The sequence below is a fragment of the Streptomyces yokosukanensis genome, from assembly GCF_001514035.1.
GTDB classification, from domain to species: domain Bacteria; phylum Actinomycetota; class Actinomycetes; order Streptomycetales; family Streptomycetaceae; genus Streptomyces; species Streptomyces yokosukanensis.
In genome coordinates this window covers 236,320-293,990 of record NZ_KQ948218.1, presented here as the reverse complement: position 1 = coordinate 293,990, position 57,671 = coordinate 236,320, and the positions used below count along the sequence as shown (strand labels likewise).

Below are 57,671 nucleotides of genomic sequence, written 5' to 3'. Positions count from 1 at the left end.
ACGTACGCGTCGACCTCGAAGTCACGGCCGGCGACGACGTTCTTGGCGTGCGTGTGCTCCTTGTTGGCGCCGGTGATCCAGGAGGTGCCGGGGGCCACGCGCGGGTCGGCGAGGTACGTGACCTTCTCGCCCAGGCCCTGCGGGCCGACGTAGCCGCGGACCAGGTCGGGGCGGGCGGCGAAGTCGGCCTCGGTGACCATCTCGACGGCCGCCGGGGCGAAGTGCGCCTCGACCTTGTCCAGGTCGACCTCACGGTCGCCGGGCACGCCGACGGCGACGATCTCGCCGTCCACCTTCACCAGCAGGTTCTTCAGCGTAGCGGAGGCCGGGACGCCGAGGGAGGCGGCCAGGGTCTCGATGGTCGGGGTGTCGGGGGTCGGGATCTCCTCCAGCACGGGCACGGCCGAGCCGTCCACGGGCTTCAGCGCGTAGGTGATCGCCTCGGTGTTGGCGGCGAAGTCGCAGTTCGGGCAGTCCGCGAAGGTGTCCTCGCCGGCCTCGGCCGGGGCCAGGAACTCCTCCGACTTGGAGCCGCCCATGGCGCCGGCGGTGGCGGCGCAGATGCGGTAGTCGAGGCCGAGCCGCTCGAAGATGCGCTGGTAGGCCTGGCGGTGCAGGGCGTAGGAGTGCGCGAGGCCCTCGTCCTCCAGGTCGAAGGAGTACGAGTCCTTCATCTGGAACTCGCGGCCGCGCAGGATGCCGGCGCGGGGGCGGGCCTCGTCGCGGAACTTGGTCTGGATCTGGTAGAGGATCACCGGCAGGTCCTTGTAGGACGTGCACTGGTCCTTGACGAGGAGGGTGAAGATCTCCTCGTGGGTGGGGCCGAGGAGGTAGTCGCCGCCCTTGCGGTCCTTGAGGCGGAACAGTTCCTGGCCGTACTCGTCCCAGCGGCCGGTGGCGTCGTACGGCTCGCGCGGCAGCAGGGCGGGGAGCAGCACCTCCTGGGCGCCGATGGCGTCCATCTCCTCGCGGACGATCCGCTCCACGTTGGAGAAGACCTTCTTGCCCAGCGGCAGCCAGCTCCAGATGCCGGCGGCGGTGCGGCGGACGTAGCCGGCGCGGACGAGGAGCTTGTGGCTGAGGACCTCGGCGTCCGCCGGGTCGTCGCGCAAGGTCTTCGCCATCAACTGGGACATGCGCTGGACCGGTGCGTTGGCCATGGTTCTCGTGCTCCTGCCGATGGGGGTCCCCCCGCTCGAGCCGAGCCGAGAGTGGGGGAGGGTGATGGCATAGGAGGTTAGCCGGGCTTGCTGTGCCGGTGGAAATCGGTTAACGCCTGCGCAGCGGCAGGGGGGCGCCCATCACCGCGTACGGTCGCGGCGCGCTCGGGAAGTGGACCCGGCGGGCGAGGTCGACATAGCCGAGGGAGTGGTAGAGGCCACGGGCCGGGCTGTCGGTGTCGATCGCGGAGAGGATCGAGCGGGGTTCGGCGGCGGAGTCCGTGATGGTGGTGATCAGCCGGCGCCCGATGCCGCGGTTCTGGTGGTCGGGGTGGACGTGGAGTTCGGTGATCACGAAGGAGTCGTCGAGCCAGAGGTCGTTGCCGCTCACGCGCAGGTACGGCTCCACGACCGTGGACCACCAGTGGGTACGGGAGTTGGGCATGCCGTACACGAATCCGACGAGCCTCCCGCCGGCGATCGCGCCGAGGGCCCTCGCACCCTGGTACTCCATATGGCGCTGGACGATCTGGCGGCGTACGGCCACTTCGTCCGGGCCGAGCCCGAACGCGACGGCTTGGACGGCCAAGGCCTCGTCGACATGGGCGGAGAGGTCCAGGGTGCCGATCACGAGGTCCATGCGGGGAGCGTACAGGGGGCCGACCCCGGCGAGACCGGTGCGAGGAGCGGGGGTGAGGGGCGGAGGTGAGGGGCGGCGCGACGGGGTGGACGATGCCTGTCGGGGCGCTGGAACAGCACGCTCCTAGAACAGCACGCTCATGAACGCGCCGACCTCCTGGAACCCCACGCGCCGGTACGTCCGACGGGCCGCGGTGTTGAAGTCGTTCACGTAGAGGCTGACCGCCGGGGCCACGTCGGCGAGGGCATAGCGCAGGACCGCTGCCATGCCGGGGGCCGCGAGGCCCCTCCCCCGGTACTCGGGGGCCACCCAGACGCCCTGGATCTGGCAGGCCTGGCTGGTGGCCGCGCCGATCTCCGCCTTGAAGACGACCTTGCCGTGCTCGTCGAGGCGGGCGAAGGAGCGGCCGGAGCCGACGAGTTCGGCGACGCGGGCCTGGTACAGCAGGCCGCCGTCCCCGACCAGCGGAGATACGCCGACCTCCTCGGTGAACATCGCCACGCACGCCGGCATGATCGTCTCCATCTCGTCCTTGCGGACGCGACGGACGTAGGGGTCCGGGGCGAGGTCGGCGGGCATGCGGTCGGTGACCATCAGGGGTTGGTGCGCGCGGACCTCGCGGGCGGGGCCCCAGTGCGGCTCCAGCAGGCGCCACAGCGCGGCGGTGGGTTCGGCGGGGCCGACGACGGAGGAGCAGCGGCGGCCGGCCCGGCGGGCGCGGTCGGCGAAGGCGCGGACGGCTCGGGGGGTGGCGCAGACCGGGACCAGGTTGGCGCCCGCGTAGCACAGGGACGTGAGCATGCCGTCCTCGTACCAGCCCCACATCTCGCCGCCGAGGCGCCACGGGTCGAGACCGGCGACCTGCACCCGGGAGGTCACGAAGGCGTTCGCGACCGGCTCGCGGCCGAGGACGGCGAGCGCGGCGTCTAGGTCGCTCGGTTCGAGCACCCGTGAGGTGGTCTGGGTCAACACGTGCGGGGCCTCACCCTGGGGGTTCTGCTGGTCCCGGCACTATAGCCGCGCTTGACCGGCCGTGCGCCTTCCGGCTCGGGGGCCCTCGGCCCGCGCCGGTGGCTACGGCTCGTGTGCGACCGGTCGCGCGGTTTCCCGCGCCCCTTTCGGGGCGCGCGATCCCCTCGGCGCCGGAAGAATCACTCCGAGACGGCCACCGACGGCTCGCCGGAGGCCACGCCGTCCTTCTCCATCTGCTCGGCCAGCTTCATGGCCTCCTCGATGAGGGTCTCCACGATCTTGGACTCGGGGACGGTCTTGATGACCTCGCCCTTGACGAAGATCTGGCCCTTGCCGTTGCCGGAGGCGACGCCGAGGTCGGCCTCGCGGGCCTCGCCCGGGCCGTTCACCACGCAGCCCATGACGGCGACGCGGAGGGGAACCTCCATGCCGGTCAGGCCGGCGGTGACCTCCTCGGCCAGCTTGTACACGTCGACCTGGGCGCGGCCGCAGGACGGGCAGGAGACGATCTCCAGGCCGCGCTGGCGGAGGTTGAGCGACTCCAGGATCTGGATGCCGACCTTGACCTCCTCGGCCGGCGGGGCCGACAGGGAGACGCGGATGGTGTCGCCGATGCCCTGGGAGAGCAGGGCGCCGAAGGCCACGGCCGACTTGATCGTGCCCTGGAACGCCGGGCCGGCCTCCGTCACACCGAGGTGGAGCGGGTAGTCGCACGCCTCGGCGAGCTGGCGGTAGGCCTCGATCATGACGACCGGGTCGTTGTGCTTGACGGAGATCTTGATGTCGCGGAAGTCGTGCTCCTCGAAGAGGGACGCCTCCCACAGAGCCGACTCGACCAGCGCCTCCGGGGTCGCCTTGCCGTACTTCTGGAGCAGGCGGCGGTCGAGGGAGCCGGCGTTGACGCCGATGCGGATCGGGGTGCCGTGGTCCTTGGCGGCCTTGGCGATCTCCCTGACCTTGTCGTCGAACTGCTTGATGTTGCCGGGGTTGACGCGGACCGCGGCGCAGCCGGCCTCGATGGCGGCGAAGACGTACTTGGGCTGGAAGTGGATGTCGGCGATGACCGGGATCTGGGACTTGCGCGCGATGGTCGCGAGGGCGTCGGCGTCGTCCTGGGTGGGGCAGGCCACGCGGACGATCTGGCAGCCGGACGCGGTCAGCTCGGCGATCTGCTGGAGGGTGGCGCCGATGTCGGACGTACGGGTCGTGGTCATCGACTGGACCGAGACGGGCGCGTCTCCGCCTACCGCCACGCTTCCGACCTGGATCTGCCGGCTCTTCCGGCGCTCGGCGAGCTTGGTCGGAACGGACGGCATGCCGAGAGAAATCGCAGTCATCTGCTGTGCAACCCCAAGTCGTGGATCTAGGTCCGGTCCCGCGGGCGGGCGGGTTCCAGGCTTCGAGATTACGGCACAGGCCTTGGCCCGAGCACACCCAGCCCGTAAACCCACCCGATGGAGGGCGGCCCGCGACACAGGGTCGCGGGCCGCCTCGAACATCGGATGGCTAGGAGATTTTCACCGGGTTAACCACGTCCGCGATCAGCACCAGGATGGTGAAGCAGACGAAGATCCCGGCCACCACGTACGCCACCGGCATCAGCTTCGCCACGTCGAACGGACCGGGGTCCGGGCGGCGCAGCACCCGGGCCACGTTCCGCCGCAGCGCCTCCCACAGGGCGCCCGCGATGTGCCCGCCGTCGAGCGGGAGCAGCGGGAGCATGTTGAACAGGAACAGGGAGAGGTTGAAGCCGGCGAGCAGCATCACGAACATCGCCACCTGCTGGGAGGCGGGGATGTCGAGGGTGGCGATGTCGCCGGTGATGCGGGCCGCGCCGACGATGCCGATCGGGGAGTCCGGCTGGCGCGGGGCGTTGCCGAAGGCCGAGTCCCACAGGGCCGGGATCTTGGCGGGCAGGGCGGCGAGGGAGTCGACGGCGTCGCCGACCCGGTCGGTCATCCAGGTCACTGACTGGCCGAAGTCCTGGTGGACGACGCCGGTGGCGGAGCTGAAGCCGAGGAAGCCGGCCTCGACGTAGCCCGGGACGTACTGCCCGGCGGCGTCCTTCTTGGCGACCTTGTTGGTGGTGATCGTGGGGTGCAGGGTCAGCTCCTGGCCCTTGCGGTCGACGACGATCGCGACCGTCTTGCCGGCGCTGTCCCGGATGAGGTCCGAGAGGGTGTTCCAGTCGGACGTGCGCTTGCCGTCGAAGGAGACGATCTTGTCGCCCGCCTTCAGGCCGGCCTTCTGCGCCGGGGAGACCGGGTCGGACTTCTTGCAGGTGTCCCGGTGCTCGGTCTGCGCGATGGAGCAGGGCGAGACGGAGGCGACCGTGGTGGTCTGCTGCTGGATGCCGAAGCCCATGAGCACGGTGAAGAACAGGGCGATCGCGAGGATCAGGTTCATGAACGGGCCCGCGAACATGACGATGACCCGTTTCCACGGCTTGCGCGTGTAGAACATGCGCGTCTCGTCGCCGGGCTGCAGTTCCTCGAAGGCCGCCGAGCGGGCGTCCTCGATCATGCCGCGCCACGGGGAGGTGGAGCGGGCAGAGACCCGGCCCTGGTCGTCGGGCGGGAACATCCCGATCATGCGGATGTAGCCGCCGAGCGGGACCGCCTTGACGCCGTACTCGGTCTCGCCCTTCTTGCGCGACCAGATGGTCGGGCCGAAGCCGACCATGTACTGCGGGACGCGGATGCCGAAGAGCTTGGCCGTCGACAGGTGCCCCAGCTCGTGCCAGGCGATCGAGACGAGCAGGCCGACCGCGAAGACCACTATGCCGAGGATGAACATCAAGGTCGTCATGCACGCGCCTCCGCGGTCGCCGTCGTGGCAGTCAGTTCACGGGCCCGGGCACGGGCCCAGGTCTCCGCTTCGAGGACGTCCGACACCGTGAGTGAAGTTCCCGTCCGCGGGGTGCCGTGCTCCTCGACGACCCGGGTGACGGTCTCCATGATCCCGTTGAAGGGCAGCGCACCGGCCAGGAAGGCCTCGACGCACTCCTCGTTGGCCGCATTGAACACCGCCGGGGCGGTCCCCGCGAGCTGCCCCACGTGCCGGGCGAGGTTCACCGAGGGGAAGGCCTCGTTGTCCAGCGGGAAGAACTCCCAGGTGGAGGCCTTGTCCCAGGCGAAGGCGGGCGCGGCGTCGGGGACTCGTTCGGGCCAGCCCAGACCGATGGCGATGGGCCCGCGCATGTCGGGGGGCGTCGCCTGGGCGATCGTGGATCCGTCGGTGAACTCGACCATCGAGTGGACATACGACTGGGGATGCACGACCACCTCAATGCGGTCGAAGGGAATGTCGTAGAGGAGGTGTGCCTCGATGACCTCCAGGCCCTTGTTGACGAGGGTCGCGGAGTTGATGGTGATGACCGGGCCCATCGCCCAGGTGGGGTGGGCGAGGGCGTCCTCGACGGTGACGTCCGCCAGCTCGGCCTTGCTCCGGCCGCGGAAGGGGCCGCCGGAGGCGGTGACGACCAGCTTGCGCACATCGGCGCGGGTGCCGGCGGCGAGGGCCTGGAAGAGGGCGGCGTGCTCGGAGTCGACCGGGATGATCTGGCCGGGCTTGGCCAGCTCCTTGACCAGCGGGCCGCCCACGATCAGCGACTCCTTGTTGGCGAGCGCGAGGGTGCGGCCCGCGCCCAGGGCGGCGAGGGTGGGCGCGAGGCCGATGGAGCCGGTGATGCCGTTCAGCACCGTGTGACAGGTGGAGGCGGCGACCTGGGTGGCCGCGTCCGGTCCGGCGAGGATCTCGGGCAGCGCCTCCCCGGATCCGTACTCGGCGGCGAGTGCCTCGCGCAGGGCCGGTACGGCGTCCTCGCGGGCGACCGCCACGGTGCGCGCCCGCAGCCGGTGCGCCTGCTCGGCCAGGAGGGCGACCCGGCCGCCGTTCGCGGACAGGGCGGTGACCCGGAAGCGGTCGGGGTGGCGCAGCACGAGGTCGATGGCCTGGGTGCCGATGGATCCGGTGGAGCCGAGGATCACCACGTCCTTGGGGCCGTCGCCGGCGACGGGATCGTAGACGAGGTGCGGATCGGCGAGGGGTGCCGGATGGGCGGGGCTGTCGGTCATCCCCCCATTGTTGCCGCAAGCGGCGGCCGTCAGGACAGGGCGTCCCCCCGGGCGGGTGCCTCAGCAGGTTTCGTCGCCGAATGGAGCGATTTCCCCGATGTGAAGTATCAGTGAAGATCGTGTGATAGCACTTCAGTCGCAACGCTTCGCCACACTGGACGACATCCTGGGGGGATCTCTCCATGCCTGTTGTGCGCATACGCGCCGCCCTGCCCGCGCTCGCCGGCGCGGCCCTGCTCACCGGCACCCTGCTCGGCACCCCGGCCCAGGCGGCCGGGGGCGTGCAGATCCACCATGTCTGGTTCGACAGCCCGGGCAGCGACAACCGCTCCAACGCGAGCCTCAACGCCGAGTGGGTGCAGATCAGGAACACCGGCGGCTCGGCCGTCCCGCTCAAGGGCTGGGTGCTGAAGGACGCCTCGAACCACAGGTACGTCTTCCCGAACGTCACGATCGGCGCAGGGAAGTACCTGAAGATCCACACCGGCCGCGGCTCGGACACCGCGTCGGACAAGTACCAGGGCCGCAGCGCCTACGTCTGGAACAACGACAAGGACACCGCCACCCTCACCAGGGCGAGCGGCGCCAAGGTCGACTCCTGCTCGTGGACCACGCGGGACCCGAGCGACACGTACTGCTGAGGGCAAGCCACCCTGAGGACAAGTCCTGCGGAAAACGCGCGCTTTCAGCCGCTGCTCATGGCATCCTTCCGTAGGCGCCCGCAAGGAGGGCCACAAATGGGGGAGGAATCACCACTGTGAACCGTATGCGTACGACCGCGACCGTCCTCGCGACGGCCGGTCTTCTGACCGCCGCTCAGCTCGGTCTCGCCGGGGGCGCGTTCGCCGCCACCCAGGCGCCGCAGAGCTCCGGCTGCCCGCTCAACCTGGTCTACCCGAGCAGCTTCTACGTCGACTCGCACGGCTGGGTGACCAACGGCGGCCTCTACTTCGGCATCAAGAACAAGAGCACGACGAAGAGCTTCAAGAAAGTCAGCTTCACCGTCACGGACGTCCAGAACATCCGTTTCGGCTCGGCCAGGGCCACGGGTGGCAAGGTCACCCACAAGACGTCGAAGACGGTGACCGTGTACACGGGCTCGCTGAACAAGAAGGCGAGCCTCGGGGTGAAGGTGCAGACGCATCTGCTCAACACCCACAGCTACAAGGTGAAGTTCACCCTGCACGGCTCGGGCTGGACCTGCGCCGTGAACCAGGGCACCTGGGGCAACTGACCCCAGGCGCCCGGCCGGAGCGGCCTTGAGGGTTCAGTCGCCGAAGGGGCGGCGCTCGTTCTCCCGCGCGGACGGTCCGGGGGTCGCGTCAGCGATCCACGGGCCGTCCCCGGACGGATCGACGATGCCTTCCTCCAGCCAGGTGTAGGACCCGCCCAGAACGCCCTTGACCACCTTCCGGTCGACAGTGTCGGTGTTGGTCCACAGCCGACCGAAGAGTTCCTCGATCCGGACGCGGGCCTGCCGGCAGAAGGCGTCGGCCAGCTGGTAGGCCTCGCGGCCGTGTTCACCCCGGCCGCGCAGCAGTTCGGCCCGGACGCAGGCCGCGCTCATCGCGAACAGCTCGGCGCCGATGTCCACGATCCGCCCGAGGAAGCCCTGCTTGGTCTCCATCCGGCCCTGCCAGCGGGACATGGCGTAGAAGGTGGAGCGGGCCAGCTTGCGGGCGGTGCGCTCGACGTAGCGCAGATGCCCGGACAGATCGACACCGTTCTTGAACGCGCCGTAGGACATGGGCAGTTGACCCGGTCCGGCGACCAGCTTCGGCAGCCACTTGGCGTAGAAGACGCCCGCGCTCGCGCCCGCCTTCGCCTTGTCGGACAGGGACTTGTCGGGGTCGATGAGGTCACCGGCGACCGAGAGGTGGGCGTCGACGGCCTCGCGGGCGATCAGCAGGTGCATGATCTCCGTCGAGCCCTCGAAGATGCGGTTGATGCGCAGATCGCGCAGCATCTGCTCGGCCGGGACGGCCCGTTCGCCGCGCGCCTTCAGCGACTCGGCGGTCTCGTAGCCGCGGCCGCCGCGGATCTGGACCAGTTCGTCGGCCATCTTCCAGGCCATCTCGGAGCCGTAGAGCTTGGCGAGGGCGGCCTCGATACGGATGTCGTTGCGGTCCTCGTCGGCCATCTGGGAGGACAGGTCGAGGACGGCTTCCAGGGCGAAGGTGGTGGCCGCGATGAAGCTGATCTTGGAGCCGACGGCCTCGTGCAGCGCCACCGGCTTGCCCCACTGCTCGCGCTCCGCCGACCATTCACGGGCGATCTTCAGACACCACTTGCCGCTGCCCGCGCACATCGCGGGCAGCGAGAGCCGGCCCGTGTTGAGAGTGGTCAGCGCGATCTTCAGGCCGGCGCCCTCGGGGCCGATGCGGTGGGCGGCGGGCACCCGGACCTGGTGGAAGCGGGTGACGCCGTTCTCGATGCCGCGCAGGCCCATGAAGGCGTTGCGGTGCTCGACGGTGATGCCCTGCGAGGCCGCCTCCACCACGAACGCGGTGATGCCGCCCTTGTGCCCCTCGGACTTCGGCACCCGCGCCATGACGACGAGCAGATCGGCGACCACCCCGTTGGTGGTCCACAGCTTCACCCCGTCGAGGAGGTAGTCCTCCCCGTCCGGTACGGCCGTGGTGGCGAGCCGTGCCGGGTCGGAGCCGACGTCCGGCTCGGTGAGCAGGAAGGCGGAGATGTCGGTGCGGGCGCAGCGCGGCAGGAAGGCGTCCTTCTGCTCCTGGGTGCCGAACATCTTCAGCGGCTGCGGGACACCGATCGACTGGTGGGCGGAGAGCAGCGCGCCGACGGCGGGGCTCACGGAGCCGACCAGGGCGAGGGCCTTGTTGTAGTAGAGCTGGGTGAGGCCGAGACCGCCGTACTTGGGGTCGATCTTCATGCCGAGCGCGCCGAGTTCCTTCAGGCCCGCCACGACCTCGTCCGGGATGCGGGCCTCGCGCTCGATACGGGCCCCGTCGACCGTCGTCTCGCAGAACGCGCGCAGCTCGGCGAGGAACTCCTCACCGCGCTGCACGGACTCGTCGTCGGGGAGCGGGTGGGGATGGATGAGGTCGAGCCGGAAGCGTCCCAGGAACAGTTCCTTGGCGAAGCTGGGCTTGCGCCAGTCCTGTTCCCGGGCGGCCTCCGCCACCTGGCGTGCCTCGCGCTCGGTGACGGTGGTGCGTGAAGTGGTGGGGGCGGACATGAGGCTCACCTCGCCGCGAAGAGGGATGATTGCGGACCGTTCGTTACCGACCAGTGCTACTGGATCGTTGGTACCCGAAACGGGCCGACCCCACCACCCCTCGCGCGTCCATCCGGCCGAAAGGGCCGCCGGAGCGCCGGGCCGCGTGACAGCGGTCCCCATGAAGCGGCGAGTGGGATTCCGTGCGTCCGGACATGCGAAACGGCCCGGGTCGGGGACCCGGGCCGTTCGGTGCGCGCTACCGCGATCGTCAGCCGTGGCTCGCCTTGGCGAGCGCCTGGACGAGGCGGAGGGCGTCCAGGGTGCCCACGCCGGTGGCCATGTCGTAGCCGTTGACGGCCTTGTAGCCCTTGACGCCTTCGTAGCTGTTGTCCGTGCCGTCGTTGACGTCGACGACGCCCGGGTTCTTCTGCTTCAGCAGGGTGTACAGGGCCTGGTTGATGTCACCGAGGCGGTGGCCGGCCGCCTGGTCGGCGAGGGCCACGATGCCCGAGAAGAGCGGGCTGGCCTCGCTGGTGCCGCCGGAGACGTCCCAGCCGGTGGCGGTCGGGTCGTAGCTGGAGTACACCCAGGCACCGCCGTTGACCGCGGCGGCCATCGAGATGTCCGGGGTGGCGCGGCGGCTGCCGACGACGTTCTTCACGCCGTCCTGGAAGGACGGGCGGGTGAACACGTGGGACTGACCGCCGCCGCCCGCGCCGTAGTCGTTGTAGACGCTGTCCGGCTTGACGCGCTGGCCCTTGTCGTTCAGGTGGAGCTGGGTGCCGCCGATGGAGGTGACCAACGGGTCGGAGGACGGCCAGGAGTTGACGGGCTTGTTGTAGTACGTCTTGCCGTCCGCCTTCATGTCGGTGACGCCGCCGTCACCGGAGGAGGCGAGGACCGTCACGTGCCTGCGCTTGGCGTCCTCGAAGGCGTACCGCAGCTTCTTGATGCTGGAGAAGTCGCCCTTGTCGAAGCCGGGGAAGGTGTTCTCGGTGGCACCGAAGCTCTGGCTGATGACGTCGCCGACACCTTGGTCGATCAGGTGCTTCTCGGCGGACATCATCTCCGGCAGACCGGTGGTGCCCTCGGTCTCGGCGACCGCCGTCTCCACCAGCACGATCTTGGCGCCCGGCGCGACCGCGTGCGCCATCTCGACGTCCAGCGTGGTCTCACCGGCCCAGCCGGTCATGTCGGAGTTCTTGGGGTCGAAGGGCGGCACATGGCCCCACTTGACGACCTTGACCTTGGTGCTGGGCAGCCCGAACTGCTTGCTGTAGACGTCCAGATCGTGCTGGACGGTCGGGGAACCGAAGGAGTCGACGATGACGATCGTCCGGCCCTTGCCCGTGATCCCCTTCTTGTACAGGGGGTTCAGGTCGTACGCGGTGCGGTACTGCAGCGGGTTGTAGCAGTTGATGTGCCACTTGGCCTGGCACTGCGCGATGGGGAGGGGGCTGGCCACACCGTGGACCAGGTTGTGCCCCGCGATGGCCGGTGCCGCGAAGGTGTGCGGTACGCCGGCGGGCGCGGCGGTGGTCGCGCCGGCCTGGGAGGTGGCCGCCAGTGCGGCGGCGACGAACGCGGCGGTAGCGGCGGACGCCGCGACGCCGCGCCCGGTACGGGCTATGTGCATGTGGTCCCCTGAGTGCTCCTGTGACGTCCTGAGCAGGGATGAACCCGCGTCGGACGAACTGGTCAGGCGCATCTCATCGGGTGAGTCATGGACAGATCAAGACTTAGGGCAGGACTCTTGAACCGCCGATATCGAATCCTTTACCAGGAACCGGCGAACAAGCGGCGAAAGAGGAAACGGCCGCAGCCCCCGCACAGTGGGCTGCGGCCGTTTCCGGCTGACCTGTCCGTGGCAGGTCAGAGCGCGAGGCCGGTCAGGACAAGCACGCGCTCGTATGTGTAGTCGTCCATCGCGAACTTGACGCCCTCACGGCCCACGCCGGACTGCTTGGCGCCGCCGTACGGCATCTGGTCGGCGCGGTAGGACGGGACGTCCCCGACGACCACGCCGCCGACCTCGAGGGCGCGGTGGGCGCGGAAGGCGACCTGGAGGTCGTGGGTGAACACGCCGGCCTGGAGGCCGTACTTGGACTCGTTGACCGCGGCGAACGCCTCGGCCTCGCCGTCCACCTTCTGCACGGTGAGGACGGGCCCGAAGACCTCCTCGCGAGAGATCGTCGCGTCCGCCGGTACGTCGGTGAGGACGGTCGGCGCGTAGGAGGCGCCGTCGCGGTCACCGCCGGTGAGAAGCGTGGCACCGGCCTCGACCGCCTCCTTCACCCAGGACTCCACGCGCTTGGCGGCGTCCTCGCTGACCAGCGGGCCGACGTCCGTCTTGGCGTCGGACGGGTCACCGGTGGCCTGGGCCTCGACGGCGGCGACGATGCGCGGCAGCAGCCGGTCGTACACGGACGCGTCCGCGATGACGCGCTGCACGGAGATGCAGGACTGGCCGCCCTGGTAGTTGGAGAAGGTCGCGATGCGCGTCGCGGCCCAGTCCAGGTCGGCGTCGGAGGCGTAGTCCCCGAGGACCACGGCCGCGCCGTTGCCGCCCAGCTCCAGCGTGCAGTGCTTGCGCGGCACCGAGTCCATGATCGCGTAGCCGACCTTCTCGGAACCGGTGAAGGAGATGACCGGCAGCCGCTCGTCCTGGACGAGGGCGGGCATCTTGTCGTTGGCGACCGGGAGGATGCTCCAGGAGCCGGCCGGGAGGCCCTCGGTCTCGGCGAGCAGGTCACCGATGACCAGACCGGAGAGCGGGGTGGCGGGCGCCGGCTTGAGGATGATCGGCACGCCGGCCGCGATCGCCGGGGCGATCTTGTGGGCGCACAGGTTGAGCGGGAAGTTGAACGGCGCGATGCCGAGCACGACGCCCTTGGAGAAGCGCCGGGTCAGGGCGAGACGCCCCTGCCCGCCGAGGTCGGTGTCGAGCCGCTGGGCCTCACCGCCGTTGAACCGGCGGGCCTCCTCGGCGGCGAACCGGAACACGGAGACGGCACGGCCGACCTCTCCTCGGGCCCACTTGATGGGCTTGCCGTTCTCGGCGGAGATCAGCTGGGCTATCTCCTCGGTGCGCTCGACCAGCCGCCTGCTGACGTGGTCGAGCGCGGCGGCCCGCACGTGCGCCGGGGTGGCGGCGAACTCGTCCCGCACGGCGTACGCGGCGGCCACGGCCTCCTCGACCTGGGCGTCGGTCGGCACGCCGACCGTGCCGACGAGCCGGCCGTCCCACGGGGAGGTGACGTCGAAGGTGTCCTCGCCGGTGACCTGGCGGCCGGCGAGCCAGAAGGCGTGGGTGGCCCCCACAGTCTTTTCCTGGGGCATGTGCGAGTCCCGGCCCTTCCGCGTAGGAGGTGTGCTTGGCTTTCGTGGTCCACGGTAGGGCGCGGGCCGCCGGGGGTCGCTTGTCCGAGTCGTAGCAGTCGGGCCGAGGGGTACGCCGGAATGGCGCGGTCCCCTCGGACGGCCGGGGTGCCGGAGGGCACCTGAGGCCCCTGGAGGCTGCTGAAGGCCGCTGGAGGCCCGGCCGTCCCGGCCGCCCCCGAGGGCGTTCACTCCGTGGATGTCGCCTTAAGAGCCAGCCACAGCTCCATCCGTACGTCGGGATCGTCCAGCGACCGCCCCAGGATCTCCTCGACCCGCCGCATCCGATACCGCAGCGTGTGCCGGTGCACGCCCAGGTCCGCGGCGGCCGCGTCCCACTGGCCGTGCCGCGACAGCCACGCCCGCAGCGAGGCGACCAGATCCCCCCGCCCGGTCGCGTCGTGCTCGTGCAGCGCCCGCAGCAACCCGTCGGCGAACGCCTTCACCGCGTCGTCGGCCAGCAGCGGCAGTACGGACCCCGCGGCCAGCTGCTCGTGCTCCACCAGCACCCGGCCCCGCCGCCGCGCCACCGACAGCGCCTGCTCGGCCTGCTTGTAGGCGGCGGCCGCGGCGATCGGCCCGGCCGGCGCCGACAACCCCACGACCAGTTCCTCCTCGTCGCCCCCGGCCTGCTCGGGCGCCGCCCGCGCCGCCTCGACCGCCGCCGCGTACTGCGTGCCGGCGGCCACCGCCGCGCCCCCGTCTGCGGCGAGCACCACCAGCCGCTCCCCCTCGGGCACGACCAGCACGGCCTCCCCGGAGCGCGCGGCGGCGGCCTCCACGCCCTCGGCGAGCCCGCCCAGCGGATCACCACCGGTGTCGGCGACGAGGGCGGCGCCCCCGGACACCGAGGTGGCGACGTGGCCGTGGGCGTCCGCGTGCGCCCGGGCGGCGGATCCGGACACCGATTCGGCGACGATCACCCGGAACGGCGCGTCGAGCAGGCCGCCGTACAGGTCCCCGGCGACGGCCCGGGCGTGATCGGGCTCCCCGGCGAGCAGCATGCGCAGCACGGCCGCGCCGATGCGCTGTTCGGCCTCGTACAGGGAGCGGGAGCGTTCGGTGGTGAGGGTGAGCAGGGCGATCGCGGAGTGCACGGCGTACCGCTCGGCGGTGCCGAGGGCGGCGGCGGTACCGACGGCGAGGGCGGCCCTCGGCCGCCTCCCCGTCCCCAGGGAATGCAGCTCGACCCGGTCCTCGTGGTCGGGCCCGCCGACCACGGAGGAGGCCGGGGCGGGCCGTTCCCGCAGCCGTTCGACGTCGGCGGTGAGCCGGGCGGCGCGGCGGCCGGCCCACTCGGGCGCGGCGGCGACGACGGCGCCCGAGGCGTCGTACAGGGCGGCCCATCCGTCGACCTGGGCGGCGAGTGCGCCGAGGAGCCCCTCGGGTCCGGCGTTCAGGGCCTGCTTGGTCAGCTCGCGCTGCGCGGCGAAGCCGGCGGTGACGGCGCGGTACTGGTCGGCGGCGATGGCGGCGGAGACGGCCTTGCTGATGGCGAGGAAGGGGGTGCGGCGGGGCACCTCCAGCAGGGGCAGCCCCTCCTGCTCGGCGGCCTCGACCAGGGCCTCGGGAATCTGCTCGTAGTTCACCCCGACGGCGAACCCGAGTCCGACGACACCGGCCCCCACCAGCCGTTTCACATACCGCCGCATGGCCTCCCGATCCTCCGCGTCCAGCTTCAGGGCGGTGATCAGCAGCAGCTCGCCACCCTCCATGTAGGGCACGGGGTCGGCCAGCTCGCTGACATGGGCCCAGCGGACGGGGACGTCGAGACGGTCCTCGCCCGCGCGCACGGTCAGCTTCAGCGCGGAGTGGTGGACCAGCGAGGCGAGGGTCGGGGGCATGGGGCCTTCACGGGAGGGAAGTCGGCGAGAGGACTCGGCGCGATCCGGATGATCCTGGCGATCCGGATGACCTGGTGATCCGGACGATCTAGGTGATCCTTTGGCCGAACCGTATGAACGACCTAGACCGATTCTGCCTCACCGTACGGTCCTCGTCCCGCCCCTCACCCCCTCAGATCCACCAACAACGGCGGCGCGTGCTCCCCCCGCACACTCGTCAACGACAACACCGCATGCCCGGCCGGCACCCCATGAGCCAACTCGGAAGCCGACCACCGCTCCCGCTCGACCTGGCGGACGGTGACGGCCTCGGTCGTCACCGCCTTGCCAGTCACGAGCTTGCGCAGGGAGTGGATCGCGCGCGTCATCGGCTGATCCGCGAAGACGGTGTGCTGGGCCACGTCCCGGGTCTCGACCCACTGCGTGCCCCAAGCGTCCGCGAACCTGCCGCCGTCCCACGTGGTCACGCCGGAGAACGCCATACGGCAGCCGACAGCCGCGTACAGCGGCCCGTGCAACGCCTCGGGGACGTCGCCCACCGTACGCAGGGCGAGCACCACGCCCGCGTTGCGGGAGCGTAGACGCTGAATGCGGCGGACTGACTCCGCCGTCACCCCGCCGGTGGCGTCGTCCAGGACGAGGCAGGTGAAATGGGTCCGCTGCTCACCCGCCGACGCCACGGCGCCGAACTGAGCAAGCAGAAGCCGGGTGACGATGCGGGACGCCTCTTCGTGTCCACGGTCGGGCAGGTCGATACGGACCCGCAGCGGATGGTGGGCGATGGCGCGCAGCGAGAACGGCCGAGTGCTCCCGCCGCCCCCGCCGAAGAATTCGGCGAACGCTGGCCGGTCCAGTACGGCGATACGATCGGCGAGGACCGGTCCGGGATCGCCAGCGGTGCCGAACTGCCGGGCACGCGCATCGAGTTCGCGACGCTGGGCTGCGTACTCGTCCCCGTCGAGCGCACCACGTAGCGCTTCCAGGGCCGAAGTCTCGCCTTCCAGGAGTTCACGCAGCGCGGGCAGAGTCGGAAAGCCTCCGTAGGCCGCACGGTAGGGTCCGAGGAGCTGGGCGAGCGCAGTAGCGGCCCGCTGAGCGCCCACCGTGTCCAGGTCGCCGGCCAGCCCCTCCGCCAAGAAGGCAGCCGCCTCGTCGGGGTCGTCGGAGTCCGCGTACGGGTCGATGTCGTGCACGGACACCGGGTCGCCGAGACGTACGACCACGTCGTAGGCCGAGTCGGGTCCGAGAGGGGTGCCGGCTGCGCACACGGCGACGACGGCGCATTGTCCGGCGAGCGCCTGCAGACCGAGCGACTCGACGACGGGCTGGATCACATGGCGGGTCTTGCCGGTGCCTGAGGGCCCGACGGCCAGCAGCGAGGTGCCCAGGGTGTCCGGCGAGAGAGCCGCCCCGGCGCCGCCGTAGGCGTGCGGGGTGCGATCCCCGGCCACCCATTGCCCGATGCGCACCTGCCCGGCTAGCAGATCGTGCCGGGCAGCCCGGGTGGGCAGGTCGCGCGCGCCAGACGGATGGGTCCAGGCAGCGCCGCCCTGGCGCAGCACCATGTCGGTGAAGGAGGAGAGCCGGGCCTGGCCGCGCGCCACGGTCCACATGTGCCCGACCCTGGTGCAGTCCACGTCGTTCATCCGGCCTGCGTGCACCTCGGCGGAGAGCACGTCCGCCGCCTGATGTTGACCGGCCTCGCGCAGTTCGGGCCACTGCGACGGCCGCCGGTCGACGGCCGGCTGCACGGCCTCGGCCGTCCTGCCCCTCACCCGCGGAGCGAGCGCCTCCTTCACCAGGGGCCACCAGCCGCCGATCCGGGCGAAGGGCCACAGCACCAGCAGGGTGATGAGCGCGTACAGCCCGTCCGTGAGCGACTTCGACGCGAACACGCCGTAGTCGCCGCCGTTGATCAGGATGATCAGGGAGAACAACGGATCCTGCACGGGCAGGGCGTCCCAGCCGAGACCGAACGTGCCCGGGAAGACGAAGGCCAGCACGGTCAGGGCACAGAGGGCGGCGATGAGGGCTCGAGCGGGCTGTTCGCGTCGGGTGACGAAGTGCCGGATGACATCGGACCAGCTGCCCAGTCGCGCCATGGCGTAGACGAGGATCGCGAAGAAGACACCGTCGGCGACTGTCTTGGCCTCGGCACCCTGGTAGCCCTTCGGAGACACGGTGCCGCCCCACCACCAGTCGTCGGGCGTGAGCAGCTTGAGGGCGGCCCACTGATAGGGGAGGCTGCCGTGCCGCCACAGTGACCACAGGAGCAGTCCCGCCACCAGTGGGACAACGAAGCCTACGATGGTGACAGGGGCCAGGCGACGGCTCTGACGTGCTTCCTTGGGCAGGCTGTAGCCGTAGCGCCAGATACCTGGCTCGACCGTCGGGCGAGGCTGGTCGAGCCAGTCGGCGACTGGTGAGCCGGGATGCGACGGATGGGGCGCGAACCGGGGCTGTGCTGCCGACGGCGGCATGTCCGGCGACCGCGTCGGCCGTGGCGGCACAGCGGAGGTCTCGTACGGCCCCGCCGTGCCGCTGTACGGCGCTGCGGGCGCGTCCGTCGGCTCCGCCGGCCGCGGCACGGGGTGAGCATGTGTGCCCCGCGCGTCCTGCGTTCCGTCGCTGTCCATCGGCCTTGCCCCCTGACCAGCTGTTCCATGCACCATCAGCGAGTCAATCTAGTGCCCTCACAGGAGGAGTTCAGCGATTGCGCGGCAGGGCGCGCAATGTGATGCGCACACGCCGCCATGTCACCCTCACGGTTCCTCTATGTCCACTCCGGACAACCGCTCTCCCCGACAACGCCCACATGGAGCATGCCCACCCCCCGTCCCCGGCCCTAGCCTGCGAAGAAAGACAGGTATGCGGCCGAAATGCCACCGCCCGGAATCGTCCGGGACCGCCCGGTACGCAAGATCATCAGGGAGCCCTCATGACCGCACTTCCGCAGGAGCGCCGCGTCGTCACCGCCATACCCGGCCCGAAGTCGCAGGAACTGCAGGCCCGCCGTACCGCTGTGGTCGCGCAGGGCGTGGGCTCGGTGCTGCCGGTCTTCACCGCCCGCGCGGGCGGCGGGATCATCGAGGACGTCGACGGCAACCGGCTCATCGACTTCGGGTCCGGTATCGCCGTGACCTCCGTCGGCGCCTCCGCCGAGGCCGTCGTACGGCGCGCGTCCGCCCAGCTGGCCGACTTCACCCACACCTGTTTCATGGTCACCCCGTACGAGGGGTACGTCGAGGTCGCCGAGGCGCTGGCCGAGCTGACGCCCGGTGACCACGCCAAGAAGTCCGCGCTGTTCAACTCCGGCGCCGAGGCCGTCGAGAACGCCGTGAAGATCGCGCGTGCGTACACCAAGCGGCAGGCCGTGGTGGTGTTCGATCACGGGTACCACGGGCGGACCAACCTGACCATGGCGCTCACCGCCAAGAACATGCCGTACAAGCACGGCTTCGGGCCGTTCGCACCCGAGGTGTACCGCGTGCCGGTGGCGTACGGCTACCGCTGGCCGACCGGTGCGCAGAACGCCGGTCCCGAGGCCGCCAAGCAGGCCATCGACCAGATGTCCAAGCAGGTCGGCGCCGACAACATCGCCGCGATCATCATCGAGCCGGTCCTCGGCGAGGGCGGCTTCATCGAGCCGGCCAAGGGCTTCCTGCCGGAGATCGTGAAGTTCGCCAACGACAACGGCATCGTCTTCGTCGCCGACGAGATCCAGAGCGGCTTCTGCCGGACCGGGCAGTGGTTCGCGTGTGAGGACGAGGGGATCGTCCCGGACCTCATCACGACCGCGAAGGGCATCGCGGGTGGACTGCCGCTGGCCGCGGTGACCGGGCGTGCCGAGATCATGGACGCCGCGCACGCCGGTGGCCTCGGCGGCACGTACGGCGGCAACCCCGTCGCCTGTGCGGGTGCGCTCGGCGCCATCGAGACCATGAAGGAGCAGGACCTCAACGGCAAGGCCAAGCGCATCGAGGAGGTCATGAAGGGCCGCCTCACCGCCATGGCCGAGAAGTTCGACATCATCGGTGACGTGCGTGGCCGCGGTGCCATGATCGCCATCGAGCTGGTCAAGGACCGCACCACCAAGGAGCCGAACCCGGAGGCCACCGCCGCGCTCGCCAAGGCCTGCCACGCCGAGGGCCTGCTGGTCCTGACCTGTGGCACCTACGGCAACGTGCTGCGCTTCCTGCCCCCGCTGGTCATCGGCGAGGACCTGCTGAACGAGGGTCTCGACATCATCGAGCAGGCGTTCGCGCGCATCTGAGCAACCCGTCCGGGCGACTCGTCCGGGCAGGGTTCGTCCTCCGGAAGGCGCCTCAGGCAGGCCGTGTGAAGAAGGTGTGCGGGGTGGATGACGGGACTCGATTCCGTCTGCCCAACCGCCTCGGCCTGCCGTAGGTTCTACCCAGATGAGAGATACACCCCGTCCACAGGGGACTGTGGGCGATTTCAGGCCGGGGCCTCCCCAGCTTCGACCTGGTCGTGCCCTCGCGCACACAACCGGCGCCTGACGGCTCCGGGATCTCCTCACCGATCGGACGGTCGCCGCCCCAAACCCCCCGGGGCGCGCGACGTTCCGGTCCGGTCGGCCGCCCCGGAACCACCCCCCCCTGTTCCTGGGCGGCCGACCTCCTTCCTCCGCGGCGCAGAAGAACCTGCCAAGCTGGGCATCGTGTCCGCCGCAGTCCGCCGTGCCTCGCTCCTCGGCCCGCCCGCCGTGCTCTTCGCCCTGCTCACCTGGCAGGTCATGGCCCACGGCCCGCTGCTGCGGCTGGACTCCCGCCTCAGCCGCGCCCTGGTCCGTCCGGACCGGTTCTCCGAGATCCTCTCCGACCTCGGGAACATCCAGATCGCCGTGCCGGTCCTCGTGCTCGTCATCGGATACGTCCTGTGGCGGGGCCGCGCCGCCGGTGTGCCGCGATGGTGGCTGCCGCCGCTCGCCGCGGCCGTCCTGATGGCACTGGTCCCGGCGATCGTCGTACCGCTCAAGGACTGGACCGCTCGGCCGGGGACCCCCGTGGTGCCCCCGGCCGTCGGCTATTTCCCCTCCGGCCACACGGCGACGGCGGCCGTCGCCTACGGCTCCGCGACCCTGCTCCTGCTCCCCTGGCTGCGCTCCACGGCCGCCCGCCGGAGCCTGGTCGGCGGCTGTGCGGCCCTGGTTCTCGGGGTGTCGTACGGCCTGGTCCGCCATGGCTATCACTGGCCGTCGGACGTGGTGGCCAGCTGGTGTCTGTGCACCGTGCTGCTGACCACCCTCAGCCTGGTGATCAGCCGAAGTACGCGTCGAAGGTCTTCTGGAACTCCCAGTTCGAGTAGCGGTCCCAGTTCACCGACCACGTCATCAGACCGCGCAGCGCGGGCCAGGTCCCATGGGTGGCGTACGAGCCGCAGTTCGTCTTCTTCGTCAGGCAGTCCAGGGTCTTGGTGACCTCGGACGGCGCCACGTAGCCGTTGCCCGCGTTGGTCGAGGCCGGCATGCCGATGGCGACCTGGTCGGGGCGCAGGGGCGGGAAGACGTTGTTCGGGTCGCCGGCCACCGGGAAGCCGGTGAGCAGCATGTCGGTCATGGCGATGTGGAAGTCGGCGCCGCCCATGGAGTGGTACTGGTTGTCCAGGCCCATGATCGGGCCGGAGTTGTAGTCCTGGACGTGCAGGAGGGTGAGGTCGTCGCGCAGGGCGTAGACGACCGGGAGGTACGCCCCGCAGCGCGGGTCCTGGCCGCCCCACTTGCCGGTGCCGTAGTACTGGTAGCCGTTCTGCACGAAGAACGTCTCCGGCGCCATGGTCAGCACGAACTTCGAGCCGTACTTGGCCTTGAGGGTCTTCAGGGCGGAGATCAGGTTCACGATCACGGGTGTCGTGGGGTTCTTGAAGTCCGTGTCGTTCGTGTCCAGCGACAGCGAGTGGCCCTCGAAGTCGATGTCGAGGCCGTCCAGGCCCCAGGTGTCGATGATGTTCGAGACCGAGGAGACGAAGGCGTCACGGGCCGCGGCCGTGGTCAGCTGGACCTGGCCGTTCTGGCCGCCGATGGAGATCAGCACCTTCTTGCCGGCCGCCTGCTCGGCCTTGATGGCCGCCTTGAAGTCGGCGTCGGACTCGACGTTCGGGCACTCCGTCACCGGGCAGCGGTTGAAGCGGATGTCTCCCGAGGTCGGCGAGGTGGGCTCGCCGAAGGCCAGGTCGATGACGTCCCAGCTGTCGGGGACGTCGGCGAGGCGGGTGTAGCCGGAGCCGTTGGCGAAGCTGGAGTGCAGATAGCCGACGAGGGCGTGGGCGGGCAGGTCCGTCGAGCCGCCTCCGCCCCCGCCGCCCGCGCCGGTCGTGGCGGTCACGACCGCCGACTTCGCGGACTCGCCGGCGCCGTTGCTCGCGGTGACCTGGAAGCCGTACGCCGTCGAGGCCGACAGTCCGGTGACGGTGGCCGACGTGCCGGTCACCGTCTGGGACCTGGTCCCGTCGCGGTAGACCGTGTAGCTCGTGGCGCCGCTCACCGCCGACCAGGACAGGGCGACGGAGGACGAGGTGACGGACGCGGCCGTCAGCCCGGCGGGCGGGGCGGGCGGCTGCCCGGTGCCGCTGCCGCCCGGGCCGACCAGGGTGATGTCGTCGGCGTAGTAGGCGCCGGTGCCGTACCAGCCATGGGTGTAGACGGTCACCTTCGTCGTGGCGGCGCCGGTGGTGAAGGTGGTGGTCAGTCTCTGCCAGTCGGGGGCGGACTGGGTCCAGGTGGAGACGTCGGTGGTGCCGGTGCCGTTCGCGCCGAGGTAGACGTAGGAGCCGCGGACGTACCCCGACAGCGTGTAGGTCGAGTTCGGCTGGACGGTGACGGTCTGCGCGCACTGGGCGTCGTCGCTGCCGGCGGGGGTCGCCTGCAGTGCGGAACTTCCGCTGTGCACAGGCGCGTCGACCGTCGTCGCGGCCGTGCAGGTCCAGCCGTCGAGGCCGGACTCGAACCCGCCGTTCGTCGCGAGGTCCGCGTCGGCCGCACGGGCGGCCGACGAGAGCGCGGTGATGCCGGGCACGGCCAGCAGGGCGGCCGTGAGCAGAGCGAGGACGGATCTCGGACGTCGTGCGCGCGAGGAGCGCGGGGCGCGCGGGACGCGTGGGGCGCGATCCACAAGGGCCTCCGGTGTCGGGGGAGTTGGAGGGTGGAGCGCACTCAACTTGGTCCAGACCAATCCTGTTGTCAAGGTGTCCGGGTGCTATCCGTCCCCGTCCCCGGCCAGCCGTGCCGCCGCCTCGTGCATGGCCAGCTCCAGCAGTGCCGGGTCGGTCAGCGTGCCGGCGCCGTCCGGCGGCACCAACCAGCGCACACCCCGGGTCGCCCGGCCGGGGTGCGGTGCGACGATCCAGGTACCGGGGCCCGCGGTGCGGATGCCGGTGCCGAGCCAGCGCGCCGCGGTGCCCGGCGGCACGAAGAACCCGACCCGGTTGTCGCCGAAGTCGGCGAGCACCGGGCCGGGTTGGTCGAGGACCCGGGTCAGCACGTCCAGGGTCGGGTAGCCGAGGTCGCCCGGCAGGATCAGCACGTCCCAGGCCCTGCCCGCGGGCAGCAGCGCGACCCCGAGGGGGTTGCGCTCCCATTCCCAGCGGCAGGCCTCGGGGTCCGGTGCGACGGATGCCAGCCACTCGACGGCCGTCTTCGCCCCAGCCATGAGAAGGCCTCCCTCATCTCTCGTCCGACCGTCCTGCGCGGTCGTGTCGAAAGGAGAGAGGGAGGCCTTCCGGGGGCATTACGCGGGATCCGCACACCCTTTGGAGTGACCTGGGTCACATGGGCTCAGCTGTCGAAGCCCAGCCCCAGCCGGTCCATCGCCCGCAGCCACAGATTGCGGCGACCGCCGTGCGCGTCCGCACGGGCCAGGGACCACTTGGTGAGGGCGATCCCGGTCCAGGCGAACGGCTCGGGCGGGAACGGCAGCGGCTTCTTGCGGACCATCTCCAGCTCCGTGCGCTCGGTGCGCTCCCCCGCCAGCAGGTCGAGCATCACGTCCGCGCCGAAGCGGGTCGCGCCCACGCCGAGGCCGGTGTAGCCGGCGGCGTACGCCACCTTCCCCTGGTGGGCCGTGCCGAAGAACGCCGAGAAGCGCGAGCAGGTGTCGATCGCGCCGCCCCACGCGTGTGTGAAGCGCACGCCCTCCAACTGCGGGAAGCAGGTGAAGAAGTGCCCGGCGAGCTTGGCGTACGTCTCCGGCCGGTCGTCGTACTCGAGGCGCACCCGGCCGCCGTAGTGATGGATCGCGTCGTAGCCGCCCCACAGGATCCGGTTGTCGGCGGACAGCCGGAAGTAGTGAAACTGGTTCGCCGAGTCGCCGAGGCCCTGGCGGTTCTTCCAGCCGATCGACGCCAGCTGGTCGGTGCTCAGCGGCTCGGTCATCAGCGCGTAGTCGTAGACCGGGACGGTGAAGGAGCGCACGCGGCGCAGCAGGCTCGGGAAGATGTTGGTGCCGAGCGCGACCCTGCGGGCGCGGATCGTGCCGTACGGGGTGCGTACGGCCATGCCGGCGCCGTACTGCTTGAGGGTCAGCGCGGGCGTGTGCTCGTAGATGCGCACGCCGAGCTTCAGGCAGGCCTTCTTCAGGCCCCAGGCCAGCTTGGCCGGGTGCAGCATGGCCACGCCCCGGCGGTCCCACAGGCCCGCCTCGAAGGTGGGCGAGGCGACCTGCTCGCGCACGGCGTCGGCGTCGAGGAACTCGATGCCCTCCGCGAGTCCCTTCTCCTCCAACTCCCGGTGCCAGTCGCGCAGTTCCCAGGCCTGGTAGGTCTCGGTGGCGACGTCGATCTCACCGGTGCGCTCGAACTCGCAGTCGATGCCGTGCCGGGCGACGGCGGCCTCGATCTCGTCGAGGTTGCGCAGGCCCAGCTCCTGAAGCCGGCCGATCTCGTCGAGCCAGCGACTCAGGCCGTTGGGCAGGCCGTGCGTGAGAGAGGCGGCGCAGAAGCCGCCGTTGCGGCCGGAGGCGGCCCAGCCCACCTCGCGGCCTTCCAGCAGCACCACATCGCGCTGCGGGTCGCGCTCCTTGGCGTTGAGCGCGGTCCACAGTCCGCTGTAGCCACCGCCGACGACCAGCAGGTCGCAGGTCTCGGCGGTGGTGAGGGCGGGCTCGGCGTCGGGCTTGCCAGGGTCTTCCAGCCAGTACGCGACCGGCTGGGCTTCGGAGAGAGAGGCGATCCAGTTGTCTTTTCCACGACTCATGGCGCTTGGGGCCATGATTTCAACTCCCTACGAGGGCTTTCTTGAAAGGCCTATGCCTTTTGCTTGTTACGGCGGCTGCTGATGACCATGGAGGCCAGTGTGATGAACACGGCGACCAGGAACATGGCCGTACCGATCACATTGATCTGAACGGGCGTTCCGCGCTGGGCCGAACCCCAGACGAACATGGGGAAGGTGACGGTCGAGCCCGCGTTGAAATTGGTGATGATGAAATCGTCGAAGGAGAGCGCGAACGACAGCAGCGCGCCCGCGGCGATTCCGGGTGCCGCGATGGGCAGGGTGACCCGCACGAAGGTCTGCACGGGGCCGGCGTACAGGTCCCGGGCGGCCTCCTCCAGGCGCGGGTCCATCGACATCACTCGCGCCTTGACCGCGGTGACGACGAAGCTGAGGCAGAACATGATGTGCGCGATCAGGATCGTCATGAAGCCGAGCTGTGCGCCCATGTTGAGGAACAGGGTGAGCAGCGAGGCGGCCATGACGACCTCGGGCATCGCCATCGGCAGGAAGATCAGTGAGTTGACGGCGCCGCGGGCGCGGAAGCGGTAGCGGACCAGCGCGAACGCGATCATCGTGCCGAGGATCGTGGCGCCGACCGTCGCCCAGACGGCGATCTGGAGGCTGATGGACAGCGAGCCGCACATGTCGGCGACGCCGCACGGCTGCTTCCAGGCGTCCAGGGAGAACTGCTGCCACTCGTAGTTGAAGCGTCCCTTCGGCTTGTTGAAGGAGAACAACGTGACGATGACGTTGGGCAGCAGCAGATACGCGAGCGTCAGCAGCCCCGCGATGACGACGAGATGGCGCTTGAGCCAGGTGACGAAGGGCATTTAGACCAGGTCCTCCGTCCCGGACCGGCGGATGTAGATCGTGACCATGGCCAGGATGGCGGCCATGAGGATGAAGGACAGGGCCGCGGCCGTCGGATAGTCCAGAATGCGCAGGAACTGCGTCTGGATCACGTTTCCGATCATGCGCGTGTCGGTCGAGCCGAGCAGTTCGGAGTTGACGTAGTCACCGGCCGCGGGAATGAAGGTCAGCAGTGTTCCGGAGACCACGCCCGGCATCGACAGCGGGAAGGTGACCTTGCGGAAGGTGGTCCACGGCCTGGCGTACAGGTCGCCGGCCGCCTCGTGCAGCCGTCCGTCGATCCGCTCCAGCGAGGTGTACAGCGGCAGGATCATGAACGGCAGGAAGTTGTACGTCAGACCGCACACCACCGCCAGCGGTGTGGCCAGCACCCGGTCGCCGGCCGTCCAGCCGAGCCAGTTGGTGAGGTCCAGGACGTGCAGCGAGTTCAGGGCGTGCACGACGGGCCCGTTGTCGGCGAGGATCGTCTTCCAGGCCAGGGTGCGGATCAGGAAGCTGGTGAAGAACGGCGCGATCACCAGGATCATGATCAGGTTCCGCCAGCGGCCCGCCCGGAAGGCGATCAGATACGCCAGCGGGTAGCCGAGCAGCAGGCACAGCAGCGTCGCGGCGGCCGCGTAGAAGACGGACCGCAGGAACTGCGGCCAGTACTCGCTGAGCGCGTTCCAGTACGTGACGAAGTGCCAGGTGACCTTGTAGCCCTCCTCCAGCGAGCCCGTCTGCACGGACGTGGAGGCCTGGTAGATCATCGGCAGCGCGAAGAAGACGACCAGCCACAGCATGCCGGGCAGCAGCAGCCAGTACGGAGTGAACCGGCCGCGCTTGCGCGGGGGCTCGGCCTCCTCGGCGGGGGCGAGCGGGGGTGGTGCCTCGGTCAGCGTCGACATCAGGCGGCCGCCTCTTCCTCGGTGCCCGCGTCGATGTCCTGGGTCGCGTCCAGGCCGAAGGTGTGGGCCGGGCTCCAGTGCAGGACGACATCGGCGCCGGGCACGAGCCGGCCGTCGCGCTCGACGTTCTGGACGTACACCGCGAGTTCGTCGCAGACGGGGCTGTCGATCACGTACTGGGTGGAGACACCGATGAAGCTCGCGTCGGCGATCTTGCCGGTGAGGCGGTTGCGGCCCGCGGGGATCTCGCCCGCGTCGTCGGCGTGCGTGAGGGCGATCTTCTCGGGGCGGATGCCGACCAGCACCTTGCCGCCGGTCTTCGTGGGCGCCGAACATCGCGCCTTCGGCAGCAGGAGCTTGCCGCCGCCGGCCTTGAGCACGATGTCGTCCCCGTTCTCCGTGTCGACCTCGGCCTCGATGAGGTTGGAGGTGCCGAGGAAGTTCGCGACGAAGGTGGTGTTCGGGTTCTCGTACAGGTCGGCCGGCGAGCCGAGCTGCTCGACGCGGCCCGCGTTCATCACGGCGACCGTGTCGGCCATGGTCATGGCCTCCTCCTGGTCGTGCGTGACGTGCACGAAGGTGATGCCGACCTCGGTCTGGATGCGCTTGAGCTCCAGCTGCATCTGGCGGCGCAGCTTGAGGTCGAGGGCGCCGAGCGGCTCGTCGAGCAGGAGCACCTTCGGGTGGTTGATGAGGGCGCGGGCCACGGCCACGCGCTGCTGCTGGCCGCCGGAGAGCTGGTGCGGCTTCTTGCGCGCCTGCTCGCCGAGCTGGACCAGCTCCAGCATGTCCTCGACCTGCTTCTTCACGCTCTTGATGCCGCGCCGGCGCAGGCCGAAGGCGACGTTCTCGAAGATGTCGAGGTGCGGGAAGAGGGCGTAGGACTGGAAGACCGTGTTCACCGGCCGCTTGTACGGCGGCAGGTGGGTCACCTCCTGCTCGCCGAGATGGACGGCGCCCGTCGTGGGCTCCTCCAGGCCGGCGATCATGCGCAGGGTCGTGGTCTTGCCGCAGCCGGAGGCGCCGAGCAGGGCGAAGAAGGAGCCCTGCGGAACGGTCAGGTCCAGCGGCTGCACGGCGGTGAAGCCGTTGTCGTACGTCTTGCTGATACCGGAGAGGCGGACGTCGCCGCTGTTGTCTGGTGTCGTCATCGTCGTCGTCACGCCCCTGTGAGCTTCGAGAACTTCTGCTGGTAGGCCGTCTCTTCCTTCTGCGTGAGCGCGCGGAAGGCATGGGACTTCGCCTGCATGGCCTTGTCGGGAATGATCAGCGGGTTGTCCGCCGCCGATTTGTCGATCTTCGCAAGATAGGGCTTGACTCCCGCGACAGGGCTCACGTAGTTGATGTACGCGGCGAGCTGGGCGGCGGGCTCGGGCTCGTAGTAGAAGTCGATGAGCCGCTCGGCGTTCGTCTTGTGGCGCGCCTTGTTGGGGATGAGCATGTTGTCGGTCGACGTCATGTAGCCGGCGGCCGGGATGACGTAGCCGACGTTCGGGTTGTCCGCCTGGAGCTGGACGATGTCGCCGCCCCAGGCCACACACGCGGCGAGGTCGCCCTTGGTGAGGTCCGACGTGTAGTCGTTGCCGGTGAAGCGGCGGATCTGACCCTTGTCGACGGCCTTCTGGAGGCGGGCGATCACCTTGTCGTAGTCGTCGTCGGTGAACTTCGCCGGATCGATGCCCATGTCGAGCATGGTCATGCCGACGCTGTCGCGCATCTCGGTGAGGAAGCCGACGCGGCCCTTGAGCGCGGGGATGTCGAGCAGGTCGGAGATCGACTTCACCTCGACGCCGCCGAGCGCCTTCTTGTTGTAGGCGATGACGGTCGAGATGCCCTGCCAGGGGTAGGAGTAGGCGCGGCCCGGGTCCCAGTCGGGGGCGCGGAACTGGTCCGACAGGTTGGCGTAGGCGTGCGGCAGGTTGGACGGGTCCAGTTTCTGGACGTACCCGAGGCGGATCATGCGGGCGGCCAGCCAGTCCGTGAGCACGATGAGGTCACGGCCGGTGTCCTGACCGGCGGCGAGCTGCGGCTGGATCTTGCCGAAGAACTCGTCGTTGTCGTTGATGTCCTCGGTGTACTTGACCTGGATGCCGGTCCGCCGGGCGAAGGTGTCGAGCGTGGGGTGGCGCTTGGTCTTGTCGTCCACGTCGATGTACTCGGGCCAGTTGGAGAAGTTGACGACCTTCTCCTTGGCCGAGTGGTCGTCGGCGGAGACGCCTCCTTGCGTCTTGGTGGCCGCGGGGATCCCGCAGGCGCTCAGCGCTCCCAGTCCGCCGACCGTGAGCGCGCCGCCCGCCGAGGCGCGCAGCAGCGACCGCCGGGTCATGGCGGCCCGGCCGTTACGGAGACTGCGCCGTACGGCGGCGGCTTCGGCCGACGTCAGGCGGTCGGGCTCGTTCTGCTCCATGCGCGTGGTGCCCTTTCGGAGGATGGGTCGGCCTGGTCGGGCCGGGTCGTCACACCCGGCGGCAGCCGCTTTTGGTGATGTCCGGCTGTCGCCGGGCGGCGACTGCTACCGGTCCCCGAAGATCGTGCGGTGCCAGTCCTTGCGGGCCACCGCCGTATTGTCGAACATTACGTGTTTGACCTGCGTGTACTCCTCGAAGGAGTACACCGACATGTCCTTGCCGAAGCCGGAGGCCTTGTAGCCGCCGTGCGGCATCTCGCTGATGATCGGGATGTGGTCGTTGATCCACACGCAGCCCGCCTTGATCTCGCGGGTGGCGCGGTTCGCTCGGTACACGTTCGTGCTCCAGGCGGAGGCGGCGAGGCCGTACGGGGTGTCGTTGGCCAGCCTGATGCCCTCATCATCACCGTCGAACGGCAGTACGACCAGTACGGGACCGAAGATCTCGGACTGGACGATCTCGCTGTCCTGGGCGGCGTCGGCGATCAGGGTCGGCCGGTAGTAGGCACCCTTCCCCAGGTCGCCCTGCGGCGCCTCGCCGCCGGTCACCACGCGCGCGTAGGCACGCGCACGGTCCACGAAACCGGCGACCCGGTCCCGCTGGACGTGGGAGATCAGCGGGCCGAGGTCGGTGCCCGCGGCGAACGGATCCCCGAGCCGCACGGTCTCCATCAGCGCGGCGGTCCGCTCCACGAACGCCTCGTAGAGCGGTCGCTGCACGTACGCGCGCGTGGCGGCCGTGCAGTCCTGGCCGGTGTTGATGAGCGCGCCCGCGACCGCGCCGTTGGCGGCGGCCTCCAGGTCGGCGTCGTCGAAGACGACGAAGGGGGCCTTGCCGCCCAGTTCCAGATGCAGCCGCTTGACCGTGGCGGTGGCGACCTCGGCGACGCGCTTGCCGACGGCGGTGGACCCGGTGAAGGAGGTCATGGCGACGTCCGGGTGGCCGACGAGGCGCTCCCCCGCCTCCTTCCCGGTACCGGTGACGATGTTGATCACGCCGTCGGGAAGACCGGCGTCCGTGGCGGCCTGCGCGAAGAGCAGCGAGGTGAGCGGGGTCAGCTCGGCGGGCTTGAGCACGATGGTGTTGCCCGCGGCGATCGCCGGGAGGATCTTCCAGGCGGCCATCTGCAGCGGGTAGTTCCAGGGCGCGATGGACCCGACGACACCGATCGGCTCGCGCCGGACGTACGACGTGTGGTCGCCCGAGTACTCACCGGCGGACTGCCCCTGCAGATGCCGGGCGGCGCCCGCGAAGAAGGCGGTGTTGTCGATGGTCCCCGGCACGTCGAACTCGCGGGTCAGCTTCAGCGGCTTGCCGCACTGCAGGGACTCGGCGCGGGCGAATTCCTCCGCGCGGTCGGCGAGGACGGCGGCGAAGCGGTGCAGGGCGTCGGAGCGCTCCCCCGGGGTGGCCGAGGACCAGCCCGGGAAGGCCTCACGCGCGGCGGCGACGGCCGCGTCGACGTCGTCGGCGCCGGCCAGCTCGTAGACGTACACCCCGTCGCCGGTGGCGGGGTCGACCACGGCGTGGCTGCGGCCCGAGGTGCCCTTGGCCGGCTTTCCGGCGATGAACTGCGCGCCCTCGGCGAATCGCTCCTGCGCGGGGAATCGTTCCGGGGTGGCGGTGCCCGGGTTCTGCATGTCGCTCTCCTCCGCCGTTCGCCCCGTCCCGGGGGGTGGGTGGCGTAGCTCCAGCTCGATTTGAGTGCCGATCCTGACAGAGCAATAGGACTCCAACAAGTGATTCCGTTGTTGCCTTTTGGTTACGCGACGAAATCTGTCGGACCAGATGTCGAGTCGGAACGGAAAAGGGCGGACGGAATGTCAGTGGTGCGTGCCAGACTCGCGTGCATGGGGAAGATCGACGGGGTGGAAGCCCTGATCAGCGAGGTCCGCGCCGGGGCGAGGGTGAGGTACCTGCACTTCTGGGGGCACCGGCCGAGGCCGGACGGCCGCATCGGCGCGAGCTGTCTGAGCCAGTGGTGGCCGTCACCCTTCGTGGTGGACGGGGTGGAGTACGCGACGGCGGAGCACTGGATGATGGCGGGCAAGGCCCGGCTCTTCGAGGACGCGCAGGGGGAGCGCCGGGTGCTGGCCGCGGAGCATCCCGCCGAGGCGAAGAAGGCGGGTCGCCTGGTCAAGGGCTTCGACCCGGCGACATGGGAGCGCGAGCGCTTCCGGATCGTGGTCGAGGGCAGCGTGCACAAGTTCACGGCCGACGCGGCGCTCCGCGCGTTCCTTGTGGGTACCGGCGACCGGGTCCTGGTGGAGGCGAGCCCCGTGGACCGGGTGTGGGGCATCGGTCTGGCGGCCGACGACGAGGCGGCGTCGGATCCAGAGCGGTGGCGGGGGCCGAACCTCCTGGGTTTCGCCCTCATGGAGGCGCGGGAGGCCCTGGCCGGGAGCAGGACGGACTGACGCCGTCCAGGCCATCGTCTTCGGCGCCCTCGACCTCAGGTGCCGGCCGCGATGACGAGGGCGATGAAGCCCACGGCCAGGACGATGCCCGCGCCGCCGCAGATGAGGCCGGCCAGGGCCATGCCGGGGTTCGTGGCCTCGCCTCGACCGGCCTTTCCGCGGCCGAGGGCGCCGAAGATGATGGCCAGGACGCCCAGCACCAGGGCCACCGGCCACAGCAGGAAGCAGACGGCCGCCAGGATGCCCAGCACCAGCGAGGCCGTACCCATGCCGTTGCTCGGCATCGGCTGCGTACCGGGCCAGCCGTAGCCGTAGCCGCCCGCGGACGGGTAGGGGCCGGCGTAGGGCGGCTGCGGCCGGCCCGGGTAGCCGTACGCCGCCGGTGCGCCGGGGTAGCCGTACGGCACCTGGCCGGGGCCGTCGGGGGCGATGGGCGGCGGGGGCACCGGCTCCGGGCCCGTGTACTGCGCGGCGGGCGGGGCGTAGGGGGTGGCGGGGGGCTGCGATGCGTAGGGGGTCGCGGGGGCGGCCGGCGGGGCGTACGGGTTCAGGGGCGGCGTGGCCGCAGGGGGTGCGAACGGGTTCGCCGGCGAGGGGGCGGAACCGGCGGCCGGCGGGGCCCAGGGCGAGGGTACGGCGGGGGTGTCCGGGGCCGCGGGCAGTGAGGTCAGTGTCTGCTGGTAGTGGAGGGACGCCCCACCCGCGGTCGAGTCCGGGCCGGACTCGGGTATCGCGTCCCGAACCGCGTCCGGCCGCTCCTCCCGCTCCCCCGGCCCCTTGCCCAGGGACACCCGGGGCGGCGTCGGGCTCGCTCCCGCAGGCCGGTTCTCCTGTGGCGTGGGCAGCGGCGCCTCGTCGGACATGGTGATGGACCCCTCTACTGGCTGTGCCGCCATGCTAGGCGCAGGCGGAGGCGGGGCGGGCCGGGGCCTACGATGATCCCGCGCAACCGATCAGCCGATCACCGCGCCCGCACCACGGACCCCGCTCCGCGGGCGCCTTCCCGGGGAGGACCCCATGACCGACAGCTCCGCACTCGCCACCGGAACGGCCGACCGCGATCTGCGGACCTTCATCGCCGGACTGCCCAAGGCCGAACTGCACGTCCACCACGTCGGCTCCGCCTCCCCGCGCATCGTCTCGGAACTGGCCGCCCGCCACCGCGACTCCAAGGTCCCTTCCGACCCCGAGGCCCTGGCCGACTTCTTCACCTTCACCGACTTCGCCCACTTCATCGATGTGTACCTGTCGGTCGTCGACCTGATCCGCACCCCGGAGGACGTCCGGCTGCTGACGTACGAGGTGGCCCGCGATCTGGCCCGGCAGCAGGTGCGCTACGCCGAGCTGACCATCACCCCCTTCTCCTCCACCCGGCGCGGCATCGACGAGTCGGCCTTCATGGCGGCGATCGAGGACGCCCGCAAGGCGGCCGAGGCCGAGTTCGGGACCGTACTGCGCTGGTGCTTCGACATTCCCGGCGAGGCCGGGCTGGAGTCCGCCGAGGAGACGGCGCGGCTCGCCACCGACGACCGGATCCGTCCGGAGGGCCTGGTGTCGTTCGGGCTCGGCGGCCCCGAGATCGGCGTGCCCCGACCGCAGTTCAAGCCGTACTTCGACCGGGCCATCGCTGCCGGACTGCACTCGGTGCCGCACGCCGGCGAGACGACCGGCCCGGAGACGGTCTGGGACGCGCTGAACGAGCTGCGCGCCGAGCGCATCGGGCACGGCACCAGCTCCGCGCGGGACCCGGAGCTGCTCGCCCACCTCGCCGAGCACCGCATCCCGTTGGAGGTCTGCCCGACCTCGAACATCGCCACCCGCGCGGTCCGCACCCTGGACGAGCACCCGATCAAGGAGTTCACCCGGGCCGGAGTGCTGGTCACGATCAACTCCGACGACCCGCCGATGTTCGGCACCGACCTCAACAACGAGTACGCGGTGGCTGCGCGCCTGCTCGACCTGGACGAGCGCGGCGTGGCCGACCTCGCCAAGAACGCGGTCGAGGCCTCCTTCCTGGACGCCGGGGGCAAGTCCCGGATCGCGGCGGAGATCGACACGTACACCAGCGCCTGGCTCGCCTCCTGACGCGCACCACAATGGGGAGCATGCAGACCGTGACCGCCGTGGCCCACCGCGGCGACCCCTACCGCTTCCGTGAGAACACCGTCGACTCGTTGCGTTCCGCGCTCGACCGGGGCGCGGACGCGGTCGAGATCGACGTACGGCTCACCCGCGACGGCGTCCCCGTGCTGCTGCACGACGACACGCTGCGACGGCTGTGGGAACACGACCGGCCGCTGGCCGCGCTGTCCGCCGAGGAGGTGCGCGGGCTCACGGCGGGCGGCGTGCCGACGCTGGCACAGGCGCTGGAGGCCACCGGCGACAGCCGGGTGATGGTGGATCTGTGCGGACGCGTCGACCGGCGGCTGGTGGACCCGGTGGTGGACGTGGTCCGGCAGTGCGGGGCCCAGGAGCGCGTCTACTACTGTGCGGGCGCCGAGGCGATGCTCGCGGTGCGCGCCGCCGACCCGGCCGCCGAGATCGCCCTCACCTGGACGACCCTCGCCCCGCCCCGGCCCGCGCTGCTGGCGGCGGTCCGCCCGCGCTGGCTCAACTACCGCTTCTCCCTGGTGAGCCGGGAGCTGGCGGCCCGCGTCCACCACGACGGACACCTGCTGTCCGTCTGGACCCCGGACACCCGCCGCTCGATGAGCCGCCTGCTGGACCTGGGCGTCGACTCGATCACGACGAACCGCGTCGACACCCTGCACGCACTGCGCGACGGCCGCTGAACGATCAAGCGGCGAGAGCCGGCGAGCCCAGCGACTCCAGGCGCTTGATCTTCTTGCGTACGACGTGGAGCGGGACGACTCCGACGACCCCGAAGGACATGTCGATCAGGCTCCACCAGAAGGGGATTCCCCGGATCGGTCCGCAGATCAGGGCGAGCGGGATGATGCCGGCGCAGGCGATCATCCCGAACTCGACGACCCAGATGTTGCGGACGGGGTCGCGGTAGGGGCCGTAGAAGGCGACGGCGATGACGAGGTGGGCGAAGGCGAGCCAGTCGGTGCCGTAGAGGAGGAAGGGGTAGTCGGAGTCGGCGGTGTCGAGCCCGGCGCGCACCCGTTCGATCCAGTGCGCCAGTCCCGGCAGGTGTTCCGGCACGGACAGCGCGCGCAACACGCTGTCCGTCCAGCGCAGTTCGTTCACCAGGGCGAAGGCGGTGGCCCCGCTGAGCACGAGGCACACGACGAAGAGGACCAACCAGGCGCGAATGCCCTTGAGCAGGGCGGCTCTGTCGCTCATGGGACAAGCGTACGCCGGGAGTTGAACACGTTCAAAAGTGCCCTGCCACCGCCTTCCGCTCCTCCGCCCGCCGCCCTCCTCCGTCCGCTGCGTCTGCTCCGTCCGCCGCGTCACTCCAGCGGCGCGTCCAGGGGCACATGGCGCACACCCGCGAGATGGCCGTCCAGTTCGCCGGGTTCGAAGCGGCACATGCCGACCGCGTGCCAGAACTCGCCGGTGACGTCGCCCTCGTACTTGTAGCCGCCGGTCGGGGACAGCGCGGCCCAGCCGCCGGGCATGCCGACCAGAGTGGCCCGCAGGGCGGCGGGGGCGTCCTCGGGGACGTGCCACAGCCGCACCGTGCCGTCCTCGCCGCCGCTGGCGAGCAGGGAGCCGTCGGGGCTGAACGCCACGGCGAGGATCCGGCCGGTGTGGCCGGTCAGCACCGCCGTCTCCCGGCCGGTCTCCGGGTTCCAGAGGCGGACGGTCCGGTCGTCGCCCGCCGTGGCGAGCAGCGGGCGCCGGGGGTGGGCCGCCGCCGTCCAGAGCTTGCCGGTGTGGCCGGTGAGCCGACGGTCGATCTCGCCGTCCCTCCAGATCACCGCCGTACCGTCCCAGGAGGCGCTGGCCAGCCAGGAGTCGTCGGGGGCGAACGCCACGGCGTACACGCGGTCGGTGTGGCCGTCGAGTTCGGCGGTGAGGGTGTGGCCGTCCGTCTCCCAGATCCGCACCGTGCGGTCGTCGCAGCCGGTGGCCAGGACCTCCCCGTCGGAGCGGAAGGCGATCGCGCGGACCCGGCCGTGGTGCTCGCTGAGGGTGGCGACATGCGCCCCGGTGCTCCGGTACCACAGCCGCACCGTGTCGTCGTCGTTGGCGGTGGCGAGGAGCCGGCCGTCGGCGCTGAACGCCTCCGCCCACACATGGTCGGTCTCGACGTCCAGTTCGCGCTGGTACTCGCCGGTGGCCGCGTTCCACAGATAGAGGTCGCCGTCGCTGCTCGCCGTGGCCAGCAGGGATCCGGCGGGGCCGAACGCCGCCGACACCAGACGGTCGCTCTGCCCGGTCAGCTCGCGCAGCCGCCGGCCGGAGGCGGAGTTCCAGACCCGTACGACACCGTCGTTGCCGCCGGCCGCCAGCATCGAGCCGTCGGCGCTGAAGGACAGGGTGCCGATGCGGCGTCCATGACCGCGCAGGATGCGCCGGCCCTGGCCGGTGGACGGATCCCAGAGGCGGACGACGCCGTCGTTGCCGCCGGTCACCAGCAGCGCGCCGGGGCCCGTGACGGGCGTGTCGCCGTGCGGGCGGAACTTGCACACCCACACCGAGCCGCGGTGCTCGGCGGGCTGCCGGTTCAGCGGCGCCGCGACCGGGTCGGCCGCCGGGTCGATCCGCCACAGCCGGACGACGCCGGCGCTGTCCCCGGCGGCGAGCAGGGCCCCGTCGAGGTCGAACAGCACTTGGTACACGGCGCCCTGGCAGCCGCCGAGCAGCCCGGCACAGCGGCCGGTGGCCAGGTCCCACAGCCGTACCTCCCCCTGGGTGTCACCGCTGACCAGCAGGGTGCCGCCGGGATGGAAGTCCAGGGTGTAGACGCGGCCGGAGTGCCCGGTGAACTCGTGCCGCAGGGTGCGGGTGGCGAGGTCCCAGATCCGCACGGTGCCGTTGCTGCGCTCGACGCCGCGGTCGCCGGTGGCCAGCAGGGTGCCGTCCGGGCTGTACCGCGCCCGGTACACCGCGCCCTGGTGGCCGGGCAGTTCACCGGTCTGCCGCCCGGTGGCGAGGTCCCACAGGCGTACGGCGCTGGAGGCGTCCCCCGTGACCAGCGAGGTGCCGTCCGGCCCGAACGCCATGGTGTAGACGGGTGCGGCGTGGCCGGGCAGCCGGTGCAGCGCGGCGCCCGAGGCCGTGTCCCAGACGGTGACCACGCCGTCGGCGTCGCCGGTGGCCAGGAGGGAGCCGTCGGCGTCCAGGGCGAGCGGCCAGACGCCCTTCGGGTGGATCTCCAGCAGATGCACACAGCGGCCGGAGACCGGGTCCCACAGGCGTACGGTGCCGTCGGAGCTGCCGGTGGCGAGAACCCGGGCGCGGAACCGGACGGCGTAGACCCGGCCGGTGTGGCCCTGCAAGGTGCGCAGCGGGGTGCCGGTCGCGGCGTCGCAGACGAGGACGCCGCCGTCCTCGCTGCCGACCGCGAGCAGCTCGCCGTCGGGGCTGTAGGAGATGGGTTCGGGCAGCCGGCTGGTCTGCATGTCGAAGCCGTACGGCACACCGACCGCGGAGGGCCGGAAGCCGGAGTCGACGGCCATGCCGGGCGCCCTCGCCGCGGTGGCGAGTTCAGGGCTGTCGGCCAGGGGTCCGGTGGTCGCCGAGATCAGCGCCGCGCGCCGCCAACGGCCGCCGTCCACGCGGGCGCCGGTCAGGTCGGTGCCGATCAGCCGGGCCCGTCGGACGTCGGCCCCGCGCAGGTCGGCGCCGGTGAGATCCGCACCGTCGAGCCGGGCGCCGACCAGCCGGGCGCCGCGCAGGACGGCGCCGGAGAGGTTGGCGCCGACGAGGCGGGCGTCGGTGAGGTCGGCACGGGTGAGGTCGACGCCGGAGAAGTCGCGGTGGGAGAGGTCCTCCCCGGCGAGGGCGGCGCCGCGCAGATCGGTGTGGGCGGGCACGCGCAGCCGGCTGAGGATCTTCACGGCGTTGGCGCGGGCGGCGTCCGGGGAGGTGTCCCCGGAGGTGCCGGACAGCTCCTGCTCGGCCCAGGCCTGGCAGATCCGGTGGTCGGCGAGGTCGCACAGGAACTCCACGGCCAGCTGGCTGAGTTGGCGCCGGCCGAGCAGGGTGCTGTCGCCGTCCGTGAGCCGGCGGGCGCACTCGCGGGCGACGAGCCACTCCACCACCGAGCCGTGGATGAACCGGAACACACCGTCGTCGCTGCGCACCAGCAGACTGCCGGAGCCGATGGCATGGGCGGTCTGCGGCACCGACAGCCGGGCTTCCGCGAGGCCGCCGAGGGTCTCGGCGACGTCGGTCAGCTCGTCGAGGCGCAGCGAGTCCTGGCCGCTCTCCCACAGCCGCAGGGCGAGCGCGCTGACCGCGTCCCACAGCTGGTCCAGGGAGAGTCCGGGAGCCCGGCCGGGGCTGCCGCTGCCGCGCTGTGCCTCGAAGCCGAGCCAGGCGGTGAGCACCTCCTGGTAGAGCCCGGCGGGGCTGAGGGCGCGGCCGGCGCCGGCGACCGCGCGCAGCTGGTCGTCGTCGAGGTCGGCGACGAAGCCGAGCAGCCGGGGGTTGCGGCACAGGGCGAGCAGGTCGGGGATGGCGTCGAGCAGCCCGAGCCGGTGGTCGGCGGCGCGTTCGTCGCCGTCGTAGCGGTTGACCAGGTAGGCGCGGATCTGCTGCGGGGTGAACTCCTGGACGGCCAGGACCCGGCGGTGCGGGAGCAGGCCGACGCGTTCGCCGAGCGCGGTGAGGACCTGCCCCTGGGAGCGGAAGTGCTGGGTGCGGCTGGAGACCACGATCTTGGCGCTGTCCACGGCGGAGTCCAGCAGCACCTGCAGGCGTTCGGCGGCGCGATCGTAGGTGACCTGGTTGACGAGTTCGTCGAAGCCGTCGAAGAGCAGCACGATCCGGCCCTGCTGGAGCATGTACCTGAAGGCCCGCAGGTCGATGTTGTCGACGCCGTGGGCGGCGAGGTGGGCGGCGACGAGTCCTTCGAAGGAGTAGGCGCGGTCCAGGGCGTTCAGTTCGATCAACAGCGGGACGAGATGCGGCAGTTCGGCGGGGATGCGGCGGGACAGCTCGCGCAGCGCGAAGGTCTTGCCGTGTCCGAAGTCGCCGAGGAGGAGCAGGAAGCGCCCCTGGTCGGAGTCGAGCAGCCGCAGCATGTCGTCGACCAGCCCGTCGCGGTCCTCGGCGTCGAGGCGTTCCACCTCCCGGTACCGCTGCGGCAGGTACATGCCCGGGGGGTAGCGGGGGTCGGTGCGCAGCCGCTCGCTCTGCGCGAGGACGTATCCACGCAGGTCGAGCAGGCCCTGGAACTCGGTGAAGCTGCGTACCCGCACGCCCCGGCGCCGAGCCGCGTCCCGCAGTTCGCGGGCGGGCGGCGGCCCGTCGTGGACGAGTTCGGCCTCGGTCTCGGCGTCGGCGGCGTGCACGAGGGCCACGAACCGGTCGACGTCGTCGCCGGTCGGGGTGCCGGTGTGCACGGCCACCCGCTGCTGGCGCACGAAGCCGGACTGGCTCCAGGTGACGAGCAGTTGGGGCACCGGCCCGTCCACCGGGCGGATCTGCGCCCCCTCGTGACGGGTGCGGCACACCTCCGTGACCCGGGCGAGCAGTATCTCGGCCGGGGTCTGCACGGCACGCGGCTCGGGGTCGGGGACGAGGCCGCCGTCCTGATCCGCGGGGGCGCCGGCGTCCGGCGGTCCGAAGGCCCGCTGGGCCCGCCGCCACGGGAGCGAACGCCGCCGCGGCTCCCCCGGCCCCGGCCAGACGGCCAGTCCGTCCCGGCCGATCCGCACCAGCTGATGCCCGCCGGGCCTGCCCGTGCCGATCAGCGGCACCTCGCCGGCGGCGGTGGCCAGGTCGTGCTGTGCCGCGCCGGAGTCGGCCGGGCCGTGCAGCAGCAGATGGAGCCGGGGCGCGGTCAGCCGGGTCAGCACCTCGGTGTCGCGCAGCGGGCCGGCGCCGTCCAGGGCGGCCGTGCCCGGCGCACCGGCGCGGCGGACGCCGACGGCGGGCCGGGCGGCACCGGGGAAGTGCCGTACGACGCCGATCCTCAGCCACTCCTCGGTCTCATGGGGGCGCAGCGCCTGCGCGAACCAGGCGGCCTGCTCACGGCCGATCAGCCCGTACTGGTCGTCGCGCCGATGGCTGTAGGCCATGGAGGAGTTGAGCCCCGCGACGACGGTGTGCAGTTCGGGCACGGGAAAGAGGGTCCACGGCTGATCGCTGTCGAAGACGACGTCCAGCCCCTGGTACAGCTCCTGGAACAGCCGGGCGAAGTGGCGCCACTTGGGCCAGTACGGCGGCCGGGGCGGCATCTCGTCGGCCTCACAGGTGCTGAAGTAGGCCTGGCAGGCGGCCTGGTTGACGTCCTGGCCGCCAGGGACGAGCGCGACCCGGTGCGGTTCGAGCCCGAGCAGGGCGCGCAGCCCGGTGAGGAAGGCGAGGGCCTGCTCGAACTCGCGCCGGCTGCCGGAGGCGGTGAGGTCGCCGGTGACGACGAGCAGGTCGGGCGAGGGCGCCCCGGCGTCGGTCAGCTCGACCAGGTCGCCCCAGATCGCGGCCTGCAGCTCGGCGGGGTCCTGGCCCCGGCCGAAGGCGGGCCCGGCCAGCTGGAGCACGGTGACCGCCTCCTGCTCGCGGACCGGCGAGGACACCCGCGGGTACGACGGCGCCGCGGCGGGTCTACGGCGCCCCGCCCACCCGGGCCCGCCGAGCGGCCGCCCGGGGCTCGGCACGGACGGCGCGGGAGGGACGGAGTGGCCGCCGGCTCCCGGGTAGTGCGGGCGGGCGCTGGGCCGGGCGCGCCCGTCGAGGGCCTGCCGGACCCGGGCGAGCAGCAGTTCCCGCGCCGCCGCCGGATCGGCGACCGGCACCAGGTCGACATAGGTGATGGTGGCGAGCAGCCCCTCCACCGGGATGTCCTCGACCCGTACCGTGAGCAGCCGCCGTTCCGGCGCGTCCGGGTCGGCCCGCAACGCGGCCTGCCACTCCATCCGCCCGTACCGGGAGCGCTCGTAGTTGTGCGACAGTACGGCGATGACGGCGGCGGACTCGCTCACGCCCCGGTCCATGAAGTCGACGAAGTTCGTGCCCGGGACGAAGTCCCAGGCCTGCAGCACCGTCCGGTACCCGGCCTCCTCCAGGGTCCAGGCGATCCAGGACGCCCACCGTTCGTCGGCGGGCGAGTAGCTGATGAAGAAGTCCAATGGCCCGGTGTCCCCCGGGATGTTCTGACGAGCCACCATGTATGCATGATGCCGTGAGAAGACAGACCGATGACGGCCGTTTCCAGGCGTTCGACAGCCTCATGGGCAGCGGCCCGGTCACAGCGGAGCACAACTGTGCGACCCTTCCAACCGTGCGTGTCTTACTGCGTCTGCATGTCCTCGACCGGGTGGCGATCGGTCTGCTGGCGACCGGACTGCTCTGTGTCGCCACGGGGTTGCTGCCCACCGGGTCGGCATCCGACGCGATGACCCGCATCGCACCGCTGCTGCCCTTTCTGGGCACGGTCATCGTGCTGGCCGAACTGACCAGCAGGGCCGAGGTGTTCGACGTCCTCGCGGTCCGGGTGGCGCGGGCGGGCCGGGGCAGCTACCCGCTGCTGTTCCTGCTGTGCGTGGCCTTCGCCTCCGTCACGACGATCGCCCTGAACCTGGACACCACGGCCGTCCTGCTGACTCCGGTGATGCTGGCGCTCGCCTCCCGGGTGGGCATCGCGCCGGTGCCGCTGGCGATGACCACGGTATGGCTGGCCAACACGGCGAGCCTGCTGCTGCCCGTGTCCAACCTGACGAACCTGCTGGCCGCCAACCGGGTCGCGCTGTCCCCGCTGGGCCTGGCGGGACGGATGTGGGCACCGCAACTCGCCGCGCTGGTCGTGACCATGGCTTGTTTGTGGCTGTTCTTCTGGCGGCGGGGCAGGCGTGGGGGGCCTGTTGTCGACGAGTCCGGTCTGATCGCCGTGCCGGTGTCGGGGCCCGGTGCGGCGCGTGCGGCGGATGTGCGTCCCGACACGGCCGACCGCTATGTGCCGCCCGCCGTGCACCGGCCCGCCGACCCCGTGCTCTTTCGCGCCTGCGCGTTCGCCTGCGCCGGTTTCCTGATCGCCATCCTGGTGGCCGACGTCCCCCTGTGGATCGCCTCCGCGACGGCCGCGCTCGTCGCGGTGGCGGCCTTCGCCGTCCGCGACCGGTCCGCGATCCGGCTGTCGCTCGTCCCCTGGCGGCTGCTGGTGATGGTGCCCGGCATGTTCCTGGTGGTCGAGACGGTCGACGCGCACGGACTGCACGACCTGCTGGCCTCGGCGATCGGCCACCACGGCGGCACACCGGGCCTGTTCCGCGCGGCGGCGGTGGGCGGCGGCCTGTCGAACGTCCTCAACAACCTGCCCGTCTACCTCGCCGGAGAGGCGGCGGTCCCGGTCGCCAACCACGACCAGCTCCTCGCGCTCCTCGTCGGCACCAACGCCGGCCCGGTGATCACTCCGTGGGCGTCCCTGGCGACGCTCCTGTGGTACGAGCGCTGCCAGGCGCACGGCGTCCGGGTGCCGGTGGCGCGCCTGATGGGCACGGGCGCGGTGCTGGCGACGGCGGCGGTGATCGCGGCGGTGGGGGCGCTGGCACTGACGCGCTGACCGCTCAGGTGCAGTACCGCGGGCCTGCGGTACGAAGGAAGAGGACGGCTTCGTCAGCGTGCATCCCACGCCGACGGTGGCGTACCGGCCGCCGAGGAACGCCGCGCCGCTGGACCTGTCGGGGCGCTTTCCGTCCTGTGCGTGTCCTCGGTACCGGGAGAGAAGGGGCTGACGAGGTCGAGGAGGTGCGGCAGCATCTCCGGGCGCCCGGCGACGAAGGAACGCCCCGTGTCGGGGCCGCCGAAGCCGCCGCCGAACTCCGCGCCGTCGAGGTGCCGCAGCGCGACCCCCGCCTCGCGGGCGAGCAGCGCACCGGCGGGCAGGTCGATCGCCTCCGCGCGGTAGCCGACGAAGCCGTCGATGTCGCCGCGGGCCAGCATGGCCCAGGCGACCAGCGGTGCCCAGAGCTGGAGCAGGCGCCGGGAGCGGAGTTCGAGGGTGTGGCGCAGGGCGCAGGCGACGGGGTCGTCACGGGAGACGGCGTGGCCCTGGGTCCAGGCCAGCAGGGGGCCCGCGGCGGAGAGCGGGCGGGCGCGCGGCGGGGCGAGGCGCCCGCCCGGCCCCTGGGCCCCGCCGCCGCGCAGGGCGGACCAGGTGCGGCCGGTCAGCGGGTCGTGGACGACGCCCAGGACGGGCGTGTCCTCGACGCAGAGGGCGACGCCGACGACGTAGACGGGCAGCCCGATGACGACGTTGTTGCTGCCGTCGAGGGGATCGATCAGCCAGGTGCGGCCGCCACCGTCGCCGGCGAGTTCGCCGGACTCCTCCGCCAGGATCCGGTCGTGCGGGAAGCGGTCCCGGATCCGCCCGACGACGAGCTGCTCGGCGGCCACGTCCACGTCGGTGACGACGTCGCCGAGTTCTCCCTTGGGGCGGGCGGCGAAGCCGTCGGGGTAGCGGGACCGCAGCAGCGCCCCGGCCTCCTCGGCGGCGCCCACGGCCGTACGGTGCTCGACGGCGTAACCGTCCGGAGAAGAAGAGGCCGGGTCGGGCGAGGGATCAGGGTTCGGGCTCATGGATCCTCCTCAGGGCGGCCCGAGCGAGCCGGGCGGTCTGGGTCGCGTCGCACGTCCGGCGGACCATGCGGTGCCCGGGGGCGGACGGCGGGCCCAGCGAGAGGTCCACCCGGCCGGGCAGGGTCCGCCCCAGGACCAGGGTGGCGGTGGGACGGCCGTCGGGCACCACGCTGGTGTGGAATTCACCCGCGGGGAGGGTGTAGCTCTGGCCGCGCGCGCTGGTCTGCCTCGCGCCGGGCCGCAGCCGTACCAGGCGCTGGGTGGGCCGCAGTTCGTCGACGCCGGACGGATCGCTGAGCACCTCGAAGACCCGGTGGGTGGGTTCGCCGGGATCGTCGCGCACGTCCACGCGCCGGTTGTCGAGCCGCCCGTACAGCACGGTGCTGGTCAAGTCCCAGCTGTGGCAGTGCACTTGGGGTACCGAGCGGTCGGGTTCCGCGTCGGGCGTGCCGAAGAGGTGGACGCAGACGCCGTCGTCGCCGTCGCGCAGGACGGGCAGGCAGACGAAGCCCAGTGGGTGGCGTATCGCGCGCAGCGCGGCGCGGCCCGAGACGATCCGGTCCAGTTCCGATTCGGCGTGCCGGATCAGCTCGGCGGCGGCGTGCCGCCGGGCGGCCCGTTCGAGAGCCGGGTAGTCCATGTTCCTTCCCCCCTTGGCCGGAACACGGCGCTCACCTGCGGTACGGGTTCTCCGCGCGCAGCGCCTTGTCGATGATGTCGCCGACGTCACGGTCGGTGAAGCTCGGCGGAAGCGGCAGGCCGAGCCGGTCCAGCAGGCGTCCGACCTCGTCCACGGTGGGCTCGTCGGCGAGCGGGACGGCCTCGCGCAGATCGAGCTTGACCGCCTGCTCCCGGCTCTGGTGCAGCTCGGTGACGTAGTAGTCGTAGAGCGGCCGGTCCCGCTCGACGTAGAGGCTGACCCGGCTGGGGTCGTCCTGGGTGATGATCAGGCAGGTGTCGGAGAGGTCGAACCGCAGCGTCGGTGCCACCGACGACAGATGGACGTCGATCTCCAGGGTGTCCAGCCGCTGCCGGTGCCAGCAGGCGGCGACGACGGTGGCGTACGCCTCCTTGCGGGTGCGCTCCACGGTCCACTCGGTGAAGCCGAACGTACTGCGAAAGCGCGCGTACGCGGCGCAGACGTGGTCGTCGGCGGGGTTGATGATGTCGATCTTCATGCTGAGGGAGCGCCGCTGCCGCTGGGCCTCCAGCACGCACTCGGGCAGCGTGACGGCCCGCAGATAGGTGCCGGTGCCGCCCTTGAACACCCAGCGGGTGGTGGCGCGCCGGGCTCGCTCGTGCGCGAGCGCGACCTCGGCGCCGGAGAGCGCGCGGACCATCGCCAGGTCCTCGATGGCCCGGCTGGTTCCGGCGGTCGCGGCGCGCAGGTCGGCCATCCGGCGCCGGCGCTCGGTGAGCGAGCCGTACACCAGCGCCGCGAGCACGAGCAGGGTGGCGCCGGAGACGATGTTGTCGTCCATGTTCTGGTTGAGGACGTCCATGGCCCCGACGACCAGGGCGACGCCGATGGCGACGACCCCGTCCACGTTCCTGAGCGCCCAGGCGATCGCGTTCTCCAGCCGGTGCCCGGCTCCCTGCGGCGTGCTGCTCACGTCCACCCTCCCCCGACGGCGGCTTCCATCGTAGGAGCAAGGGGAGTTGGTCAGCCATGCGCCAAATCAGCCGAAAGACGACAGGCGGATCCGCGCCGCCGGACGGGCGAACCGGTTCGCCGCTCAGGCCGCGCCGTAGGGGCATTGCTTCGGCACTTTCGTGGTGCGGTGCACGAAGGCCGGCCGCTGGTCGGGGTCCTCGGGGTCGTAGTAGCGGTGGAACACCGCGGTCGCCCCTCCGGACAGGGGCGGGACGATCCAGCTCCAGTCGGCCGGTACCGGGCGCCCGTGCCGCTTCTCGCGGTCCACGTGCGCGAGGAACCGCCGCGACTCCGTGTGGTGGTCGGCCATGCTCACCCCCGCCTGGTCGTAGGAGTGCAGGACCGCCAGGTTCAGCTCGACCAGGGCGCGGTCCCGCCACAGGGTGCGCTCGTCCCGGGTGTCGAGGCCGAACAGTTCGGCGACGGCGGGCAGCAGGTCGTAGCGGTTGGTGTCGGCGAGGTTGCGGGAACCGATCTCGGTGCCCATGTACCAGCCGTTGAAGGGCGCGGCCGGGTAGGTGATCCCGCCGATCTCCAGCGACATGTCGCTGACGGCCGGCACCGAGTACCAGCGCAGACCGAGGCCGGCGAACCCGGGATGGCGCGGATGCGTCAACGGCACCTCCAGCACGGCGTCCTCGGGCACCTCGTAGAACTCCGGGCTCCGGCCGGAGCCGGGCTGCACCAGCAACGGCATCACCTCGAAGGGGGTTTCGCCGCCCTTCCAGCCCAGGTCCCTGGCCAGCGCCACCCGGCGGGCGCTGCGCGGGTCGTCCGCGTAGCGCACCAGCTGTTCGCTCAGCAGCGTGGCGGCGGGACGGCCGGGGCTGTCGGGGGCGAAGACGCTGATGACCGGCCGGATACGGCCTCCGTTGGTCGCGATCCGCAGATGCTCGAAGCACTCACTGGCGATGTCGTCGGGATGCGTGACGTGCCGCAGGTCCCGCACGATCAGGTTGTTCCAGTAGAGCCGGCCTATGCAGCGCGCCGCGTTGCGCCAGGCCACGCGCGCGCCGAACGCCACCTCCGCCGGGGTGTGCGCGTACGTGCCGAAGCGCTCCACCTCCGCGGTGACCTCCGCGAGCCGCCGGCGCGGATCGCCGGTGCCCGGGTTCTCGGCGGCGTACTGGCGGATGAACACCTCGGCCGCAGCCAGGACGGCCTCGTGCGCCGACGGGCGGCACCGAGCCGGGTCGGACGAAGGGGGGAGTTGCACCGGGTTCTCTCCTGCTCGGGGTCTGATGCTCACGCGGGCACGGCGAGCGAGTGGCCGCACGACCGGGCCGGGTCGGCCGGGTCGGGCCGCACGCTCAGCCCTCGGGCCGTTCGCGCAACCGCCGGGGCAGCAGCGCGGCCTCGAGTGCGGGCACGTCGAAGGGGTCGAAATGGATCCGCTCCTGCGGGATGCCCTGCCGGGCCAGGGCGGCGCTGGCCTGCGTGACCATGTCCACCGGCCCGGAGAGGAACGCCTCGTGCCGGTACCACGGCCCGAACTCGTTCAGCACCCGCGGCAGGGTGCCCTCCAGCCCCGCAATACGCTCGTGCGACACCGCGGCCCGCACAGAGAGCCAGTGGTGCCGCTGGGACATCCTGAGCATGTCGTCCAGGCCGTAGAGCTCCTCGGCGGTCCGCGCGCCGACGAAGACGTCGACGTAGCGCTCCGCCCCGATGCGGACCGCGTCCTCGACCAGGGCCTTGATGGGGGCCATGCCGGTCCCGCCGGCCACGCACACCAGATCCCGGTCGGTGCGCGGGTCGAGCGTCATGTCGCCCTGAGTGGGTCCGAGCCGGACCACGTCCCCGGGCTTGGCGCTGTAGACCAGGCCCTGGCTGACCTGGCCCTGGGCGACCGCGCGCACGTGGAAGGTCACGGTGTTGTCCGGTCTCGGCGCGTGCGCGGGCGAGTAGTAGCGCCACGCCTTGGGGTGCCAGGGCGTCTCCACGCTCGCGTACTGGCCTGCCGTGTACGGGTAGGGCGCGTCGGGCCGCACGGTGATCTCCGCGATGCCGTGGCCGCGGTGCAGGTGGTGGATGATCTCCGCCTCCCACACCGCGGGCGCCGTGCGGGCGTCCTCCCCCGCGGCGTGCGTCATCACCTGTGCGACGACGTCGTAGCCGTGCGTCCACGCGGCGGCCAGCTCCGGGCTCCACGCCGGGCCGGCGTAGCGGGCCAGGGATGCGAGCAGGCACTCGCCCACCGCGGGGTAGTGGCCGTCCAGCGCCCCGAACTTGCGGTGGTCGCGGCCGAGCCTGCCGCAGAACCGGATCAGGTTCTCCGGGTCGTCGACGAGGTCGACGATCCGCAGCAGCCCGCGCAGCAACCGGTCGCGCTGAACGTCCAGGTTGTCCGGGAAGAGCCCGCGCACCTCGGGGTAGCGGGTGAACAGAATGGCGTAGAAATACACCGTCATGTCCGCCGCGTACGGGCCGACCACGGCCACGCTCGCACGCATCAGGGCGATTTCCTCGGCGGTCAGCGGCACGAGGTCCGGCGGCGGACTCGACTCCGGGGGCGGACTCGGCTCCGGGGGCGGGGGAGCGGAAGGAGGCGCTGCCGATTCCGGTGGCTGCGCCGTCGCATCCGCTGCGCCACGGCGTCCTCGCGACGCACGGGAGAACATCACCGGGCGCCTCCCGCTTCAGATTGAATCGTCATCACCATGGGGGAAATTCGGTGTCAGAGCAGGGTCCGCCATTCGGCTGCGGCGCCGTCACGATACGACGCCAGGGATCAACTCGGCCGCACACGGGCGACTTGAGAACGGATGGGGCGGAACTCCCCGGGACGTCCTGCCGTTCGATGGCGATCGACAGGAACGCATTCACCCTAATACACAATCTTCACTCGTCAACCGAAGGATTGGCACGACCTCGCCGCCACTCACGCGCGCCTGTTTCTGCCGGTGAGTTGTCGGAACTCGCTCCGTATTGTGATCCGAAACCAGCCGGTTTCAGGAGCTGCCATGGATTCAGAAGGCATGGCTGACGACAGCGTAATACCGCATGAATTCACCGGGCTGAAGGTGATCTCTGTCGGTAAATCCGGATAACCGGGGCACTCGGGTTCTTGGGCTGTGGTCCCGATTGCCGCTTCCGCCCCGGCCCCCGCCGGGTGCTCAGGGGGTGAGGACTTCCACTCGCGCCCCGCGTTCGTTCAGCCAGACCTCAAGGTCCCGGCCACTGATCTCTCGCGCACCGTCTGCCCCGGCTACCCGGGCGGGGCCGAAAACGGTGCCCGTCAGCCCCTCGACGATGCTGCGGTCGTCCAGCAACACCTTGAAGGAGGTCTCCCGAACCGTCGCATGGGACAGGTCCGCCCCGTACAGCTTGGTCTCCAGCAGGGCCGCGCCCTCCAGCTTGCTTCCTCGCAGACTTGCTCCGGAGGCGTCGACCCCCCAGAGCTCCGCACTGCCCAGGTCTGCGCCGTCCAGGTTCGCTCCGGCCAAGGAGGCTCCATCGAGAACAGCCTTCACCAGGCCGGCGTCAGAGAGGTCGGCTTCGGCGAGGACGGCACCCTCCAGATGAGCGCGATAAAGGTCACAGCCGGAGAGATTGGCTTTCCGTAGGACTGTCTCCGTCAACAGCCCATTCGCAAGATCGGCTCCCGAAATATCAACGCCGGTCAGGTCGAGCCCCGCCACGTCCAGCAGAGCGTCCTCCTGTGCCGCCCAGCCCTTCAGGACCGCCGCAGCCTCCGGGTCGGCGGGCAGCAGCTTGACCTTGTCGTCGAGGTCACCGCAGGTCAAGCCGTTGGCGTAAGCCGTGAATTCGCCCTCGAACTTCCCCGCGTGCATTCGCGCTCGAACTTCCCCGCCGTGTCCTCGGTCTTGCCGGCGTACCACTCCGGTCACAACCCCACGATCTTGTTCCAGCGCTTGGCGAATTCCACCCGTTCCGTGGAGGTGATGTCGCGGGCGATGGCGAGGCGTCGGCGCATCGTGCTGTCGGGGAAGATCAGCGGGTTGTCGGCGAGGGCCGCGGTGTCCTTGTCCGGTGAGGCCGCGAGGACCTCCTTGGCGGCCGGGACCGGGCAGACGTAGTTGACCCAGGCGGCGAGCTTCGCGGCGACCGCGGGGTCGTAGTAGTAGTCGATCAGGCGCTCGGCGTTGGCCTTGTGGCGGGCCCGGTTGGGGATCATCAGGGAGTCCGACCAGAGTTCGGCGCCCTCCTCGGGGACGACGAAGCGGATGTCGGGGTTGTCGGCCTGGAGCTGGATCACGTCGCCGGAGTAGGCCTGGCAGGCCAGCACGTCGCCGCTGACCAGGTCCTTGGTGTAGTCGTTGCCGGTGAAGCGGCGGATCTGGCCGCGGTGGATCTGCCGTTCCACCTCGTCGCAGACCGTGTGGAAGTCGGCCGCCGTCCACCGCGTGATGTCCACGCCGTCGCCCTGCATGAGCAGCGCGAAGGACTCGTCCAGGCCGGACAGGAGCGTGACCCGGCCCTTGAGGTCGCTCGCCCAGAGATCCTTGACGTGCCGGATCTCCCGGCCGAGCTTCTTGCGGTTGTAGGCGATGCCGGTGATGCCCGACTGCCACGGCACGGTGCACAGCCGGCCCTTGTCGAAGGCGGGCGAGCGCAGCAGCGGGTCCAGGTACTTCGCGACGTTCGGCTGACGGGCGCGGTCCATCTGCTCCACCCAGCCGAGGCGCACGAACCGCGCGCACATCCAGTCGCTCATGACGATCAGATCGCGGCCGGTGGACTGGTGGTTCATCAGCGCCGGGCTGATCTTGCCGAAGAACTCGTCGTTGTCGTTGATCTCCTCGACATAGTCGACCTTGATCCCGGTGCGCTTCCCGAACGCCTCCAGCGTGGGCCGCCGGTTCGGGTTCTTGTCGTCGGTGTCGATGTACAGCGGCCAGTTCGCCCAGGTCAGCTTCTTGTCGGCCGCGGACTCGTCGGCGACGGCCCGGTCGCCGGGCGCGACATAGGCGGCGGGCACCCCGCAGCCGGCCAGGGCGCCGAGCGCCGCGGTGCCGCCGAGGGCGCGCAGAAGGGAGCGGCGTGACATCACGGACGTACGAGAGGAAGTCTGGGGCACCCAGGAAGGATGCCTCCCCGCCCGTTGAACGGACAATCGACGCAGCGTCGAGCATGCCCCTGCCTGCCCGACACCTTGTCGATCGGCGGCGGTCATGCCCCGGTCATGCCTGGGCCATGCGTCGCTCCGGCGCCGGTCAGCCCCCGGCTGTCCGCGAACAGGGCACGGTAGCGGGGGTCCAGGAAGATCAGGTGCGCGAACGCCCGCCGCTCGCACGGCATGTCGCCGAAGTCGCCGAAGACCGCTGCGGCGAGCGCGTTCCAGGCCGGCACCTGGGTGAGGTGGTCGCAGACGTAGGCGGGGCCGGGCTGGGCCAGGTTGCGCAGGTGCGCCCGCTCGGCCGGGCCCAGGCGCAGCGCCCGGCCCACGGCCTCCAACACCCCGTCAGGACGACCGGCAGTCCATCGAGACCGTGCACCGGGCGGTCGAGCTGGGCGTGAACTGGATCGACACCGCCGCCGTCAGGTGACGGCCGATCTGGAAGCGGAAGGCAAGGTGCGGGCGATCGGCTTGTCCAACCACAGCCCTGAGCAGCTGGCGGTGGCGCGGCGCATCGCCCCGGTCGACGCGGTCCAGCCCCCGCTGTCCCTCCTCAACCGCTCGGCGGAGCCCGAGATCGACTGGCCCGCCGGCCGCGGCACCGGCGTGATCCCCTACCAGCCGCTCCACTTCGTGGCGGCGCAGTGACACACCGCGGCCCCGGGCAGGGAGGCTTCCTGCCCGGGGCCGGTGTTCTGGAGCCTTACTCGCCCAGGGACGTCATCACGTGCTTGATCCGCGTGTAGTCCTCGAACCCGTACGCCGACAGGTCCTTGCCGTAGCCGGACTTCTTGAAGCCGCCGTGGGGCATCTCGGCGACCAGCGGGATGTGGGTGTTGATCCACACACAGCCGAAGTCGAGCTTCTTGGACATGCGCATCGCGCGGGCGTGGTCCTTGGTCCACACCGAGGAGGCGAGGGCGTACTCGACGCCGTTGGCCCACTCGACGGCCTGGCTCTCGTCCGCGAAGGACTGGACGGTGATGACCGGGCCGAAGACCTCGTTCTGGACGATCTCGTCGTCCTGCTTCAGACCCGAGACGACGGTCGGGGCGTAGAAGTAGCCCTTGTCGCCGACCCGCTGGCCGCCCGCCTCGACCTTGGCGTGGGCGGGCAGGCGCTCGATGAAGCCGGAGACCTGCTTGAGCTGGTTCGGGTTGTTCAGCGGGCCGTAGAGGACGTCCTCGTCGTCCGGCTGACCCGTCTTCGTCTCGGCGGCGGCCTTCGCCAGCGCGGCCACGAACTCGTCGTGGATGGACTCCTGGACGAGGACGCGGGTCGCGGCCGTGCAGTCCTGGCCGGCGTTGAAGAAGCCCGCGACCGAGATGTCCTCGACGGCCTTGGCGATGTCCGTGTCCTCGAAGACCACGACCGGGGCCTTGCCGCCCAGCTCCAGGTGGACCCTCTTGAGGTCCTTGGAGGCGGACTCGGCGACGGACATGCCCGCGCGGACCGAGCCGGTGATCGAGGCCATCGCCGGGGTGTCGTGCTCGACCATCAGACGGCCGGTGTCACGGTCGCCGCAGACGACGTTGAAGACGCCCTCGGGCAGGATCGAGCCGATGATGTCGGCGATCAGGACGGTGGAGGCGGGGGTGGTGTCCGAGGGCTTGAGGACGACCGTGTTGCCCGCGGCGATCGCCGGGGCGAACTTCCACACGGCCATCATCATCGGGTAGTTCCACGGCGCGACCTGGGCGCAGACGCCGACCGGCTCACGGCGCACGATCGAGGTCATGCCCTCCATGTACTCACCGGCCGAGCGGCCCTCGAGCAGCCGCGCCGCGCCCGCGAAGAAGCGGATCTGGTCGACCATCGGCGGGATCTCCTCGGAGCGGGTGAGCCCGGTCGGCTTGCCCGTGTTCTCCACCTCGGCCGCGATCAGTTCCTCGGCGCGCTCCTCGAAGGCGTCGGCGATCTTCAGCAGCGCCTTCTGCCGCTCGGCGGGGGTCACGTCGCGCCAGGCCGGGAAGGCACGGGCGGCGGCCTCCATGGCGGCGTCCACGTCCGCCTGTCCGGAGAGCGGGGCGGTCGCGTACGCCTCGCCCGTCGCGGGGTTGACCACCTCGGTGGTCCGCCCGTCGGCGGCGTCCCGGAACTCACCGTCGATGTAGTTGCGCAGACGACGCAGCTCGGTGCTCACTGCCGGCCTCCTGATCTGGTGCTCACTGTCCGATTGCTGAGACACCCACCCTAGTCGTCGGAGCCACGTTTTCAACACCCCCACCACCGCCAGTTCTGCGAAATCCGCAAGGTTCAGAGTCTCAAACAACGAATTTCATCGCTGGAGGCTTGCGGAACTGCCGAGACCTCGTGCACAGTGAGGTCGTGGCCAGTCGAAGCGCAGACCAGAGGGACTCCACCCGCGAGTCCAGGAACGGCGGCACCCCCCAGTTGGACGCCGTCTCCCTCGCCATCATCCAGCAGCTCCAGGAGGACGGCCGCAGGCCGTACGCCGCGATCGGCAAGGCCGTCGGCCTGTCGGAGGCGGCCGTGCGCCAGCGCGTCCAGAAGCTGCTGGACCAGGGCGTGATGCAGATCGTCGCCGTCACGGACCCGCTCACCGTGGGCTTCCGCAGGCAGGCGATGGTCGGTGTCAACGTCGAGGGCGATGTCGAGTCGATCGCGGACGCGCTGACCGGCATGTCGGAAGTCGAGTACGTGGTGATGGCCGCGGGCTCGTTCGACATCCTCGCCGAGATCGTCTGCGAGGACGACGACCACCTGCTGGACGTCATCAACAAACGCATCCGGGCCCTGCCCGGGGTGCGCTCCACCGAAAGCTTCGTCTATCTGAAGCTGAAGAAGCAGACCTACATGTGGGGAACCCGATAACCGTGACCCAGAAGGACCTCAGCCGCACCGCGTACGACCACCTGTGGATGCACTTCACCCGCATGTCCTCGTACGAGAACTCCCCCGTCCCGACCATCGTCCGGGGTGAGGGCACCTACATCTACGACGACAAGGGCAAGCGCTACCTCGACGGTCTCGCGGGCCTCTTCGTGGTCCAGGCCGGTCACGGCCGCACGGAACTCGCCGAGACCGCCTTCAAGCAGGCCCAGGAGCTGGCCTTCTTCCCGGTGTGGTCCTACGCCCACCCGAAGGCCGTCGAGCTGGCCGAGCGGCTCGCCGACTACGCCCCGGGCGACCTGAACAAGGTCTTCTTCACCACCGGTGGCGGCGAGGCCGTCGAGACCGCCTGGAAGCTCGCCAAGCAGTACTTCAAGCTGCAGGGCAAGCCGACCAAGTACAAGGTCATCTCGCGTGCCGTCGCCTACCACGGCACCCCGCAGGGCGCCCTGTCCATCACCGGCCTGCCGGGTCTGAAGGCCCCCTTCGAGCCGCTGGTCCCGGGCGCGCACAAGGTGCCGAACACCAACATCTACCGCGCCCCGCTCTTCGGCGACGACCCTGAGGCCTTCGGCCGCTGGGCCGCCGACCAGATCGAGCAGGAGATCCTCTTCGAGGGCCCGGAGACCGTCGCCGCGGTCTTCCTGGAGCCCGTGCAGAACGCCGGTGGCTGCTTCCCGCCCCCGCCCGGCTACTTCCAGCGCGTGCGCGAGATCTGCGACAAGTACGACGTGCTGCTCGTGTCGGACGAGGTCATCTGCGCCTTCGGCCGCCTGGGCACGATGTTCGCCTGCGACAAGTTCGGCTACGTCCCGGACATGATCACCTGCGCCAAGGGAATGACCTCGGGCTACTCCCCGATCGGCGCCTGCATCGTCTCCGACAGGGTCGCCGAGCCGTTCTACAAGGGCGACAACACCTTCCTGCACGGCTACACCTTCGGCGGCCACCCGGTCTCGGCGGCCGTGGGCCTCGCCAACCTCGACCTGTTCGAGCGCGAGAACCTCAACCAGCACGTGCTGGACAACGAGGGCGCCTTCCTGCAGACCCTGCAGAAGCTGCACGACCTGCCGATCGTCGGCGACGTCCGCGGCAACGGCTTCTTCTACGGCATCGAGCTGGTGAAGGACAAGAACACCAAGGAGTCCTTCAACGACGAGGAGACCGAGCGCGTCCTGTACGGCTTCCTCTCCAAGGCGCTGTTCGAGAACGGCCTGTACTGCCGTGCCGACGACCGCGGTGACCCGGTCATCCAGCTCGCCCCGCCGCTGATCTCCAACCAGGAGACCTTCGACGAGATCGAGCAGATCCTGCGCGCCACCCTCACGGAGGCGTGGACGAAGCTCTGACCGTCCTCGCAGCACCGATCGTCCTCGAAGATCCGCAGATCCCGATTCCGCGGATCCTCGGATGATCCTTCTGGATGATCAACACCGGCCCCGGTGCCCCCGTTCGAGTGAGAACGGCGGCCCGGGGCCGTGTGCTGTCCGGCCCTCCGGTGACGGCTGCCTAGCGTTCCAGTGACCGATCAGCCCAGCGTTCGTTCCCCCGGACGAGGGAACAGGCGCGGGAAATACGGATCAGAACGAGGTGTACGCCCATGGAGGCACCGCCGGACAACGACGTGCTCTGGGCACGCTCGCTGCACTTCAGGCACCCCGACGGGTCGCCCGCACTCGCCGGGGTCTCGCTCGCCGTGCGCGAGGGCGAGATCCTCGCCGTCACCGGTCCGCGAGGCAGCGGCAAGACGACCCTGCTGCGCTGTCTGTCCGGCCTGGTGCCCGTGCGCATGGGCGAGGTCTGGTTCAACAGCACGCCCCTGCACACCCTCGGCCCCATGCGCCGCGAGCGGCTGCGTCGGGACCGCTTCTGCTGGATCGATCCCGCGCCGGTCCTGGTCCCGGAGCTGAACGCCTGGGAGAACGTCGCGCTCCCCCTGATGCTGCGCGGCGCCGGCCGCCGCAGGGCCAAGATCGCCGCGCTGGAGTGGCTGGAGCGGCTCGACGTCGGCGACAAGGCACGCAAGCGCCCCTACGAACTCCAGCAGGCCGAACGACAGCGTGTCTCGATCGCCCGCGCGCTGGTCCCGGCCCCCACCGTGCTGTTCGCCGACGAGCCCACGGCACCGCTGCACCACGCCGACCGCACCCAGGTGCTGCGCACGCTCACCACGGCCGCCCGTTCGCACGCCATCACCGTGGTCCTCGCCTCGCACGACCCCGGCGCCGCCGCCCTCGCCGACCGCACCCTGGCCCTGCTGGACGGCCGGCGCGTGAGCACCCTGCACCTGCCGGACGCGAACGACACGGAAGGCCGGGCCGCGTGCTCGCTCTCCGTCTGACCCGCGCGGCCCGGCCCGCCGTCCAACTGCGCCGCCTGCTGGTGGCCGCGGCGGCCGGCGGCACCGGTTTCCTGATGCTGGCCTGCCTCGGCTACGCCCTGGGCCACCCGGAACGGGCCGGCGCCGCCGCGCTGCGGCTCGCCTGGTGCGCGGTGCCGTTCGCCGCCACGGTCTACTTCGCGCTCGCCGTCGCCCGCACCGACCCCGGCACCCGGCCGCGCTCCGGCCTGTCCGCCGTAGGCCTCGGCCCAGCACGTCTGATGGCGATCTCCGCGCTGACCACGGCCCTGTCCTGCGCGCTCGGCTCGCTGCTCGCCCTGCTGGTCTTCCTCCATCTGCGCGGCGACCTCACGGGCATGCCCTTCGACGGCGCGGCGGCGGACTTCCTGGCGGCCGACCTCCCGCTGCCCGTCCCGGCGGCCCTGACCCTGCTGGCCCTGCTCCCCGCCGCCGCCTCGACGACGGTGGCCCTGTCCCTGCAGCCGAGGGACCCCCGCCCCGCCTCCCCGAGCGTGCGCGCGTACGGCCGTTTCGGGGCGTACGGCCGCGCGGTGGCGCGGGAGACGTTCGGAGCGTACGGACGCTTCGGCGCCCGCCTCGGCCGCCCCTCCCCGGGCGACCGCCGGCCCTCGGGCAGCGGCGTCGCCGAGCGGCCGGCCGAGGACGGCGGGCAGGACGGCCCGCAGACCGACAGCCCGCACACCGACGGCCCTCGGACCGGCAGCCTCCAGACCGGCAGTCTTCATGCCGGTAACCCTCGGCTCGACGGCTCCCGGCCGGACAGGCCGGCGTCCGACAGGTCCCGGACCGACAGGTCCCGGACCGCGACCGACGCCGAGCCCCCGACACCGGACGCCGACTGGAGCGACCCCGAAGACCAGCGCCCGAAGGGCGCGCCCGTCGACTTCCCCTGGGGGGTCGCCCTCCTCGCCACGGGCCTCACCGTCCAGGCCTACGCCGGCGGTTCGAACCTCGCCGTGCTCGCCGGCTGGCTCCTCACCGCCGGCGGCCTGGTCCTCGCCGCCCCCGGTCTCACCCATCTGTGCGGCCGGCTCCTGCAGTCCACCCGGCCCGGCGCGCTGCGCCTCCTCGCCGGCCGGGTCCTCATGACGGAGGCCACCCGCATCGGCCGCCCTCTCGGTGTGGTCAGCGCGGTCACGTCCGCCGGCTACGCCATGACCACGCTGTACGCCGGCTCACCCCCGGCGTTCGGCCCGCTGACCACCCTGGGCGCGCTGCTCGTCACCGGCTGCACGGTCGCCACCGTGCTCACCGCGGCCGTGGAGACCCGCCAGTGCCGGGCCGACACGACCGCCGCGCTGCTGCGGCTCGGCGCCCCGGTCACCACGCTGCGCGCGGCCGCCGCCCTGCGCGCCGGGGCCCTGCTGGCGGTGTTCGGGCCGCTCACCCTCGTCATCGCCGGCGTGGCGGCACTCCCGGTGGCCCGCTGACCGGTGAGTTCTCCCGGGGGCACCGGTCTACCCACCGAACACGCCGACCCTCACACGAACCACTACGGGAGAGACCCTCATGTACCAGCAGATGATCTTCGTGAACCTGCCCGTGAACGACCTCGACGCCTCGAAGAGGTTCTTCACGGACCTGGGCTACACGATCAACCCGCAGTTCAGCGACGAGAACGCCGCCTCCGTGGTGATCAGCGACACCATCGTCGCGATGCTGCTCACCAAGCCGTTCTACGCGACCTTCACCAAGAAGGAGATCGCCGACGCCACCACGACCAGCGAGGTGCTGGTCTGTCTGAGCGCCGAGAGCCGCGAGAAGGTGGACGAGCTGGTCGACAGGGCGATCGCGGCGGGCGGCAAGCCGAGCGGCCAGACCCAGGACCACGGCTTCATGTACGGGCGCGGCTTCGACGACCTCGACGGCCACTCCTGGGAGGTCATGTGGATGGACCCGACGGCCGTCCAGGGCTGACCCGTTCCGGGCCGGGCGCCACCCGTCGGTCCATCCGTCGGTTCATCTGTCGGTCCATGTCGTTCGACGGAGTCCGTATCGCCCCGGTTGACCGGAACGAGCGGGCTCCGGACGCGATCAAACGTCCCGGTGGTTAATGAGCGGGTAAAGCCAACACCCCTCGGCGGCATATGCATTGACACTGCTTACGGAGCGCTTATAGACCTGTGAGCCTCCTGGGGGTGCTGGGGCCTCACCTCATCCGTCGCCCCAACTCCCCCAAAGCCCCCCGCAGTTATGCACTCTGTAAAGGACAAACGTGTCCATAACCCGCCGTAGCGCACGCCGTTCCGTGCGCATTCTGGGTGTTGCCTCCGCCTCGGCCGCGGTGGTGCTGGGTCTGTCCAGCTCCGCCCTCGCGTGCAACATCCGTGACTTCAAGGCCGAAGCCAAGTGCGACGGCGACAAGGGCGTCATCGTCGTCACCGACACCGACGCCTCCGGTACCTCGGCCATCGTCTCCGTGTTCCTCAAGGGCACCGGTGGCGTCGAGAACAAGGTGGGCCAGCAGGAGGTCAAGGGCTCGGCCGAGGGCACTGCGGTCAGCATCCAGGAGGACTGGAAGCCGAACGCGACGTACCGCGTCCACGTCAAGGCAGGCCACATCGTCGACGAGGACGTCCAGCCCGACCTGGTGACCGCGTCCACCGCCTGCAAGACCGACAGCCCGACCCCGACCCCGCCGGCCTCCTCGACGCCGAAGCCGTCGCCGTCGAAGTCCGCCCCGGCCCAGTCGGCGACCCCGACTCCCTCGGCCTCCGAGTCCAGCTCCGCGCCGGCCGGCACCGTGCCGAGCAACGCGCCGTCCCCGGCGGCAGGTGACTCCAACCTCGCCGAGACCGGCGCCAGTTCCAACACCGGCCTGATCGCCGGCATCGCGGGCGCGCTGGTCGTCGTCGGCGGTGGCGCGGTCTTCTTCGGCATGCGCCGTCGTGGCGCGCGCGACAACGGCTGACGCCTCACCCCTTCGTACGCCACCGCGGCCCGTCCCCCTATCCCCAGGGGACGGGCCGCGGTCGTCCGTCCGACCCGCGTCAGCC

Annotated in this window: 45 protein-coding genes and 2 pseudogenes (2 of these 47 only partly in view); 15 read left to right on the top strand and 32 right to left on the bottom strand. The window is 71.0% G+C overall.

Translation table 11 applies throughout. From position 1 onward, the window contains the following. The 6 genes from AQI95_RS30470 to dxr form a co-directional block, all read right to left on the bottom strand. Positions 1-1,160 carry the 5' portion of a proline--tRNA ligase gene (locus AQI95_RS30470; RefSeq protein ID WP_067130942.1) on the bottom strand. It extends 544 nt beyond the left edge of the window, so the window shows 1,160 of its 1,704 coding nt (coding positions 1-1,160); its start codon is at positions 1,158-1,160; its stop codon lies beyond the left edge, outside the window. 109 nt (positions 1,161-1,269) lie between these two features. After that, on the bottom strand, positions 1,270-1,800 hold the full coding sequence (locus AQI95_RS30465) for a GNAT family N-acetyltransferase (RefSeq protein WP_067130938.1): 531 nt from the start codon (positions 1,798-1,800) through the stop codon (positions 1,270-1,272). Positions 1,801-1,923: 123 nt separating this feature from the next. Next, positions 1,924-2,772, bottom strand: a complete 849-nt coding sequence (locus AQI95_RS30460) for a GNAT family N-acetyltransferase (protein WP_067130935.1) — start codon at positions 2,770-2,772, stop codon at positions 1,924-1,926. Between the two features lie 179 nt (positions 2,773-2,951). Then, positions 2,952-4,109: a flavodoxin-dependent (E)-4-hydroxy-3-methylbut-2-enyl-diphosphate synthase gene (ispG, locus tag AQI95_RS30455; RefSeq protein WP_067130932.1), complete on the bottom strand. Its 1,158-nt coding sequence runs from the start codon at positions 4,107-4,109 to the stop codon at positions 2,952-2,954. A 169-nt stretch (positions 4,110-4,278) separates the two neighbouring features. Beyond that, positions 4,279-5,568, bottom strand: a complete 1,290-nt coding sequence (locus AQI95_RS30450; protein WP_208614307.1) for a M50 family metallopeptidase — start codon at positions 5,566-5,568, stop codon at positions 4,279-4,281. An 8-nt stretch (positions 5,569-5,576) separates the two neighbouring features. Then, a complete protein-coding gene (gene dxr / locus AQI95_RS30445; RefSeq protein ID WP_067130927.1) occupies positions 5,577-6,848 on the bottom strand; it encodes a 1-deoxy-D-xylulose-5-phosphate reductoisomerase in 1,272 nt (423 codons plus the stop codon). Between the two features lie 182 nt (positions 6,849-7,030). Between dxr and AQI95_RS30440 the strand changes: the two genes are divergently transcribed. Both AQI95_RS30440 and AQI95_RS30435 read left to right on the top strand, forming a co-directional pair. Then, positions 7,031-7,489: a lamin tail domain-containing protein gene (locus tag AQI95_RS30440; protein ID WP_067130924.1), complete on the top strand. Its 459-nt coding sequence runs from the start codon at positions 7,031-7,033 to the stop codon at positions 7,487-7,489. Positions 7,490-7,614: 125 nt separating this feature from the next. After that, entirely contained in the window at positions 7,615-8,082 is a 468-nt protein-coding gene (locus tag AQI95_RS30435; RefSeq protein WP_244188897.1) for a hypothetical protein, read from the top strand. Positions 8,083-8,115: 33 nt separating this feature from the next. On the opposite strand, the gene AQI95_RS30430 is transcribed toward AQI95_RS30435, so the two are convergent. The 5 genes from AQI95_RS30430 to AQI95_RS30410 all read right to left on the bottom strand — a co-directional run bounded on the left by AQI95_RS30430 (position 8,116) and on the right by AQI95_RS30410 (position 17,893). Further along, positions 8,116-10,053, bottom strand: coding sequence for an acyl-CoA dehydrogenase family protein (locus AQI95_RS30430; RefSeq protein WP_067130918.1), 1,938 nt, complete (start codon positions 10,051-10,053; stop codon positions 8,116-8,118). A gap of 250 nt (positions 10,054-10,303) precedes the next feature. Then, entirely contained in the window at positions 10,304-11,671 is a 1,368-nt protein-coding gene (locus AQI95_RS30425; RefSeq protein WP_067130915.1) for a S53 family peptidase, read from the bottom strand. A gap of 236 nt (positions 11,672-11,907) precedes the next feature. Beyond that, positions 11,908-13,356, bottom strand: coding sequence for an aldehyde dehydrogenase family protein (locus tag AQI95_RS30420; protein WP_067130912.1), 1,449 nt, complete (start codon positions 13,354-13,356; stop codon positions 11,908-11,910). Between the two features lie 245 nt (positions 13,357-13,601). Then, positions 13,602-15,257 (bottom strand): PucR family transcriptional regulator, encoded by a 1,656-nt coding sequence (locus AQI95_RS30415; protein ID WP_067130908.1) that lies wholly within the window; start codon positions 15,255-15,257, stop codon positions 13,602-13,604. A gap of 164 nt (positions 15,258-15,421) precedes the next feature. Further along, a complete protein-coding gene (locus AQI95_RS30410; protein WP_067130905.1) occupies positions 15,422-17,893 on the bottom strand; it encodes an ATP/GTP-binding protein in 2,472 nt (823 codons plus the stop codon). 302 nt (positions 17,894-18,195) lie between these two features. On the opposite strand from AQI95_RS30410, the gene gabT reads away from it, so the two are divergent. Further along, positions 18,196-19,530 (top strand): 4-aminobutyrate--2-oxoglutarate transaminase, encoded by a 1,335-nt coding sequence (gabT, locus tag AQI95_RS30405; protein ID WP_067130902.1) that lies wholly within the window; start codon positions 18,196-18,198, stop codon positions 19,528-19,530. Positions 19,531-19,617: 87 nt separating this feature from the next. Further along, positions 19,618-20,484 (top strand): annotated as a pseudogene (locus AQI95_RS50190) (phosphatase PAP2 family protein); the annotation flags it as partial. Positions 20,485-20,536: 52 nt separating this feature from the next. Here AQI95_RS50190 and AQI95_RS30400 read toward each other — a convergent pair. The 8 genes from AQI95_RS30400 to AQI95_RS30365 all read right to left on the bottom strand — a co-directional run bounded on the left by AQI95_RS30400 (position 20,537) and on the right by AQI95_RS30365 (position 30,291). After that, the gene (locus AQI95_RS30400) at positions 20,537-22,387 is read right to left on the bottom strand and encodes a chitinase (protein WP_067130899.1); all 1,851 of its coding nucleotides are present in this window, start codon (positions 22,385-22,387) and stop codon (positions 20,537-20,539) included. An 84-nt stretch (positions 22,388-22,471) separates the two neighbouring features. Continuing rightward, positions 22,472-22,924, bottom strand: a complete 453-nt coding sequence (locus AQI95_RS30395) for a hypothetical protein (protein WP_067130896.1) — start codon at positions 22,922-22,924, stop codon at positions 22,472-22,474. Between the two features lie 125 nt (positions 22,925-23,049). Further along, entirely contained in the window at positions 23,050-24,480 is a 1,431-nt protein-coding gene (locus AQI95_RS30390; protein ID WP_067130893.1) for an NAD(P)/FAD-dependent oxidoreductase, read from the bottom strand. A 35-nt stretch (positions 24,481-24,515) separates the two neighbouring features. Next, the gene (locus AQI95_RS30385; protein ID WP_067130890.1) at positions 24,516-25,316 is read right to left on the bottom strand and encodes an ABC transporter permease; all 801 of its coding nucleotides are present in this window, start codon (positions 25,314-25,316) and stop codon (positions 24,516-24,518) included. After that, positions 25,317-26,243, bottom strand: a complete 927-nt coding sequence (locus AQI95_RS30380) for an ABC transporter permease (RefSeq protein ID WP_067130887.1) — start codon at positions 26,241-26,243, stop codon at positions 25,317-25,319. Further along, entirely contained in the window at positions 26,243-27,394 is a 1,152-nt protein-coding gene (locus AQI95_RS30375) for an ABC transporter ATP-binding protein (protein WP_067131096.1), read from the bottom strand. The genes AQI95_RS30380 and AQI95_RS30375 overlap by 1 nt, the downstream gene beginning before the upstream one ends. Before the next feature lie 8 nt (positions 27,395-27,402). Next, complete coding sequence (locus AQI95_RS30370) at positions 27,403-28,650, bottom strand: ABC transporter substrate-binding protein (protein WP_067130884.1); 1,248 nt, start codon at positions 28,648-28,650, stop codon at positions 27,403-27,405. A 105-nt stretch (positions 28,651-28,755) separates the two neighbouring features. Further along, positions 28,756-30,291, bottom strand: coding sequence for a gamma-aminobutyraldehyde dehydrogenase (locus tag AQI95_RS30365; protein WP_067130881.1), 1,536 nt, complete (start codon positions 30,289-30,291; stop codon positions 28,756-28,758). A 210-nt stretch (positions 30,292-30,501) separates the two neighbouring features. Between AQI95_RS30365 and AQI95_RS30360 the strand changes: the two genes are divergently transcribed. After that, positions 30,502-31,068 (top strand): NADAR family protein, encoded by a 567-nt coding sequence (locus AQI95_RS30360; protein ID WP_067130878.1) that lies wholly within the window; start codon positions 30,502-30,504, stop codon positions 31,066-31,068. 35 nt (positions 31,069-31,103) lie between these two features. Here the strand turns inward: AQI95_RS30360 and AQI95_RS49220 are convergent, their stop codons facing one another. Further along, positions 31,104-31,931 carry a DUF4190 domain-containing protein gene (locus tag AQI95_RS49220; RefSeq protein ID WP_244188896.1) on the bottom strand — a complete coding sequence of 276 codons (828 nt, stop codon included), beginning with the start codon at positions 31,929-31,931 and terminating at the stop codon, positions 31,104-31,106. A gap of 65 nt (positions 31,932-31,996) precedes the next feature. On the opposite strand from AQI95_RS49220, the pseudogene AQI95_RS30350 reads away from it, so the two are divergent. After that, positions 31,997-33,153 (top strand): annotated as a pseudogene (locus tag AQI95_RS30350) (adenosine deaminase); the annotation flags it as partial. A gap of 20 nt (positions 33,154-33,173) precedes the next feature. Next, positions 33,174-33,860, top strand: a complete 687-nt coding sequence (locus tag AQI95_RS30345; RefSeq protein ID WP_067130872.1) for a glycerophosphodiester phosphodiesterase — start codon at positions 33,174-33,176, stop codon at positions 33,858-33,860. A 4-nt stretch (positions 33,861-33,864) separates the two neighbouring features. Here the strand turns inward: AQI95_RS30345 and AQI95_RS30340 are convergent, their stop codons facing one another. Both AQI95_RS30340 and AQI95_RS30335 read right to left on the bottom strand, forming a co-directional pair. Further along, entirely contained in the window at positions 33,865-34,377 is a 513-nt protein-coding gene (locus tag AQI95_RS30340; protein WP_067130869.1) for a hypothetical protein, read from the bottom strand. A gap of 110 nt (positions 34,378-34,487) precedes the next feature. After that, positions 34,488-40,319 (bottom strand): WD40 domain-containing protein, encoded by a 5,832-nt coding sequence (locus AQI95_RS30335; RefSeq protein ID WP_067130866.1) that lies wholly within the window; start codon positions 40,317-40,319, stop codon positions 34,488-34,490. A gap of 113 nt (positions 40,320-40,432) precedes the next feature. Here AQI95_RS30335 and AQI95_RS30330 point away from each other — a divergent pair, with 113 nt between their 5' ends. After that, entirely contained in the window at positions 40,433-41,710 is a 1,278-nt protein-coding gene (locus AQI95_RS30330; RefSeq protein ID WP_244188895.1) for an ArsB/NhaD family transporter, read from the top strand. A gap of 53 nt (positions 41,711-41,763) precedes the next feature. On the opposite strand, the gene AQI95_RS30325 is transcribed toward AQI95_RS30330, so the two are convergent. The 8 genes from AQI95_RS30325 to AQI95_RS46685 all read right to left on the bottom strand — a co-directional run bounded on the left by AQI95_RS30325 (position 41,764) and on the right by AQI95_RS46685 (position 49,801). After that, positions 41,764-42,726 (bottom strand): inositol monophosphatase family protein, encoded by a 963-nt coding sequence (locus AQI95_RS30325; protein ID WP_067130864.1) that lies wholly within the window; start codon positions 42,724-42,726, stop codon positions 41,764-41,766. Next, complete coding sequence (locus AQI95_RS30320) at positions 42,710-43,366, bottom strand: hypothetical protein (protein WP_067130861.1); 657 nt, start codon at positions 43,364-43,366, stop codon at positions 42,710-42,712. The genes AQI95_RS30325 and AQI95_RS30320 overlap by 17 nt, the downstream gene beginning before the upstream one ends. A 31-nt stretch (positions 43,367-43,397) precedes the next feature. Further along, on the bottom strand, positions 43,398-44,339 hold the full coding sequence (locus AQI95_RS30315) for a hypothetical protein (RefSeq protein ID WP_244188894.1): 942 nt from the start codon (positions 44,337-44,339) through the stop codon (positions 43,398-43,400). Positions 44,340-44,462: 123 nt separating this feature from the next. Beyond that, entirely contained in the window at positions 44,463-45,596 is a 1,134-nt protein-coding gene (locus tag AQI95_RS30310; RefSeq protein WP_425264929.1) for a nitric oxide synthase oxygenase, read from the bottom strand. Positions 45,597-45,690: 94 nt separating this feature from the next. After that, on the bottom strand, positions 45,691-46,833 hold the full coding sequence (locus AQI95_RS30305) for a globin domain-containing protein (protein WP_067131081.1): 1,143 nt from the start codon (positions 46,831-46,833) through the stop codon (positions 45,691-45,693). A 663-nt stretch (positions 46,834-47,496) separates the two neighbouring features. Then, positions 47,497-48,174 carry a pentapeptide repeat-containing protein gene (locus AQI95_RS30300; protein ID WP_079071548.1) on the bottom strand — a complete coding sequence of 226 codons (678 nt, stop codon included), beginning with the start codon at positions 48,172-48,174 and terminating at the stop codon, positions 47,497-47,499. 53 nt (positions 48,175-48,227) lie between these two features. Further along, positions 48,228-49,391, bottom strand: coding sequence for an ABC transporter substrate-binding protein (locus AQI95_RS30295; RefSeq protein ID WP_208614304.1), 1,164 nt, complete (start codon positions 49,389-49,391; stop codon positions 48,228-48,230). A gap of 122 nt (positions 49,392-49,513) precedes the next feature. Next, positions 49,514-49,801, bottom strand: a complete 288-nt coding sequence (locus AQI95_RS46685) for an MmyB family transcriptional regulator (protein ID WP_244188893.1) — start codon at positions 49,799-49,801, stop codon at positions 49,514-49,516. An 85-nt stretch (positions 49,802-49,886) separates the two neighbouring features. On the opposite strand from AQI95_RS46685, the gene AQI95_RS49215 reads away from it, so the two are divergent. Next, positions 49,887-50,108, top strand: coding sequence for an aldo/keto reductase (locus AQI95_RS49215; protein ID WP_067130853.1), 222 nt, complete (start codon positions 49,887-49,889; stop codon positions 50,106-50,108). Between the two features lie 55 nt (positions 50,109-50,163). Here AQI95_RS49215 and AQI95_RS30280 read toward each other — a convergent pair whose 3' ends face one another. Beyond that, positions 50,164-51,603, bottom strand: coding sequence for a gamma-aminobutyraldehyde dehydrogenase (locus AQI95_RS30280; RefSeq protein ID WP_067130850.1), 1,440 nt, complete (start codon positions 51,601-51,603; stop codon positions 50,164-50,166). Between the two features lie 170 nt (positions 51,604-51,773). Between AQI95_RS30280 and AQI95_RS30275 the strand changes: the two genes are divergently transcribed. The 6 genes from AQI95_RS30275 (at position 51,774) to AQI95_RS30250 (ending at position 57,586) form a co-directional block, all read left to right on the top strand. Next, positions 51,774-52,295 carry an Lrp/AsnC family transcriptional regulator gene (locus tag AQI95_RS30275; RefSeq protein WP_067130848.1) on the top strand — a complete coding sequence of 174 codons (522 nt, stop codon included), beginning with the start codon at positions 51,774-51,776 and terminating at the stop codon, positions 52,293-52,295. Further along, entirely contained in the window at positions 52,280-53,662 is a 1,383-nt protein-coding gene (locus AQI95_RS30270; RefSeq protein WP_079071547.1) for an aspartate aminotransferase family protein, read from the top strand. The genes AQI95_RS30275 and AQI95_RS30270 overlap by 16 nt, the downstream gene beginning before the upstream one ends. 251 nt (positions 53,663-53,913) lie before the next feature. After that, on the top strand, positions 53,914-54,654 hold the full coding sequence (locus AQI95_RS30265; protein ID WP_067130843.1) for an ABC transporter ATP-binding protein: 741 nt from the start codon (positions 53,914-53,916) through the stop codon (positions 54,652-54,654). After that, positions 54,636-56,105 (top strand): hypothetical protein, encoded by a 1,470-nt coding sequence (locus AQI95_RS30260; protein WP_067130840.1) that lies wholly within the window; start codon positions 54,636-54,638, stop codon positions 56,103-56,105. Before AQI95_RS30265 ends, AQI95_RS30260 begins: the two co-directional genes overlap by 19 nt. A gap of 79 nt (positions 56,106-56,184) precedes the next feature. Next, positions 56,185-56,592 carry a VOC family protein gene (locus AQI95_RS30255; RefSeq protein WP_067130838.1) on the top strand — a complete coding sequence of 136 codons (408 nt, stop codon included), beginning with the start codon at positions 56,185-56,187 and terminating at the stop codon, positions 56,590-56,592. 298 nt (positions 56,593-56,890) lie between these two features. After that, positions 56,891-57,586 carry an LAETG motif-containing sortase-dependent surface protein gene (locus AQI95_RS30250; protein ID WP_208614301.1) on the top strand — a complete coding sequence of 232 codons (696 nt, stop codon included), beginning with the start codon at positions 56,891-56,893 and terminating at the stop codon, positions 57,584-57,586. Between the two features lie 79 nt (positions 57,587-57,665). On the opposite strand, the gene AQI95_RS30245 is transcribed toward AQI95_RS30250, so the two are convergent. Then, a protein-coding gene (locus AQI95_RS30245) for a maleylpyruvate isomerase family mycothiol-dependent enzyme (protein WP_067130832.1) crosses the window boundary here: on the bottom strand, positions 57,666-57,671 show its 3' end. 786 nt of this gene lie beyond the right edge of the window; 6 of the gene's 792 nt are visible here — the last part of the coding sequence; the start codon falls outside the window, past its right edge; its stop codon occupies positions 57,666-57,668.

Bases quoted from the DNA above. Each gene is read 5' to 3' on its own strand.
- AQI95_RS30305 (WP_067131081.1), bottom strand. From the start codon at position 46,833: ATGCGTGCGAGCGTGGCCGTGGTCGGCCCGTACGCGGCGGACATGACG.
- AQI95_RS30300 (WP_079071548.1), bottom strand. From the start codon at position 48,174: ATGCACGCGGGGAAGTTCGAGGGCGAATTCACGGCTTACGCCAACGGC.
- AQI95_RS30430 (WP_067130918.1), bottom strand. From the start codon at position 10,053: ATGTCCGCCCCCACCACTTCACGCACCACCGTCACCGAGCGCGAGGCA.
- AQI95_RS30360 (WP_067130878.1), top strand. From the start codon at position 30,502: ATGGGGAAGATCGACGGGGTGGAAGCCCTGATCAGCGAGGTCCGCGCC.
- AQI95_RS30410 (WP_067130905.1), bottom strand. From the start codon at position 17,893: ATGGACAGCGACGGAACGCAGGACGCGCGGGGCACACATGCTCACCCC.
- AQI95_RS30340 (WP_067130869.1), bottom strand. From the start codon at position 34,377: ATGAGCGACAGAGCCGCCCTGCTCAAGGGCATTCGCGCCTGGTTGGTC.
- AQI95_RS30375 (WP_067131096.1), bottom strand. From the start codon at position 27,394: ATGACGACACCAGACAACAGCGGCGACGTCCGCCTCTCCGGTATCAGC.
- gabT (WP_067130902.1), top strand. From the start codon at position 18,196: ATGACCGCACTTCCGCAGGAGCGCCGCGTCGTCACCGCCATACCCGGC.
- AQI95_RS30435 (WP_244188897.1), top strand. From the start codon at position 7,615: ATGCGTACGACCGCGACCGTCCTCGCGACGGCCGGTCTTCTGACCGCC.
- AQI95_RS30370 (WP_067130884.1), bottom strand. From the start codon at position 28,650: ATGGAGCAGAACGAGCCCGACCGCCTGACGTCGGCCGAAGCCGCCGCC.
- AQI95_RS30395 (WP_067130896.1), bottom strand. From the start codon at position 22,924: ATGGCTGGGGCGAAGACGGCCGTCGAGTGGCTGGCATCCGTCGCACCG.
- AQI95_RS30390 (WP_067130893.1), bottom strand. From the start codon at position 24,480: ATGGCCCCAAGCGCCATGAGTCGTGGAAAAGACAACTGGATCGCCTCT.
- AQI95_RS30440 (WP_067130924.1), top strand. From the start codon at position 7,031: ATGCCTGTTGTGCGCATACGCGCCGCCCTGCCCGCGCTCGCCGGCGCG.
- AQI95_RS30320 (WP_067130861.1), bottom strand. From the start codon at position 43,366: ATGGACTACCCGGCTCTCGAACGGGCCGCCCGGCGGCACGCCGCCGCC.
- AQI95_RS30325 (WP_067130864.1), bottom strand. From the start codon at position 42,726: ATGAGCCCGAACCCTGATCCCTCGCCCGACCCGGCCTCTTCTTCTCCG.
- AQI95_RS30425 (WP_067130915.1), bottom strand. From the start codon at position 11,671: ATGCACATAGCCCGTACCGGGCGCGGCGTCGCGGCGTCCGCCGCTACC.
- AQI95_RS30465 (WP_067130938.1), bottom strand. From the start codon at position 1,800: ATGGACCTCGTGATCGGCACCCTGGACCTCTCCGCCCATGTCGACGAG.
- dxr (WP_067130927.1), bottom strand. From the start codon at position 6,848: ATGACCGACAGCCCCGCCCATCCGGCACCCCTCGCCGATCCGCACCTC.
- AQI95_RS30380 (WP_067130887.1), bottom strand. From the start codon at position 26,243: ATGTCGACGCTGACCGAGGCACCACCCCCGCTCGCCCCCGCCGAGGAG.
- AQI95_RS30365 (WP_067130881.1), bottom strand. From the start codon at position 30,291: ATGCAGAACCCGGGCACCGCCACCCCGGAACGATTCCCCGCGCAGGAG.
- AQI95_RS30385 (WP_067130890.1), bottom strand. From the start codon at position 25,316: ATGCCCTTCGTCACCTGGCTCAAGCGCCATCTCGTCGTCATCGCGGGG.
- AQI95_RS30450 (WP_208614307.1), bottom strand. From the start codon at position 5,568: ATGTTCATCCTCGGCATAGTGGTCTTCGCGGTCGGCCTGCTCGTCTCG.
- AQI95_RS30295 (WP_208614304.1), bottom strand. From the start codon at position 49,391: ATGTCACGCCGCTCCCTTCTGCGCGCCCTCGGCGGCACCGCGGCGCTC.
- AQI95_RS49220 (WP_244188896.1), bottom strand. From the start codon at position 31,931: ATGTCCGACGAGGCGCCGCTGCCCACGCCACAGGAGAACCGGCCTGCG.
- AQI95_RS30265 (WP_067130843.1), top strand. From the start codon at position 53,914: ATGGAGGCACCGCCGGACAACGACGTGCTCTGGGCACGCTCGCTGCAC.
- ispG (WP_067130932.1), bottom strand. From the start codon at position 4,109: ATGACTGCGATTTCTCTCGGCATGCCGTCCGTTCCGACCAAGCTCGCC.
- AQI95_RS30415 (WP_067130908.1), bottom strand. From the start codon at position 15,257: ATGCCCCCGACCCTCGCCTCGCTGGTCCACCACTCCGCGCTGAAGCTG.
- AQI95_RS30255 (WP_067130838.1), top strand. From the start codon at position 56,185: ATGTACCAGCAGATGATCTTCGTGAACCTGCCCGTGAACGACCTCGAC.
- AQI95_RS30335 (WP_067130866.1), bottom strand. From the start codon at position 40,319: ATGGTGGCTCGTCAGAACATCCCGGGGGACACCGGGCCATTGGACTTC.
- AQI95_RS30345 (WP_067130872.1), top strand. From the start codon at position 33,174: ATGCAGACCGTGACCGCCGTGGCCCACCGCGGCGACCCCTACCGCTTC.